At 67.7% G+C, this 55,061-nt stretch carries 56 protein-coding genes and 1 pseudogene (2 of these 57 running past the window's edge); 24 read left to right on the top strand and 33 right to left on the bottom strand.

The features are described from left to right. Positions 1-874, bottom strand: partial view of a CaiB/BaiF CoA transferase family protein gene (locus ACEOAB_RS22635; protein ID WP_495653132.1) — the 5' portion only. Its footprint begins 308 nt before the window's first position; the window shows 874 of its 1,182 coding nt (coding positions 1-874); it begins with the start codon at positions 872-874; its stop codon lies beyond the left edge, outside the window. A 675-nt stretch (positions 875-1,549) separates the two neighbouring features. Between ACEOAB_RS22635 and ACEOAB_RS22630 the strand changes: the two genes are divergently transcribed. After that, positions 1,550-2,056: a hypothetical protein gene (locus ACEOAB_RS22630; protein WP_413750155.1), complete on the top strand. Its 507-nt coding sequence runs from the start codon at positions 1,550-1,552 to the stop codon at positions 2,054-2,056. Positions 2,057-2,122: 66 nt separating this feature from the next. On the opposite strand, the gene ACEOAB_RS22625 is transcribed toward ACEOAB_RS22630, so the two are convergent. Both ACEOAB_RS22625 and gcvA read right to left on the bottom strand, forming a co-directional pair. After that, positions 2,123-3,265 (bottom strand): saccharopine dehydrogenase family protein, encoded by a 1,143-nt coding sequence (locus tag ACEOAB_RS22625; RefSeq protein WP_413750154.1) that lies wholly within the window; start codon positions 3,263-3,265, stop codon positions 2,123-2,125. A gap of 201 nt (positions 3,266-3,466) precedes the next feature. Continuing rightward, positions 3,467-4,417 (bottom strand): transcriptional regulator GcvA, encoded by a 951-nt coding sequence (gene gcvA, locus ACEOAB_RS22620; RefSeq protein ID WP_413750153.1) that lies wholly within the window; start codon positions 4,415-4,417, stop codon positions 3,467-3,469. 208 nt (positions 4,418-4,625) lie between these two features. Between gcvA and ACEOAB_RS22615 the strand changes: the two genes are divergently transcribed. The 3 genes from ACEOAB_RS22615 to ACEOAB_RS22605 all read left to right on the top strand — a co-directional run bounded on the left by ACEOAB_RS22615 (position 4,626) and on the right by ACEOAB_RS22605 (position 6,737). Continuing rightward, the gene (locus ACEOAB_RS22615) at positions 4,626-5,078 is read left to right on the top strand and encodes an Lrp/AsnC family transcriptional regulator (RefSeq protein WP_056588918.1); all 453 of its coding nucleotides are present in this window, start codon (positions 4,626-4,628) and stop codon (positions 5,076-5,078) included. Positions 5,079-5,331: 253 nt separating this feature from the next. After that, positions 5,332-6,408, top strand: coding sequence for a helix-turn-helix transcriptional regulator (locus ACEOAB_RS22610; protein WP_413750152.1), 1,077 nt, complete (start codon positions 5,332-5,334; stop codon positions 6,406-6,408). Positions 6,409-6,512: 104 nt separating this feature from the next. Then, positions 6,513-6,737: a hypothetical protein gene (locus ACEOAB_RS22605; RefSeq protein ID WP_056588913.1), complete on the top strand. Its 225-nt coding sequence runs from the start codon at positions 6,513-6,515 to the stop codon at positions 6,735-6,737. Positions 6,738-6,762: 25 nt separating this feature from the next. Here the strand turns inward: ACEOAB_RS22605 and ACEOAB_RS22600 are convergent, their stop codons facing one another. Together ACEOAB_RS22600 and ACEOAB_RS22595 are read right to left on the bottom strand one after the other, a co-directional pair. After that, complete coding sequence (locus ACEOAB_RS22600) at positions 6,763-7,209, bottom strand: universal stress protein (RefSeq protein ID WP_007828992.1); 447 nt, start codon at positions 7,207-7,209, stop codon at positions 6,763-6,765. A gap of 80 nt (positions 7,210-7,289) precedes the next feature. Then, positions 7,290-7,837: pseudogene (locus ACEOAB_RS22595) on the bottom strand (MarR family winged helix-turn-helix transcriptional regulator). Positions 7,838-8,033: 196 nt separating this feature from the next. On the opposite strand from ACEOAB_RS22595, the gene ACEOAB_RS22590 reads away from it, so the two are divergent. Continuing rightward, positions 8,034-9,020: a tripartite tricarboxylate transporter substrate-binding protein gene (locus ACEOAB_RS22590; RefSeq protein WP_056588908.1), complete on the top strand. Its 987-nt coding sequence runs from the start codon at positions 8,034-8,036 to the stop codon at positions 9,018-9,020. 120 nt (positions 9,021-9,140) lie between these two features. On the opposite strand, the gene ACEOAB_RS22585 is transcribed toward ACEOAB_RS22590, so the two are convergent. The 4 genes from ACEOAB_RS22585 to ACEOAB_RS22570 are packed head-to-tail and all read right to left on the bottom strand — an operon-like array spanning position 9,141 to position 13,004. Further along, on the bottom strand, positions 9,141-10,307 hold the full coding sequence (locus ACEOAB_RS22585) for a mandelate racemase/muconate lactonizing enzyme family protein (protein ID WP_413750150.1): 1,167 nt from the start codon (positions 10,305-10,307) through the stop codon (positions 9,141-9,143). Positions 10,308-10,341: 34 nt separating this feature from the next. Beyond that, the gene (locus ACEOAB_RS22580) at positions 10,342-11,055 is read right to left on the bottom strand and encodes an SDR family NAD(P)-dependent oxidoreductase (RefSeq protein WP_495653131.1); all 714 of its coding nucleotides are present in this window, start codon (positions 11,053-11,055) and stop codon (positions 10,342-10,344) included. Further along, positions 11,045-12,016 (bottom strand): Bug family tripartite tricarboxylate transporter substrate binding protein, encoded by a 972-nt coding sequence (locus ACEOAB_RS22575; protein WP_413750389.1) that lies wholly within the window; start codon positions 12,014-12,016, stop codon positions 11,045-11,047. The genes ACEOAB_RS22580 and ACEOAB_RS22575 overlap by 11 nt, the downstream gene beginning before the upstream one ends. A 49-nt stretch (positions 12,017-12,065) precedes the next feature. Beyond that, entirely contained in the window at positions 12,066-13,004 is a 939-nt protein-coding gene (locus tag ACEOAB_RS22570; protein WP_413750388.1) for a dihydrodipicolinate synthase family protein, read from the bottom strand. 113 nt (positions 13,005-13,117) lie between these two features. On the opposite strand from ACEOAB_RS22570, the gene ACEOAB_RS22565 reads away from it, so the two are divergent. Next, a complete protein-coding gene (locus ACEOAB_RS22565) occupies positions 13,118-14,044 on the top strand; it encodes a LysR family transcriptional regulator (RefSeq protein ID WP_413750387.1) in 927 nt (308 codons plus the stop codon). A 10-nt stretch (positions 14,045-14,054) separates the two neighbouring features. Here ACEOAB_RS22565 and ACEOAB_RS22560 read toward each other — a convergent pair whose 3' ends face one another. Further along, positions 14,055-14,726 carry an RraA family protein gene (locus ACEOAB_RS22560; RefSeq protein ID WP_413750386.1) on the bottom strand — a complete coding sequence of 224 codons (672 nt, stop codon included), beginning with the start codon at positions 14,724-14,726 and terminating at the stop codon, positions 14,055-14,057. Positions 14,727-14,744: 18 nt separating this feature from the next. Beyond that, positions 14,745-15,971, bottom strand: coding sequence for an aspartate transaminase (locus ACEOAB_RS22555; protein WP_413750385.1), 1,227 nt, complete (start codon positions 15,969-15,971; stop codon positions 14,745-14,747). 136 nt (positions 15,972-16,107) lie between these two features. Between ACEOAB_RS22555 and nac the strand changes: the two genes are divergently transcribed. From nac to ACEOAB_RS22495, 12 genes are all read left to right on the top strand, one after another. Then, positions 16,108-17,046: a nitrogen assimilation transcriptional regulator NAC gene (nac, locus tag ACEOAB_RS22550; RefSeq protein ID WP_056588885.1), complete on the top strand. Its 939-nt coding sequence runs from the start codon at positions 16,108-16,110 to the stop codon at positions 17,044-17,046. A gap of 46 nt (positions 17,047-17,092) precedes the next feature. Then, a complete protein-coding gene (locus tag ACEOAB_RS22545; RefSeq protein WP_495653849.1) occupies positions 17,093-17,587 on the top strand; it encodes an acetyl-CoA carboxylase biotin carboxyl carrier protein in 495 nt (164 codons plus the stop codon). A 13-nt stretch (positions 17,588-17,600) separates the two neighbouring features. Continuing rightward, on the top strand, positions 17,601-18,953 hold the full coding sequence (gene accC / locus ACEOAB_RS22540) for an acetyl-CoA carboxylase biotin carboxylase subunit (protein ID WP_413750383.1): 1,353 nt from the start codon (positions 17,601-17,603) through the stop codon (positions 18,951-18,953). Further along, entirely contained in the window at positions 18,950-19,621 is a 672-nt protein-coding gene (gene pxpB / locus ACEOAB_RS22535; RefSeq protein ID WP_495653130.1) for a 5-oxoprolinase subunit PxpB, read from the top strand. The genes accC and pxpB overlap by 4 nt, the downstream gene beginning before the upstream one ends. Next, positions 19,618-20,598, top strand: coding sequence for a 5-oxoprolinase subunit C family protein (locus ACEOAB_RS22530; protein WP_495653129.1), 981 nt, complete (start codon positions 19,618-19,620; stop codon positions 20,596-20,598). The genes pxpB and ACEOAB_RS22530 overlap by 4 nt, the downstream gene beginning before the upstream one ends. 294 nt (positions 20,599-20,892) lie before the next feature. Beyond that, on the top strand, positions 20,893-21,291 hold the full coding sequence (locus ACEOAB_RS22525; protein ID WP_413750880.1) for an acetyl-CoA carboxylase biotin carboxyl carrier protein: 399 nt from the start codon (positions 20,893-20,895) through the stop codon (positions 21,289-21,291). A gap of 21 nt (positions 21,292-21,312) precedes the next feature. After that, a complete protein-coding gene (locus ACEOAB_RS22520; RefSeq protein ID WP_413750881.1) occupies positions 21,313-22,077 on the top strand; it encodes a LamB/YcsF family protein in 765 nt (254 codons plus the stop codon). A gap of 169 nt (positions 22,078-22,246) precedes the next feature. After that, on the top strand, positions 22,247-22,999 hold the full coding sequence (locus tag ACEOAB_RS22515) for an SDR family oxidoreductase (protein WP_413750882.1): 753 nt from the start codon (positions 22,247-22,249) through the stop codon (positions 22,997-22,999). Positions 23,000-23,037: 38 nt separating this feature from the next. Then, on the top strand, positions 23,038-23,739 hold the full coding sequence (locus ACEOAB_RS22510; RefSeq protein ID WP_413750883.1) for an amino acid ABC transporter permease: 702 nt from the start codon (positions 23,038-23,040) through the stop codon (positions 23,737-23,739). Between the two features lie 12 nt (positions 23,740-23,751). Further along, positions 23,752-24,510: an amino acid ABC transporter permease gene (locus tag ACEOAB_RS22505; RefSeq protein ID WP_056588857.1), complete on the top strand. Its 759-nt coding sequence runs from the start codon at positions 23,752-23,754 to the stop codon at positions 24,508-24,510. A gap of 50 nt (positions 24,511-24,560) precedes the next feature. Then, positions 24,561-25,295: an amino acid ABC transporter ATP-binding protein gene (locus tag ACEOAB_RS22500; RefSeq protein ID WP_413750885.1), complete on the top strand. Its 735-nt coding sequence runs from the start codon at positions 24,561-24,563 to the stop codon at positions 25,293-25,295. Between the two features lie 43 nt (positions 25,296-25,338). Beyond that, complete coding sequence (locus tag ACEOAB_RS22495) at positions 25,339-26,181, top strand: ABC transporter substrate-binding protein (protein ID WP_413750884.1); 843 nt, start codon at positions 25,339-25,341, stop codon at positions 26,179-26,181. A gap of 287 nt (positions 26,182-26,468) precedes the next feature. On the opposite strand, the gene ACEOAB_RS22490 is transcribed toward ACEOAB_RS22495, so the two are convergent. Genes ACEOAB_RS22490 through ACEOAB_RS22475 form a run of 4 tightly spaced genes read right to left on the bottom strand, consistent with a single transcriptional unit; the run spans position 26,469 to position 31,417 of the window. Next, entirely contained in the window at positions 26,469-28,853 is a 2,385-nt protein-coding gene (locus ACEOAB_RS22490) for an LPS-assembly protein LptD (RefSeq protein ID WP_413750526.1), read from the bottom strand. A 31-nt stretch (positions 28,854-28,884) separates the two neighbouring features. Further along, on the bottom strand, positions 28,885-29,574 hold the full coding sequence (locus ACEOAB_RS22485) for a response regulator (RefSeq protein WP_413750525.1): 690 nt from the start codon (positions 29,572-29,574) through the stop codon (positions 28,885-28,887). 4 nt (positions 29,575-29,578) lie between these two features. After that, entirely contained in the window at positions 29,579-30,337 is a 759-nt protein-coding gene (locus ACEOAB_RS22480; RefSeq protein WP_413750524.1) for a nuclease-related domain-containing protein, read from the bottom strand. Between the two features lie 18 nt (positions 30,338-30,355). Then, positions 30,356-31,417: a hypothetical protein gene (locus ACEOAB_RS22475; protein ID WP_413750523.1), complete on the bottom strand. Its 1,062-nt coding sequence runs from the start codon at positions 31,415-31,417 to the stop codon at positions 30,356-30,358. 230 nt (positions 31,418-31,647) lie between these two features. Here ACEOAB_RS22475 and ACEOAB_RS22470 point away from each other — a divergent pair, with 230 nt between their 5' ends. Together ACEOAB_RS22470 and ACEOAB_RS22465 are read left to right on the top strand one after the other, a co-directional pair. After that, positions 31,648-32,808: a porin gene (locus ACEOAB_RS22470; RefSeq protein WP_413750522.1), complete on the top strand. Its 1,161-nt coding sequence runs from the start codon at positions 31,648-31,650 to the stop codon at positions 32,806-32,808. A 123-nt stretch (positions 32,809-32,931) separates the two neighbouring features. Continuing rightward, on the top strand, positions 32,932-35,055 hold the full coding sequence (locus ACEOAB_RS22465; RefSeq protein WP_495653128.1) for a type IV pilus secretin PilQ: 2,124 nt from the start codon (positions 32,932-32,934) through the stop codon (positions 35,053-35,055). 468 nt (positions 35,056-35,523) lie between these two features. Here the strand turns inward: ACEOAB_RS22465 and ACEOAB_RS22460 are convergent, their stop codons facing one another. Genes ACEOAB_RS22460 through ACEOAB_RS22435 form a run of 6 tightly spaced genes read right to left on the bottom strand, consistent with a single transcriptional unit; the run spans position 35,524 to position 42,639 of the window. Continuing rightward, a complete protein-coding gene (locus ACEOAB_RS22460; RefSeq protein WP_413750082.1) occupies positions 35,524-39,297 on the bottom strand; it encodes a pilus assembly protein in 3,774 nt (1,257 codons plus the stop codon). A gap of 5 nt (positions 39,298-39,302) precedes the next feature. Further along, positions 39,303-39,947, bottom strand: coding sequence for a pilus assembly PilX family protein (locus tag ACEOAB_RS22455; protein WP_413750083.1), 645 nt, complete (start codon positions 39,945-39,947; stop codon positions 39,303-39,305). Continuing rightward, positions 39,944-41,125: a PilW family protein gene (locus tag ACEOAB_RS22450; protein WP_413750084.1), complete on the bottom strand. Its 1,182-nt coding sequence runs from the start codon at positions 41,123-41,125 to the stop codon at positions 39,944-39,946. Before ACEOAB_RS22450 ends, ACEOAB_RS22455 begins: the two co-directional genes overlap by 4 nt. A gap of 8 nt (positions 41,126-41,133) precedes the next feature. Continuing rightward, positions 41,134-41,562 carry a type IV pilus modification protein PilV gene (pilV, locus tag ACEOAB_RS22445; RefSeq protein WP_413750085.1) on the bottom strand — a complete coding sequence of 143 codons (429 nt, stop codon included), beginning with the start codon at positions 41,560-41,562 and terminating at the stop codon, positions 41,134-41,136. Between the two features lie 4 nt (positions 41,563-41,566). Further along, positions 41,567-42,163: a GspH/FimT family pseudopilin gene (locus tag ACEOAB_RS22440; protein WP_413750086.1), complete on the bottom strand. Its 597-nt coding sequence runs from the start codon at positions 42,161-42,163 to the stop codon at positions 41,567-41,569. Continuing rightward, positions 42,163-42,639, bottom strand: a complete 477-nt coding sequence (locus ACEOAB_RS22435; protein WP_413750087.1) for a type IV pilin protein — start codon at positions 42,637-42,639, stop codon at positions 42,163-42,165. Before ACEOAB_RS22435 ends, ACEOAB_RS22440 begins: the two co-directional genes overlap by 1 nt. Before the next feature lie 195 nt (positions 42,640-42,834). Here ACEOAB_RS22435 and ACEOAB_RS22430 point away from each other — a divergent pair, with 195 nt between their 5' ends. Beyond that, positions 42,835-43,122, top strand: coding sequence for a hypothetical protein (locus ACEOAB_RS22430; protein ID WP_056594197.1), 288 nt, complete (start codon positions 42,835-42,837; stop codon positions 43,120-43,122). Positions 43,123-43,155: 33 nt separating this feature from the next. Here ACEOAB_RS22430 and ACEOAB_RS22425 read toward each other — a convergent pair whose 3' ends face one another. Further along, a complete protein-coding gene (locus tag ACEOAB_RS22425; RefSeq protein WP_495653127.1) occupies positions 43,156-45,294 on the bottom strand; it encodes an ATP-binding protein in 2,139 nt (712 codons plus the stop codon). A gap of 181 nt (positions 45,295-45,475) precedes the next feature. Here ACEOAB_RS22425 and ACEOAB_RS22420 point away from each other — a divergent pair, with 181 nt between their 5' ends. After that, entirely contained in the window at positions 45,476-46,270 is a 795-nt protein-coding gene (locus ACEOAB_RS22420) for a response regulator (RefSeq protein WP_056594191.1), read from the top strand. Positions 46,271-46,374: 104 nt separating this feature from the next. Continuing rightward, on the top strand, positions 46,375-46,596 hold the full coding sequence (locus ACEOAB_RS22415; RefSeq protein ID WP_413750159.1) for a hypothetical protein: 222 nt from the start codon (positions 46,375-46,377) through the stop codon (positions 46,594-46,596). On the opposite strand, the gene ACEOAB_RS22410 is transcribed toward ACEOAB_RS22415, so the two are convergent. The 7 genes from ACEOAB_RS22410 to ACEOAB_RS22380 form a co-directional block, all read right to left on the bottom strand. Continuing rightward, positions 46,565-47,098: a response regulator gene (locus ACEOAB_RS22410; RefSeq protein ID WP_413750160.1), complete on the bottom strand. Its 534-nt coding sequence runs from the start codon at positions 47,096-47,098 to the stop codon at positions 46,565-46,567. The genes ACEOAB_RS22415 and ACEOAB_RS22410 overlap by 32 nt on opposite strands. A 47-nt stretch (positions 47,099-47,145) precedes the next feature. Continuing rightward, positions 47,146-47,541, bottom strand: coding sequence for a hypothetical protein (locus ACEOAB_RS22405; RefSeq protein WP_413750161.1), 396 nt, complete (start codon positions 47,539-47,541; stop codon positions 47,146-47,148). Between the two features lie 67 nt (positions 47,542-47,608). Continuing rightward, the gene (locus tag ACEOAB_RS22400; protein WP_413750162.1) at positions 47,609-48,031 is read right to left on the bottom strand and encodes a hypothetical protein; all 423 of its coding nucleotides are present in this window, start codon (positions 48,029-48,031) and stop codon (positions 47,609-47,611) included. A 6-nt stretch (positions 48,032-48,037) separates the two neighbouring features. Next, positions 48,038-50,173 (bottom strand): TonB-dependent siderophore receptor, encoded by a 2,136-nt coding sequence (locus tag ACEOAB_RS22395; protein WP_413750170.1) that lies wholly within the window; start codon positions 50,171-50,173, stop codon positions 48,038-48,040. A gap of 150 nt (positions 50,174-50,323) precedes the next feature. After that, on the bottom strand, positions 50,324-50,596 hold the full coding sequence (locus tag ACEOAB_RS22390) for a hypothetical protein (RefSeq protein ID WP_056594175.1): 273 nt from the start codon (positions 50,594-50,596) through the stop codon (positions 50,324-50,326). Between the two features lie 68 nt (positions 50,597-50,664). Then, positions 50,665-51,456 carry a fumarylacetoacetate hydrolase family protein gene (locus ACEOAB_RS22385; protein ID WP_413750164.1) on the bottom strand — a complete coding sequence of 264 codons (792 nt, stop codon included), beginning with the start codon at positions 51,454-51,456 and terminating at the stop codon, positions 50,665-50,667. 148 nt (positions 51,457-51,604) lie between these two features. Further along, positions 51,605-52,048: an Lrp/AsnC family transcriptional regulator gene (locus tag ACEOAB_RS22380; protein ID WP_056594168.1), complete on the bottom strand. Its 444-nt coding sequence runs from the start codon at positions 52,046-52,048 to the stop codon at positions 51,605-51,607. A gap of 140 nt (positions 52,049-52,188) precedes the next feature. Here ACEOAB_RS22380 and ACEOAB_RS22375 point away from each other — a divergent pair, with 140 nt between their 5' ends. Continuing rightward, positions 52,189-53,091, top strand: coding sequence for a DMT family transporter (locus ACEOAB_RS22375; protein ID WP_413750165.1), 903 nt, complete (start codon positions 52,189-52,191; stop codon positions 53,089-53,091). A gap of 23 nt (positions 53,092-53,114) precedes the next feature. Here ACEOAB_RS22375 and ACEOAB_RS22370 read toward each other — a convergent pair whose 3' ends face one another. From ACEOAB_RS22370 to yccS, 4 genes are all read right to left on the bottom strand, one after another. Further along, positions 53,115-53,657, bottom strand: coding sequence for an Rrf2 family transcriptional regulator (locus tag ACEOAB_RS22370; RefSeq protein ID WP_413750166.1), 543 nt, complete (start codon positions 53,655-53,657; stop codon positions 53,115-53,117). A gap of 22 nt (positions 53,658-53,679) precedes the next feature. Continuing rightward, positions 53,680-54,378 (bottom strand): Bax inhibitor-1/YccA family protein, encoded by a 699-nt coding sequence (locus ACEOAB_RS22365; RefSeq protein WP_413750167.1) that lies wholly within the window; start codon positions 54,376-54,378, stop codon positions 53,680-53,682. A gap of 177 nt (positions 54,379-54,555) precedes the next feature. After that, entirely contained in the window at positions 54,556-54,915 is a 360-nt protein-coding gene (locus tag ACEOAB_RS22360) for a hypothetical protein (protein WP_495653126.1), read from the bottom strand. A gap of 77 nt (positions 54,916-54,992) precedes the next feature. Then, a protein-coding gene (yccS, locus tag ACEOAB_RS22355; protein WP_495653125.1) for a YccS family putative transporter crosses the window boundary here: on the bottom strand, positions 54,993-55,061 show its final stretch. 2,142 nt of this gene lie beyond the right edge of the window; the window shows 69 of its 2,211 coding nt (coding positions 2,143-2,211); its start codon lies off the right edge, out of view; it ends in the stop codon at positions 54,993-54,995.

The raw sequence follows: 55,061 nt of genomic DNA, 5'->3' as shown, positions 1-55,061 counted from the left end.
CGGCGAGCTCCGCGCGCAGGCGTTCCTCGGTGGCGGCATCGCCGCTGCGGTGCAGGGGCGCGAGATCGGGGCGCTCGAGCAGGCGGCACAACTCGTTCCAGAACTTCGGCTCCAGCGCGCCGATGGCAAGCTGCCTGTCGTCGGCGGTGCGGTAGAAGCCATAGCAGGCGAGCGCGCCCGTCAGCGCGCCGTGGCCGATGCGCGGCACCTCGCCATGCTGGTGCAGGCCGGCCAGGGGCAGCACCGCATGGGCCAGCACGCCATCGGCCATCGCGATGTCGACATGCCGCCCGTGCCCGCTTCGCGCGGCATCGAACAGCGCGGCCAGGATGCCGGCCACCGCGCTCATGGTGCCGCCCAGCAGGTCGGCCACGGGCAGGTTCGACAGCGCCGGACCCGCGGCATTGCCGATCTGGTCGGCCACGCCGGCGAGCGCCGCGTAGTTCAGGTCGTGCCCCGGCGTCTCGCACAGCGGCCCGGTCTGGCCGAAGCCGCTGATGCTGCAGTAGACGATGCGCGGGTTTACGGCCGCCACCGCTTCATAGCCGACGCCCAGCCGCTGCATCACGCCGGGCCGGAAGCCCTCGACCAGCACGTCGGCCTCGCGGCACAGGCGCAGGGCGTGGCCACGCTGCTGCGCCTGCTTCAGGTCGATGCGGATCGCGCGCTTGTTGCGGTTGACGAGCGCGCGCACGGCGGGGCTCGCATAGTCGCCAGCGCCGGTGTCCTCGATCTTGACGACGTCGGCGCCGAGGTCGGCCAGGTGCATGGCGCCGAGCGGCCCGGGCAGCAGGCGGGTGAGATCGAGCACGCGTACGCCGGCGAGCGGCGCACCCTTGGACGTGCTCGCAGGGGATTCGGGGGAAGAGGTCATGTGGGCAGCAATCTAGGCGGTGCGCAGCATCGCGGCAATGGCGGCACTGCTCCCGGCGATTGGCGAAAAGCGTCAGGCGGCTGCGTCGCACGGCCTCGGAGGTCGCGGAGATATTCGACACCGACCAGGGCAGCCAGTTCATGAGTGCTACAAGCGTAGTACATACGACACAACGAAATACAAGCAAGATCGAAGTCGCCTTCATAGTGCTTTCCCGCGATCTCCGGCGCCTTGCGAAGTCGCCCCCGACCGCCAACTCAGGCCGCTCTTCGGTCACTCACCGAAGGGCAATCGGAGCACCGTTGTGTCATTGCTGAAAACGAACACCGCCTTTGTCGATCCGCTTTCTGGCCACAACCGCCCCGAGAGGCTGTGGAAAGCAGAAAAAAGCAAGCCATATTCCTGCACATCGGTCTCACCCGACGCACGGGACAAGGACACTTTTTGGTTAATGCCCTGTAACGCCATTGAAGTCGATGGTTCGCATCGCGATGCGTGTCGCCTTCCTGGATTGCCGGCCGCAAAACGAGAACGTTCATTGATCAAGCGGTGCACGCACCGAGGGCGCCAGCTCCCGCATGCAACCGCACATGAATGCATTCACGCATGCATTCAATCGAACATGGCTGGATGACAGCCAACCACTACTAGAGGAAATGATTTAACTGAGCAGACTTGTCGAAGAACAACTTCGCCACCGCGCGCACCTCAGCGCGACGGGCCAACATTTTGGCCGAGCTTGCCCCTCTCCCAGTGACGTTTCCGGCGACGTCAGAAGGGCATGTCATGTTCACACGTTACGCCATCCGCACGCTGCTTTGCGTTGCTGCCGTCCCCGCGATCTCCGATGACTCGGCGCCCACCCATGATCGCGTGTTTCTGAGCAAGACCGAGATCGAGAGCACCTTGATCGGCAAACCCATCGTTTCAAACAATCTTGCGACCGGCATGGTCTCGAGCTGGCAGTTCTACCCCGACGGCCGTGTGGACTTCGCCAATCGAAGCGGCCCCGGCCGAGCGTCGGGCAAATGGTTTCTCAACCCCGATGGTGCGATGTGCGTGACGATGATTTCGCGAACCGGGTGCCGTTACTGGTTCAGGATCGAAAAGGACGGCGCCCTCGCGAATGCCAACACCAGGGAGCCGAACGCGCCTACGGTGGCCGAGATACGGTTTGAGTAACGGCGCAAAGCGACAACCCGCCAAGCCGGGAACACACCGGTGGCATGAGGTCGGCCAGAGAGCCGGTCAGGCGTGCGCGGGCTCGCTCTTGGGCCTGGGCGCAGGTGCGGGCGACGCCACGCCGAGCCCCTGGTAGTAGTGGCCGACCTTGGTGGCGAGGAACTGCCCGAGCGGCGCCTGCTCCTGGCCGACGAAGCCGCGCGTGGGGAGCTTGCCTTGCCGCAGCAGCTCGAACACGCCGACGACGCCGGCGGCCGTGGTCAGCTCGATGGCGGTGCGGTCCTTGCCGCGCAGCGGCGCTCCGAACACCCGCCCGACGCGCGTCTCCTGCTCGAAGCGGCCGTCGCGCCGGCCCGAGGCCGAGGCGAACAGGATCACCACGTCTTCGCGGCTGTGCGGAACGGCATGCTCCAGCACCTGGCGCAGCAGGTCGCGGCGCTCGATCAGGCGCAGGTCGTGCAGCAGGAAGTTCATCGCGTCGCAATGGCCGGGATAGCGGATGGTCTTGTAGTCGAGGTTGCGCACCTTGCCCGCGAGCGTCTCGCACAGCGTGCCCAGGCCGCCGGAGGTGTTGAAGGCTTCGAAGGCCTCGGCGTCGAGCGTGAAGGTCTCGTGCCCTTCCATCGGCTGCACCGACACCAGCTGGCCGTTCACGATGGCGTCGCACGGGTTGCAGTACTCGTTGATGACGCCGTCGATGCTCCAGGTAAAGTTGTAGCGCAGGCTGTTGGTGGCATTGCGCGTGAGGGCGCCCACGCGCAGGCGCAGGTCGTAGAGCTCGTCGAAGCGGCTGGCGAGGTAGCCGCCGAGCATGCCGATCACGCCGGGCGCCAGGCCGCTCTGGGGCATGAGGACCGAGGTGGCCGTCTTCGAGATTTCGCGGATGGCCTTGGTCGCCGCCACGTCCTCGGTGAGGTCGAAATAGTGGACACCGCATGCCGCCGCTTCGGTGGCCACGCGCTGCGCGAGGAAAAACGGCAGGCAGTTGATCACCACCGAGTGCGCGCGCAGCGCCGTGCGCAGGTCCTCGGTGCTTTCGACGTCGAGCGCAATGCGCCGCACCAGCGGATCGCTTTCATCGCCGCGGCCCGGCCTCACGTCGGCCAGCGTCACGGGCAGACGGTGGTACTCCGCGATCATGTCGGCCACGGTGCCGCCGACCTTGCCGGCACCCAGGACCAGCACATTTTCGATCTTCACTTTCGTCATTTCGTCTCTCCTGCGGGGCACCGTTGCCCGGTGAAAAGAACTGTAGAAGCGAGTCTTGACGGATGGTAGAGAGCAGATCGGCGAAAGGGCTGTGCGCTTCGTCGTTTCGACGACGCGGTTCGTCAGGTTGGGTGCCTCCAATCCCGATCTCGAATGCGTGCTTCTTGCGATCCTGTTTGCCCAGCCGCTGCTGGAGGCGGTTCAACGTCTGGCGGCCGCAGGCGGGGTGCGCGATTTCGGCGAGGCACCCGACGGCCGCGACGCGGCCGCCTCGGCCACCAGCCAGTCGCGAAACGCCAGCACCAGGCGGTTTTCGGCGGCGACTTCCGGCACCACCACGTAGTAGGCCCGCTGCGTCAGCAGCGCCTCGCGGAACAGCACCACCAGCCGGTCGGAGGCCAGCTCTTCTTCGATGAGGAACTTCGGCACCAGCGCAACGCCGAGGCCATTCGCCGCCGCTTGCGCGAGCATGGCGAAGTGCTCGAAGCGCGGGCCGCGCATCGCGTGCGCGGCGCTCACCTTGACCTGCTCGAACCACTCCGACCACTGCATGGGGCGCGACGACTGATGAAGAAGGCACTGGCCCGCAAGGTCCTCGCGCGTGTGGATGCCGCTGCGGCGCTTGAACTCGGGGCTGCACACCGGGACCACGCTCTCCCCGAGCAGATAGTCGCAAGAAGCGCCTGGCCAGAAATCGGCGCCGAAGTGAATCGCCGCATCGAAGGGCTCGCGCGCGAAATCGAAGGGCTCGGTCCGCGCTGCGAAGTTGACCGTCACGCCCGGATGCAACGCGGCAAAACGCTTCATGCGCGGAATCAGCCATCGCGTTGCGAATGTCGGGAGCACCGCGAGGTTGAGCACCTCTCCCATGCCGCCCATGGTCACTACGCGCTGGGTGGCGTTGGACACGCTGTCCAGGCCGCCGCGAAGCTCGGCCGCATACACGCGGCCGGCGTCGGTGAGCACCACGCGCTGCCGCACGCGATGAAAAAGCGCCGTGCCCAGTTGCTCTTCCAGCAGCTTGATCTGCCGCGAAATGGCGCTCTGCGTCAGGTGGAGTTCCTGCGCGGCTCGCGAAATGCTGGCGTGGCGCGCCGCGCTTTCGAAGGCCAGCAGCTGGCCCATGGGGGGAAGAAATTCGCGTCTGAGCATGATGACCAAAACGTAAGATCGCTGGCGGCATTCTTGAATGAAAGGTGGCGCGTGATGGCCTGCGTTGATTCCAGTTTGACATGAAACCGTTCCGGCTTTTCGCTGTCCATCGATCGCTGCATTGACGATGGCGACGCGCCTGACGCCGGCGCCCGGGCATCCGCTTCGCCCGGGTCACAATCCACTCATTTCCGCTGCAGGGGCCGCCATGGACCTACGACTCGACGACCTGGACCGCCATCTGTTGACGCTGCTCCAAGCCAACGCCCGCGAGCCGGCCGCCAACCTCGCGCGCAAGCTCAAGATCGCACGGACCACCGTGGTCGCACGCATTGCTCGGCTGGAGCGCGAGGGCATCGTCTCGGGGTACGGCGTGCGCCTTGGCCAGCGGCTCGAACAGGCCGCGGTGCGAGCCTTCTGCGGCCTCAGCGTCAATGCGAAGAGCGCCTCCGCGACCATCAAGGCGCTCGAGCGGCTGCCCGAGGTGGAGGAAGTCTGGGCCGTGAGCGGCCAGTTCGACTACATGGTCCTGCTGCGGTGCGGCACCCCCGAACAGCTCGACAAGCTCCTCGACCAGATGGGCCAGATCGACGGCATCAACCAGACGCACACCTCCATCGTGCTGAGCCGCAAGATCGACCGCCGCAGCACGGTGGAGTGAATGGCCAGCCCCATGGATATGACCGCGATACCGACGCCTTCCTCGGCGTGCCGATCTGCGCCAAGAGTCAATTTTTCCTGCGCTTATAGGCAAGTCCATCGAGGAAAAATCGATTTTGTGATTATTCTCTCGCCCAAAAACCGAGTGAAGGGAGGGCGGGGCGAAAGAGGAAACATCGGGCACACCCTGCAATGGCTGTGATTCCGATGCCGGATCGAAAACAGATCGCGGACCTCGGTCGCCCTGCCGCGCGATGATTTTCAACCGATGGTCGACGCTGCACATCGAGCCGAAGCGCCGAGCGGAATTCTGGCGCGAGGCGAGCCAGAAGGCGAAGACGCCGGTGACCCCGAACGTGCCGTGGCCCGACGATTTCGAAGCCACGCTCACGACGCGCGGCTTCGAGGAGCTGGCGCTCAACCATGTGCAGGTCTGCTCGCCGCACGACGTCGAGTGCACGCCCTCGGACCTGGCGCGCCTCGAACGGCCGTTTCTCTTCATCGATCTCTATACCTCGGGGAAAGGCGACGTTCTGCAACTCGAACGAGGCATGCAGGCGGCGCCGGGGCAGCCGTTCCTGATCGACGGCAGGCGTGAATACCGGCTCGACCATCGGCAGTCGGTCAGCATGCTCGCATTGGCCGTGCCCTTTGCGGCGCTGGGTCCTCACGCGAGTGCCATTGAAAGCCTGATTGCCCGCCCCCAGCCGCAAAACGCCGCACTCCACCTTCTGGCCGGCCAGATGCGCATGCTCAGCGCGTGGCCGCATGCGTTCGAAAAGGCCGAATCCGAGAGGTTGTCCGATCTGCTCGTCGGGGCCGTGCACGCCGTTCTTCTTGGCGCAAGGGAAGGGGAGCTGACGACGGTTCGCAGGGAGCGCAGCTTCTTCAGGCGCAAGGTGCGGCAGGTCGTCGAGCAGATGTATGCCGATCCCGCCCTGAATCCCCAGGTCGTCGCCGAGAGGCTGGGCATCTCGGTGCGCAGCCTGCATGCGCGGATGGCCCAGGACGGAACGACTTTCGGCGCCGAGCTGATGGCGCACAGGCTGGAGCGGGCCCATGGCCTGTTGCGAGGAGCCCGGCGCGGCAGCGCCACGATCGGCGAGATCTGCGCCCGCTGCGGCTTTGTATCGGCTGCGCATTTCTCTCGGCGTTTTCGAACTCGTTTCGGCATGGCGCCGAGCGCGGTCATGGCCGATGGCGAGCGTGAATGCGCGGTCGGACACGCGGAATGCGCTGCCGAGCATGAGGAGCCGGTGGCTCAGCCTCAAACGTCTTCATGCTCGCGTCCTCCCCGCGACCCATCGTCTGCGGAACCGAATCCGGAATGACGCCCCCGCGATGCAGCCACCGGCTGCTTGCCCCCTACGAAATGACCAGACCACACAACAACCACCGCGGTACCTCGGCAGGAGTGCTCACAGGAGCCCTTGCGATGAATATCGAGGAAATCTACGCCCAGTTCAGGGTCCCCGTTCGAAGAGGGGCGCGGGTGGAATTTCAGGGGAAGCCGGGAACGATCACCAAGGTGTATGGCCTGGCCGTGCGCGTCCGGCTGGACGGAATGACTCTTTCCAGGCCGTACCTCCTGAGTGAATTGCAATGGCTGGATCAGGAGGCTCGGGAGCCCCAGGCAGGCGGCGAACCGAGCCTGGCCTGAACGGGCGCCGCCAGCGGCGAGCTGCCTATCGCAGCACCAGCACCGGAACGTGCGAGTGCGTCAGCACATGCAGCGTCTCGCTGCCCATCAGCAGGCGCGCCAGGCTGCGCCGCCCGTGCGAGGCCATCACGATCAGGTCGCACTGCTGGTTCTTCGCGGTCGCGATGATGGCTTCGGCGACCTGGTTCGACTTCATGACGATGGCTTGCGCGTTGCGAACCCCCTTGCCGAGCGCGAGGGCCGCGACCCTGTCGACCAGGTGCTGCGCGGCCTGGTCGGTTTGCGCTTGCGAGGCCTGGATGTCCCGCTGGCTCAGCATCATCGAGCCTTCGAAGTAGCCGACGGGCTCGATGTGCGCGACGGTGACGCCCACCAGTTCCGCATTGGTCAACAAGGCCAGCTCGATGGCGGTGTTGACCGCTTGCTCCGACAGCGCGGAGCCGTCGGTCGGGACAAGAACACGCTTGTACATGGCACGCTCCTTGGCCCCCGGCACCGCGGGTGCCCTCATGGTCCAGTCTAGTTCGCGATTGCGGCCATGCAAGGGCGCCGTCAGCCCCCGCGCTCCGGCCACCGATGCCGAGTCCCTCCCGAACGGCGGTCCGCCTTCTCCGCGACCACCCCCTGTGCAAGCAACTGCACCCCACGCTGTTCCAGATGCCGCAGGCACTGCAGGAAGATGTCGAGGTGCGCAGGCTCGATGCCTTCCAGCAGTTCCGTGTTCAGCTGCGCGATCCGCGGAAACAGCCGGCCGAACAGCTGCCGGCCCGAAGCGCTCAGCTGCACATGCACCTCGCGCCGGTCCTGCGCGTCCTGCCGCCGCTCCACCAGCTTCTTCTCGACCAGGCTGCGCAGTCCGCGCGAGGTGCGCACCCGGTCCAGGTGCAGGTGCATGGCGAGCGTCGACGAGGTCATCTCGCCCTCCTGCGCGAGCGTGGCGACCATGCCCCACTCGCGGCGCGTGATGCCGAAGCCCCCTCGACCAGGCGGGTCGCCATGCCGCTGCCCGCGCGCACGGCGCGCGACAGCCGGTACAGCAGCAGATCGTCCAGGGAGCGGGGCGAGCGCAACGCTGCTGCATCGGGAAAAGCTTGTTGCATAGGAATGACGGAAGGGAGAAGGGGCAGGAAATGTGGTTCGCCCGCCTCGGCGGACGGATGGTGAATTAGATCAACTGTTTGTGTATGCGTATAAACCGGTAACAAATTTGAACGAATGGAAACAGTCCAGGCGCGCGATTTTCGCCGTGAAAGCCGCACGCGCCCCCGTTCACGACAACTGCCCGCAGGAGAACCGATGCCCGCATTTCTTTCCAGGCGCAAGCTCATCATGGCGTGGGGCGTCGCCCTGGCCGCTTGCGCTCCCTTGGTCCACGCCCAGGCGCCCGCCGCGCTGGAGGGCGGACCGCTCACGCTCGTGGTCGGCTACGCCGCGGGCGGCAGCACCGACCGCATCGCGCGGCTGATCGCCGAGCGGCTGACGCCGAAGCTCGGCATCCAGGTGAGCGTGGAAAACCGTCCGGGCGAGGGCGGCCGGCTCGCGGCCAGGGAAGTGAAGCGCGCCCCCGCGGGGCAGAACGTGCTGATGCTCGGCAACCCGGCCGTGATGGTGGTCGCGCCGCTGGTGTTCAAGGACGCGGGCTACGACCCCGACAAGGACTTCGTGCCCGTCTCGCAAGTCAGCAGCTACGACTTTGCACTGGCGGTCGGCAACAAGCTCCAGCTCGACCGCGCGATGTTCCTCGTGGGCCGACTCTGGGCGCACCCTGAAGAGGCGGTCTTCGGCGTGCCGGCCACCGGCAGCCTGCCCCACTTCTTCGGCCTGATGGTGGGCGATGCGCTGAGCGTGCAGCCCGAGATCAAGGGCTATGGCGGCTCGGCGCCGCTGTCGGCCGACCTGAGCGGCGGCAGCCTGCCGATCGCGATCGACACGCTCGACTCGCTCTATCCGCAGCACGTGGCCGGCAAGATCCGCATCCTGGCCACGTCAGGCAAGAAGCGCGCGAGCTTCGCGCCCAACGTTCCCACCTTCCGCGAAGCCGGCATGAAGATCGATGCCGACGGCTGGAACACCTTCTTCGCGCCCAGCACGATGGCGCCTGCCAAGGTGCAAGTGCTGGCCAACGCGATCCGCGACGTCATGAAAGACCCGGGGCTGCAGAAGGCGGCCGACGCGCTCTACATCACGTCCGTGGTCAGCAACGCGGCCGAGACCGCGCAGATGCTCAAGAACTATCGCCAGCAATGGGAACCGGTCGTGCGCCGCTCCGGCTTTCATCCTTGATACTCCCCCAGGCTTCGCGCACTTCGTGTCGCTTCGCCTACCCCCTCGCCGGGGGCGACACCTGCGGCCCGGCAAAGCCGGTTCCGCGGTGCCCCACGAACAGACCGGCCGTGCTTGCTTTCAGGCTGCTAGTGCGCGCATCTCGGCGATGAGGTCCGCCTTGCCCTCGAAGCCGATGCCCGGCAGCGGCGGCAGCGTGACGTAGCCGTTGTCCACCTTCACGCCGTCGGGGAAGCCGCCGTAGGGCTGGAACAGGTCGGGGTAGCTCTCGTTGCCGCCGAGGCCGAGGCCGGCCGCGATGGCCAGCGACATCTGGTGGCCGCCGTGGGGAATGCAGCGCGAGGGCGACCAGCCGTATGCCTTGAGCATCTCGAGCGTGCGCAGGTATTCGACGAGGCCGTAGCTCAGCGCGCAGTCGAACTGCAGCCAGTCCCGGTCGGGCCGCATGCCGCCGTGGCGGATGAGGTTGCGCGCGTCCTGCATCGAGAACAGGTTCTCGCCCGTGGCCATGGGGCCGGCGTATACCTCGCCGAGCTTGGCCTGCAGTTCGTAGTCGAGCGGGTCGCCGGCCTCCTCGTACCAGAACAGCGGGTACTGCGACAGCGCGCGGCCGTAGTCGACGGCCGTTTGCAGGTCGAAGCGGCCGTTGGCGTCCACCGCCAGCTGCTGGCCGGGGCCGAGGATCTTCAGCACCGACTCGATGCGTTCGCAATCTTCGGCCAGCGTGGCGCCGCCGATCTTCATCTTCACCACCGAGTAGCCGCGCTCCAGGTAGCTGGTCATCTCGCGCTGCAGGCCTTCCAGGCCCTTGCCGGGGTAGTAGTAGCCGCCCGCCGCGTACACGAACACGCGCGGGTCCGGCGTGCCGGTGCCGTAGCGGTCCGCGAGCAATTGGTACAGCGGCTTGCCGGCGATCTTGGCGGTGGCGTCCCACACGGCCATGTCGATGGTGCCCACGGCCACCGAGCGCTCGCCGTGGCCGCCGGGCTTCTCGTTGATCATCATGCGGGCCCAGATCCTGTGCGGATCGAGGTTGTCGCCGGTCTCGTCGAGCAGCGACGCGGGCTCGGCCTCCAGCAGGCGCGGCAGGAAGCGCTCGCGGATCAGCCCGCCCTGGCCGTAGCGCCCGTTGGAGTTGAAGCCGTAGCCGATGACGGGCTTGCCGTCGCGGATCACGTCGGTGACCACGGCCACGAGGCTCAGGGTCATCTTCGAGAAGTCGATGTAGGCGTTGCGGATGTCCGACTTGATGGGACGCGTGGACTCGAGGATGTTGACGATTTTCATGGTCGGTGGTTCTGGAGAAGAAAGAGGAGACAGGTCAGCGGTGCAGCGACGAGCCGCCGCAGATCGCGATGTCCTGCCCCGTGATGGCCGCCGCGTGCGGCGACAGCAGGAAGGCCGCGAGCGCGGCGATTTCCTCGGGCTGGATCAGCCGGCCGATGGGCGGCAGGCGCGGCGCGCTGCCCGCGCGGGCGGGGTCCTGCAGCATCGAGGTCTGCGTGGCGCCGGGCGACACCACGTTCACGGTCACGCCCTGCGCCGCGACCTCCGCGGCCCAGCTGCGCGCGAGCGCGATCAGCGCTGCCTTGGTGGCTGCGTACTGGCCGCGGCCGGGCAGGCCCTGCGCGACGCGGCTGCCGACGAACACCACGCGGCCGCGACCGCGCGCGGCCATCGCGGGCACGAGCGCGTCGGCCAGCCGCGTGGCCGCGTCGACATGCAGGCGCCACATCAGCTCGCCGCCTGCGTGGTCGAGCGCGCCCAGCGGGCCGACGCGCAGCACGCCGGCCGCGTGCACCAGCGCTTGTGCGTCTTGCAAGTCGCCCGTCGCACGGGCGATGGCGCCGGCATCGCACAGGTCGACCGCTACATGCGCGAAGCTCGCGTGAGACAGCGTGGGATCGGCCAGGTCGAGCCCGCTAACGCGCCAGCCTTCTTCGAGCAGCCGCGAGGCGATGGCGCGGCCGATGCCGCCGCTGCTGCCCGTCACCACAGCGTGTGGAGGCAAGGACGGGGCGGCCTCATTCGACATGGATGTTGCCCTCCACGATGATCTTCTTCGAGCGTTCCATGTCGGCCTGCTGGAACTTGACGAAATCGTCCACGCTGCCCGGCGTGAGCAGCAGGCCCTGCGCGTTCAGCGTCTCGCGCATGTCGGTGCCCAGCGCCTTGTTGACCTCGGCGTTCAGCCGCTGCGTGACGGCGGCCGGCAGCTTCGCCGGACCCCACAGGCCGTACCAGCTGTAGAACTCGTAGCCCGGGATGCTTTCGCCCACTGTGGGCACGTTCGGCAGGCTCGCGGCGCGCGCGGCCGAGGTGACGGCGATCACCTTCAGCATGCCGCTCTTGTGGTACTGCAGCGAACCGAGGATGGGGTCGATGAAGCCGTCGATCTGCCCGCCGATCAGGTCCTGGAACGCAGGCGCGGTGCCCTTGTACGGCACGATCAGGTAGTCGAGCCCGCCGCCCGCGCGCTTGAGCAGCTCGGTCGACAGGTGGCCCGCCGATCCGATCGAGCCCACCGCGAAGGTCATCTTGCCGGGGTGCGCCTTGGCATACGCGATGAGCGACTTCACGTCGCTCACCGGCAGGTTCTTGTTCACGGCCACCGACAGCGGCGCCTTCGCCACCAGCGCCACCGGCGTGAAGTCCTTCACCACGTCGTAGGGCACGGACTTCATGGTCATCGGCGCGGTGGTGAAGGTCGAGGCGTTGAACAGCAGCGTGTAGCCGTCGGCCGGCGCCTTCGACACCACGTCGGCGCCGATGATGCCGTTGCCCCCGGCGCGGTTCTCCACGATGAAGCTCTGGCCCGTCTGCTCGCCGAGCTTCTGCGCCAGCAGGCGGCCGATGGTGTCGAGCGTGCCGCCCGGCGGAAACGGGATCACCATGCGCACCGGCCGGCTGGGCCAGGTCTGCGCGAAGCCGGTGGTGGATGCGGCGGCCAGCGCGAGGGCGGCCAGCGCGGTGCGCAGGAAATGATTGCGTTGCATGTCTCTTGTCTCCTTGTGGTTTTCATCGGGGCACCGCGGCCCCGTGGGCTCAGCGCTTCGAGAGGCCCGCCTGCTCGACGGCGGCGCGCAACGCATCCATCTCGCGTGCGTTCGGCGCCTCTGTCGGCGGGCGCACGGTGGCGTTGTCGAGCACGCCGGCCAGGAACATGCCGCCCTTCATGCGCGCATGCGCCTCGCCGGTCGGCTCGCCGCCGCCGTACACCGCGTCCTTCAGCGGCGTGATGAGCGCCTGCACCGCCATCGCCTTCTTCAGGTCACCGGCCTTCACCGCGTTCCACAGGTCGATGATGAGTTGCGGGATGAAGGTCGCGAAGCCGACCAGCGCGCCATCCACGCCTTGCACCATCGAGGCCAGCAGATACTCGTCGTGGCAGGTCAGGATGGCCTTCGACGCATCGGCCTCGCGGATCGCCTGGATGTCGCGGGCGTACTTGTTCATGTCGCGCTGGCCCACCTTGAAGGCCTGCAGGTAGGGCAGGCGGGCCAGCTCCGCCAGCAGATGCGACGAGTACGAGGCGCGCGTCCACGCCGGGTACACGTGGCAGACCAGGTCCAGCTCCGGTGCGGCGCGGTGGATGGCCTCGAAGTACTGCAGCGCGTGGCCGGGCGTGAAGCCGAAGCGCAGCCAGTGGTGCGGCGGCATCACGTCGAGCGCCACGGCGCCTGCGGCCTGCGCGGCGCGGGCATGCTCGGCGGCCTCGACCAGGCCTTCGCACACGATCGACGAGATCACCGGCATGCGGCCGCGCAGCTCGTCGGCCACGATGCGCGTCACTTCGGCTCGTTCGGATGGCGTCAGCGAGAACACTTCGCCGGTGTGGCCGTTGGTCATGATCGCCACCACGCCGTCATGCCCCGCGAGCCACGAGGCCAGCTTGCGCAGCGCGGGTTCGTCGATGCGGTGGTCGGCTGTGAATGGGCAGGAAATGGCGGGAATGATCCCGCGATAATTCGCGATGGAAGGCATGCTGTGTCTCCGTGGTGGTTCAAGGTGCAGGAATGGGGTGCATCTTTTGCCGGCGGGGCGTGGGCCGTCCAATACTCGAATTGCATACAACTATTCAACCGACCGCGCTGCGCATGGGACCCGGCAACCGACCGCTCGACCTGGAATGGCTGGAAGATTTCCTGGCCCTGGCCGAGTCCGGCAATTTCTCGCGTGCCGCACAGGCGCGCTCCATCGCGCAGCCCGCGTTCAGCCGGCACATCCGCTCGCTGGAGGAGTGGGTCGGCGTCGACCTGTTCGATCGCAGCGCGCACCCGACCGCGCTCACGGCGGCGGGCAAACGCTTTCAGCCCTTGTTGCAGGAAGTGCTGGCCGGCCTGCAGGCCGCGCGCATCAAGGCCCGCGCCGCGCACGACCTCGACGCAGCCAGCCTGAGCTTTGCAGCCACGCACGTGCTGTCGCTGACCTTCTTCCCGCGCTGGCTCGGCACTGTCGAATCGCGCCTGCACACGGGCCCGATCCAGACCGTCTCCGACAGTTCGTACGCCTGCGAAGACCTGATGCTGCAGCGCCGCGTGCAGTTCGTGCTGTGCCACGGCCATGCGGGCGCGCCGGGGCGGCTCGACGAGGCGCAGTACCCGGTGCAGCGGTTGAGCGAAGACGTGCTGGTGCCGGTGTCCGCGGCGGACGCGAAGGGCGCGCCGCTGCACGTGCTCGGCACGGACCGGTCGCCCGCCGTGCTGGCCTACAGCGAGGCCTCGGGCCTGGGGCGGATCATGCGAGCGATCCAGGACAGCGAGTTCGGCAAGGACTTCGCCGCGTCGCTGTCGGTGGTCTTCACGGCCCACCATGCCGCGCTGCTGCGCACCATGGCACTCGAGGGCCGCGGCCTCGCGTGGCTGCCGATGAGCCTGGTGGCGGAAGACCTGCGCAGCGGCGCGCTGGTCGATGCCGGCGCGGGCGGCTGGCGCGTGCCGGTGGATATCCGCCTGTACCGCCAGCAGGCGCAGATGGCGCCGGTGGCCGAGGCGTTGTGGGGGCTGGTCAGCGAGGGCGGCTGATCAGTCCGTTTCAGTTGGCGCAGCGCGCCTCGAGCGCGTCGAGGAAGGAACGGTCCCAGCGGCCCTCCTTCATCGCCTGGATCGTGCGCGCTTCCGTCTCCAGGTGCGCGCGGGCTTTCTCGATCAGCAGCTCGGCCTCGTCGGGCGAGAAGGCCATCAGCCCGTCCTGGTCGCCCACCACGATGTCGCCCGGGTTCACGATCATGCCGCCCACCGACACCGGCACGTTGATCTCGCCGGGGCCATCCTTGTAGGGGCCGCGGTGGTTCACGCCGCGCGCATACACCGGGTAGTCGCGCTCGCGGATCTCGGCCACGTCGCGCACGGCGCCGTCGAGCACCAGGCCCACGGTGCCGATGGTCGCGGCATAGAACGACAGGATGCCGCCGATCACTGCGTTCGTGACGTCGCCGCCCGCGTCGATCACCAGCACGTCGCCGGGCCGGCAGAACTCGAAGGCGCGCATCGGCGTGAGGTTGTCGCCGCCGCGCGTCTTCACGGTCACAGCCGTGCCCGCCATGGTCTTGTGCCCGGGGCGGTGGTACGGCTGCAGGCCCACGCTGCCGATGTTGCGGTGCATGTTGTCGCTGAGCGCGGCCACCGGGATGTCGTGCAGCGCGGCGATGATGTGCGGCGCCACCTGCGGGGCCGACGGGTTCTTGCGGATGGCTTTGTAGGGCATGGGTTCGTCCTTGTGAATTCAGTGCAGTGCAGCCACGGCGCGCGCGATGCGCTTGCAGCCTTCTTCGAGCGTCTCGATCGACGTGGCGATGGACAGGCGGAAGTACGGCGACAGGCCGTATGCGGTGCCCGCGACCACGGCCACGCCCTCGCTTTCGAGCAGGTACATCACCACGTCGCCGTCTTCTGCCAGGCGCTTGCCCTCGGGCGTGGTCTTGCCGATCAGGCCGCCGCAGTTGATGTAGAGGTAGAAGGCGCCGGGCGGCGTGGCGCAGCCCAGGCCGGGAATGGCGTTGATGAGCGCCAGCGTGCGGTCGCGCCGCTGCCTGTACACGGCCACGCTCTCGGCCACGAAGCTCTGGTCGCCGTTCAGCGCGGCCGCGGCGGCTGCCTGGCTCACCGAGCAGCAGTTGCCGGTGGACTGTGACAGCAGGGTGTCCAGTGCCTTGATCAGGTCCACTGGCCCGGCCGCATAGCCTATGCGCCAGCCCGTCATCGCGTAGGTCTTGGAGACGCCGTTCACGATCAGCGTGCGGTCGCGCAGCGCAGGCGCCTCCACGAGGATGTGGGGCGTCGTCTCGCCGTCGAAGCGGATGTGCTCGTAGATCTCGTCGGTCATCACCATCACCTGCGGATGGCGCATCAGCACCTCGGCCAGTGCGCGGTATTCGGCGGCCGTGTAGCTGGCGCCGGTCGGGTTGCTCGGCGAGTTGATCAGCAGCCAGCGCGTGCGCGGCGTGATGGCCGCCTCCAGCTGCGCGGGCGTCAGCTTGAAGCCGTTTGCCTCGGGGCAGGCCACGGTGACGGGCGTGCCCTCGCAGGCCAGCACCATGTCGGGGTACGACACCCAGTAGGGCGCGGGAATGATCACCTCGTCGCCCGGCTCCAGCGTGATGGCGAAGGCGTTGTAGATCGCGCTCTTCGCGCCGCTGGTGGCGATGATCTCGTTCATCGCATAGCGCAGGCCGTTCTCGCGCTCGAGCTTGGCGGCGATGGCTTCGCGCAGCTCCACCGTGCCCGCCATCAGCGTGTAGCGCGTGGCGCCGCGCTCGATGGCAGCGGCCGCGGCCTGGCGGATGTGGGGTGGCGTGTCGAAGTCGGGCTCGCCCACCACGAGGTTCACGATCGACTTGCCCTGCCTGCGCAGTTCGTTGGCGCGGTCGGCGGCCGAGGTGCTGGGCGAGGGCTTGATGCGCCGTACGCGGGCGGCAATGCGGGAGGCAACGTGGGAGGTGGTGGCTTGCATGGACCGAACGGTACGCACATCGAACCGGCGAGGCCAAGACGACTTTTCACTGGTCGTATAGGCGCAGCTTATGGTGAGTCCCCCTACCGGCCGCGCAGGGGCGGTGCTAGGCTTGGCTTTTGCTTGGGGACAAGGCGTGAACCTGCGACGCCTCAAATATTTCGTGAAGATCGTGGACATCGGCAGCCTCACGCAGGCCGCCGAAGTCCTTTTCATTGCCCAGCCCGCGCTGAGCCAGCAACTGGCCACGCTCGAGGGTGAGGTGCGCCAGCAACTGCTGGTGCGCACCAAGCGCGGCGTGACGCCCACCGAAGCCGGCAAGGTGCTGTACCGCCATGCGCAGATCATCCTGCGCCAATGCGAGCAGGCCCGTGTCGACATGGAGGCAGCCGGCGAAGGGCTGTCGGGCCAGGTGTCGGTGGGACTCGCGCCCGGCACGGCCGCATCTGCACTGTCGTTGCCATTGCTGCGCACCGTGCGTGCGCGACATCCGGGCATCCTGCTGTACCTGAACGAGAACTACGGCACCACGCTGAGCGAACTCATCATGAACGGCCGCATGGACCTGGCCGTGCTCTATGGCGACAAGGCCATCCATGGCCTCACCTTCGTGCCGCTGCTCAAGGAGCCGCTGTTCCTGGTCGGGCCGGCCGCGATGCCGGCGCCCTCGCAGCCGGTGAAGCTGGCCGACCTGCGTGACATCGAGCTCTTTCTGCCGCGCCCGTACAACGTGGTGCGCAAGCTGGTCGACGCGGCCTTCGTGCGCGCGGGCATGGTGCCGCGCGTGGTGGCGGAGATCGAATCGGCCTTCACGCTCACCGCCGCCATCGCCGACGGGCTGGGCGCCACCATCCTGCCCGCGTCGATGGCGCGCGAGGTGGTCGCGAGCTGCGGGGCCTGGCAATTCCCTATCGTCGACCCGGTCATCGAGGCGCCGCTGGCGCTGTGCCAGTCCGACCATCTGCCGCTGTCCGAACCCGCGCAGGCCGTGAAGGACATCCTGCTCGAACTCGTGGTCGACCTGGCCGGCAAGGTTGCGTCGACGCCCGAACCCGAGCTTGCCGCGCTGTCATAAGCCGGCCTTATCCCGGCACAGCCATTCCGTCTTGGGCTTTGTGCCCATGGCCCGTTACCTTTCATGCATGCCGTCACGCGTTCGCGGAACGCGTCGGCCACCACAGCCCCGGCATGAAGCAGGAACAGATCAAGACGCTCATCGACGCTTTGGCCGCATCGGACCTGGCGGAGTTGGAATTCAGCGAGAACGGCAGCACGCTGCGGCTGGTGAAGCTGTCGGCGCTGGCGGGCGCGTCCGCTGCGCCGAGGCAGCCTGCCGCGCGCAGGTCGCCGAGGCACTCCCCGAAGAAGCAGCGCCGCTCGACGCTGCCGAATGCCTCGCCCCCTTGCACGGCGTGGTGCACCTGCAGCCCGCGCCCGGCGAACCGCCCTTCGTGCAGCCTGGGCAAGCCGTGGAAGCGGGCCAGCTGCTGTGCGTGATCGAGGCGATGAAGATGTTCAACGAGGTCCGCGCCGAGCGCGAGGGCACCGTGCGCCAGGTGCTCGTGCGATCGGGCGAGGAAGTGGAAGCGGGGCAGCCCCTGTTCCGCTTCGAATGAGGAGGCACGCGCGATGTTCGATACCGTGCTCATCGCCAACCGCGGCGAGATCGCCCTGCGCATCCAGCGCGCCTGCCGCGGCCTCGGCCTGCGCACGGTGGCCGTGCACTCCGAGGCCGACCGCGATGCGATGTATGTCGCGCAGGCCGACCAGGCGCTGTGCATCGGGCCGGCGGCGCCGGGCCTGAGCTACCTGAGCCAGTCCGCCATCCTGTTCGCGGCCGAGGTGAGTGGCGCGCAGGCGATCCATCCCGGCTACGGCTTTCTTGCGGAGAACGCGGGCTTCGCCGCACGCGTCGAGGAAGCGGGCCTCGTGTTCGTCGGGCCCAGTGCCGCCTGCATCCGCACGATGGGCGACAAGGTCTCGGCCAAGCGTGCGATGCGCAAGGCCGGCGTGCCCTGCGTGCCCGGTCCCGACGAAGGGCTGCCCGAGGACCCGGTCGCCGTGCTCGCCCTGGCACGCGGCATCGGCTACCCGGTGATCGTGAAGGCCGCGGGCGGCGGTGGCGGCCGCGGCATGCGCGTGGTGCACGAAGAAGCCGCGCTGCTCGACGCCATGGCCCTCACGCGCGAGGAAGCGCGCCAGGCCTTCGGCAACCCCGAGGTCTACATCGAGAAGTTCTTGCTGCACCCGCGCCACGTCGAGATCCAGGTGCTGGCCGACAGCCATGGCAACGCCGTGTGGCTGGGCAGCCGAGACTGTTCGCTGCAGCGCCGCCACCAGAAGGTGATCGAGGAGGCGCCCGCGCCCGGTATCGATGACGCGCTGATGGCCGAAGTGGGCGAGCGCTGTGCGGCCGCATGCCGGCAGATCGGCTATTGCGGCGTGGGCACCTTCGAGTTTCTCTACGAGAAGGGCGCCTTCTATTTCATCGAGATGAACACCCGCCTGCAGGTCGAGCATCCGGTGACCGAGATGACCACAGGCATCGACATCGTGCAGCAGCAGCTGCGCATGGCGCGCGGCGAGCGCCTGTCGCTCGCGCAGGCTGACGTGCGCTGCCAGGGCCACGCCATCGAGTGCCGCATCAACGCCGAGAACCCCGACACCTTCGCGCCCGCGCCCGGCCGCATCACCGGCTGGCAGGTGCCCGGTGGCTTCGGCGTGCGCGTCGATTCGCACGCGGGCGCCGGCTACCGCGTGCCGCCGTACTACGACTCGATGATCGCCAAGCTCATCGTGCACGGCGACACCCGCGCCGATGCGCTCGACCGCATGCGCCTGGCGCTGGCCGAGACGCGCATCGAAGGCATTGCCACCAACGTGCCGCTGCACCGCGCGCTGTTGCGCGACGAGGGCTTTGCCGCGGGCGGCGTCGACATCCACCATCTCGAACGCTGGCTGCAGCAAAGGAGCGCGGCGTGAGCGCACAGACATCTTCGACCTCACCGTCCACCAGCCTGCTGGGCACCACCGCGCTGCTGTTCGAAGCGCCCGGCGACATGAGCCTGCCTTCGCAGCAGCGCATCTGGGTGCTGGCCCACGAGGCCGAGACCTGGCCCGAGGTGCGCGAGGCCGTGCCCGGCATGAACAACCTGATGCTCACCTTCACGCGTGCGCCGCGTCACCTCGATGCGCTGCGCACGCGCCTGTACGACGCCTGGGACTCCGCTACGGCCATGCCGCGCGAAGGCCGCGTGGTCGAACTCCCGGTGGTCTACGGCGGCGAAGGCGGCCCGCACATGGCCGACGTGATGGCGCATACGGGCCTGGGCATCGATGCCATCGTCGAACTGCACAGCGCGCCGCTCTACCCGGTGTATGCGCTCGGCAGCCACCCCGGCTACTGCTACCTGGGCGGCATGGACCCGCGCATCGCCACGCCGCGTCGCAAGGTGCCGGTGCTGAGCATCCCGGGCGGCGCGGTGTCGATCGGCGGCGCGCAGACCGGCGTGTCGGCTTCGGCCGGCCCCAGCGGCTGGAACACCATCGGCAGCACCTCGATGGTGTTCTTCGATCCGGCGCGGGACCCGCCCGCCATGCTGCAGCCGGGCGACATGATCCGCTTCCGCGTGGAGGGCATCGTCCGATGATCGAAATCCTTTCCTCGGCCGCGCTCGCCACCGTGCAGGACCTGGGGCGCACCGGCAGCCTGCGCTGGGGCGTCGGCACCTCCGGCGCCATGGACAACCTGGCGCTGGCCGCCGGCAACCTGCTGCTGGGCAACGAACTGGGCGCCGCCGCGATCGAGGTGCCGGTGTTCCCGTTCAAGGTCCGTTTCGCCGAAGACTGCGCGTTCGCACTCACGGGCGCCGACTGCGCCGCCCGCCTCGACGAGCAGCCGCTGCTGCCCTGGTGGGTGCACCAGGCGCGCGCCGGCCAGGTGCTCACGCTGGGCCTGCCGCAAGGCGGCGCGCAGCGCGGCAGCCGCGCCGTGCTGTGCGTGGCTGGGGGCATCGACGTGCCCGAGGTACTGGGGTCGCGCAGCACGCAGCTGCGCGGTGCCTTCGGTGGGCACGAAGGGCGCGCGCTGCGCAAGGGCGACGTGCTTCGCGCCGCCGGTGCGGGCAGCGCCTGCCGCACCGGCTTCGGCCTCGTGCCGCCCGCTCTCGCGTTGCCACTGCAGCGCGACGGCGTCGCGGCCGTGCGCGTGCTGCCCGCCGCCGAGTACATGGCCTTCGAGCCGGCTTCGCGCCACGCCTTCTGGGCCGGCGAATGGAAAATCACCCCGCAGAGCGACCGCTACGGCTACCGCCTCGAAGGCGAGCCGCTGCGCCCCATCGCGCCGATGGAACTGCGCTCGCACGGCATCGTCCCCGGCGTCATCCAGGTGCCTCACAGCGGCCAGCCGATCATCCAGATGCGCGATGCCCAACCGTCAGGCGGCTACCCCAAGTTCGGCACAGTGATCGAGGCCGACATGTGGCGCCTCGGCCAGGCGCCCATCGGCAGCCGCATGCGCTTCATCGAAACCACGTGGGACGAGGCGCTGGAGGCGCTCGACGAAGTGCGCGCGTGGCTCGACAAGGTGGCGCGTGTGGTGGCGCTGCATCGGAGTGCGCCTCGATGAAAAGCTGTCTTTCTGTTCGTCGTTCTGTTTGTTCGGGGCTCGCTCACGCCGACGGGGTACCTTGCTCCGCGAATGTCCCCCGGCCTGCGGCCTCCTCCTTTATTTCGCTGCGCAAGGCACCCCGCCGGCGTGAGCAATCGGAGCACTGGTTGATCAGCCAGCACAAGAGCTGCGCCCATCGTGCACAGGGCACCGGGTGCTCCCCGCAGCGAAATAAAGGAGGAGCCGAAGGCGGGGGACATTCGCGGAGGGGAGTACCCGGTGGCCTGTGCACGCACCCCGAAAGGAACTGACATGCAGGACACGGCATTCCGCATCCCGCAGCTGGCCGCTTGGCTGTCCGGCACCGACATCGGCCTGCTCGAACTGCGTACGCCCGAGGGCACGCTGCGCCTCGGCCGGCTGGGCGACGGCATCGTTGAACTGCCGGTGGAAGAAGCGGAGGAGCCCGAACTCCTGCCGATCCACGCCCCCTCGCTCGGCGTATTCCTGCACAGCCACCCGCTGGCCGCCGCGCCGCTGGTTCGCATCGGCCAGCGCGTGGAGGCCGGTCAGACCGTCGGCCTGCTGAAGATCGGCCCGCTGCTGCTGCCCGTGACCGCGCCGCAGCCCGGCATTGTCGAAAACATCCGTGTGGACGATGCCGCCACCGTCGGCTACGGCACGCCGCTGGTCGACCTGCACCCCCTCTGAAAAGAAGAGAAGGACACACCCATGGACATCGACCTGAACGCAGACCTCGGCGAAGGCTTCGGCCCCTGGCGCATGGGCGAGGACGAAGCCCTGCTGGACATCGTCTCCTCCGCCAACGTGGCCTGCGGCTTCCACGCGGGCGACCCGGTCATCATGGACCGCACCGTCCGCATGGCGCTCCAGCGCGGCGTCGATGTGGGCGCGCACGTGGGCTTTCCCGACCTGCTGGGTTTCGGCCGCCGGCAGATGCAGATCGAGACGAAGGAACTGGTGGCCTATGTGCTCTACCAGCTCAGCGCGCTCGATGGCATGGCCCGCACCGCCGGCCACCGCATGACGCACATGAGCTTCCACGGCGCGCTCGGCAACATGGCCGCCGCCGACGCCGCGCTGGCCGATCCGCTGGTGCGCGCCGTGGCCGACTTCGACCCCACGCTCACCGTCAGCACCTCAGCCAGCCGCGCCATCGAAGGGGCCGCCGAACGCTGCGGCCTGCGCGTGCGCACCACCTTCCTGGCCGACCGCGCCTGCGGCGACGACGGCCTGCTGGTGCCGCGCAAGCTGCCCGGTGCCGTCATCCACGACCGCGACGCGGTGCTGGTGCGCGTGCGCCAGCTTCTCGAAGAGGGCACCGTCACCAGCGTCACCGGCAAGAAGATCCCGATGCGCGTGCATTCGATCCTGCTGCACGGCGATACCCCCGGCGCGGTGGAGCTGGCGCGCGCCGTGCGCGGCGTGGTCGAGCAGGCGGGGCGCGTGGTGCCGATCTCCAGGCAATCGATCTGACGAGGCACAAGGGCACGAACATGGTGCTTACCCTTAGTCATATGCACGGATGCCGGGCGACATAAGGGCGGCTTATCTCTCCACAGCCATTCCGTCTTGGCGCCGCGCGCGGGCGCTGGCTACAGTGAATTCCAGGCAGACGTCTGTCGACTCAACGAAAGAACACAACATGCCGTTTTCCGACTACAAGACCGCGCTGGTGACGGGAGCCTCGTCGGGCATCGGCGCCGCCGTCGTCGAGCGCCTCAGCAAGGAAGGCCTGCAGGTGCATGCGCTGGCGCGCAGCGCCGACAAATTGGCCGACCTGGCCGCGCGCACCGGCTGCGTGCCGCACGCCATCGACGTGAGCGACCTCGAGGCGGTCACGCGGCTGACCAGGGAAATCGAATTCGACGTGCTGGTCAACAACGCCGGCGTGGACCGCCCCGGCTCCATCCTCAAGGCCGACGCCGAAGGCATCGACCTGCTGGTGGACGTCAACCTGCGCGCCGTGCTGCACCTGTGCCGGCTCGTAGTGCCCGGCATGGCGGCGCGCGACCGCGGGCACGTGGTCAACATCAGCTCCATCGCCGCGGCCTACAACTTCGGCGGCAACAGCACCTACCACGCGACCAAGGCGGCGGTGAGCATGCTGTCGCGCCAGCTGCGCATCGACTGCTTCGGCAAGCGCGTGCGCGTCACCGAGATCTGCCCGGGGCGCGTGGCCACCGACATCTTCGCGCACGTGCACGGCGACTCCGAGGACACCTACAAGCGCTTCGTGGAGGGCTTCGAGCTGCCGCAGGCAGAGGACATCGCCAACGCCATCGCCTTCGCCATCGCGGCGCCCATCGCGGTGAATGTGGGCCACATGGAAATCACGCCCACGCTGCAGGTGCCCGGCGGCCTGTCGACCACCCGGCCGGAAGCGCCGCAGGCCTGAGCGGCAGCAGCCCCGGCAGCCACGCAAAGGAACAGCCCATGAAGGACTTCGACCTGCTGGCGATCCTGCTGAAACCGGAGTTCGGCGCCATGCTGCTGCACGGCCTGCAGGAGACGCTGAAGATCGCGGCGGGCTCGTGGCTGCTCGCCATGACCATGGCCATCGTGCTGCTGGTGGTGCGGCTCACGCCGAACCGCATCGCAGAGCGAGTGGTGGCCGGCTACGTCTCCTACCACCGCAACGTGCCCACGCTGGTGCAGCTCATGTTCTGGTACTTCGGCATCTTCAGCCTGCTGCCCGACGCGCTGCAGGGCTGGCTGTCGGTGCACAACGCCGAGCGGCTGCTGTCGATCGTCGCGCTCGGGCTGTGCCAGGCGGCGTACTTCAGCGAAGACATGCGCTCCGGCCTGCGCGCCATTCCCGCAGGGCAGACCGAGGCGGCGCGTGCGCTGGGCCACGGCTACATCGGCTCGATGCGCCACGTGATGCTGCCGCAGGCCATCCGCAATGCGGTGCCGGCGCTGGTCAACCACAGCGTGTCGCTCTTCAAGAACAGCAGCCTGGCCATGGCCATCGGCGTGGCCGAGCTGACGCACGCGGTGAAGGAAATCGAGAGCCAGAGCTTTCGCACCTTCGAGGCCTACAGCGTGGCGACGGTGCTGTACCTGCTGTGCTCGCTGATCATCATGGCCGTGGGCGGCTGGCTGGCGCGGCGCTACCGCATAGCCGGCGCAAGGTAAGCGAGGCATCCCATGTACAGCGTTTACGAAATTCTTCGCGACAACTGGCTGCTGCTGCTGGTCGGGCAGTACCCCACCGGCCCGCTCGGCGGCATCGTCGCCACGCTGATCCTCTCGGTGCTGGGCATCGTGCTGGCCTTTCCGCTGTCGGTGCTGCTCGCGCTGGCGCGGCTATCGCCCTGGCGGTTGCTGAACTGGCCCGCTGCCGTGCTGGTGTACGTGGTGCGCGGCGTGCCGCTGCTGATGGTGATCCTGTGGGTCTACTTTCTCGTGCCGATCCTTATCGGGCGGGACGTGTCGGGCTTCACCACCATGCTGTGCACGCTGGTGATCTACGAAGGCGCCTACCTCTCGGAGGTGGTGCGCGCCGGCATCCAGTCGCTGCCCAAGGGCCAGGGCGAGGCGGCGCGCGCGCTGGGCCACAGCCACCTGGGCACTATGTGGTACGTGATCCTGCCGCAGGCGCTTTACAACATGCTGCCGAGCATGCTGAGCCAGTTCATCTCCACCATCAAGGAGACCACGCTGGGCTACGTGATCAACGTGCAGGAACTTACCTTCGCGGCCAACCAGATCAACAACCAGCTGCTGACCAAGCCGTTCCAGGTGTTCTTCATTCTGGCGATGACCTACTACGTCGTCTGCTTCAGCCTGACGCAGCTCGCGCAATGGCTGGAGCGGCGCATTGCGTACAAGCGGCTCGGCGCCGCGGCGGTGAAGTCCGCCGAAGACGGCGCGCCGCTCCCGACCCCGGTGGTGACGCAGCCATGACGCCCGTTCCACACCCCGCAGGGCAACCAGTGCCCGCCAAGGACGACACCATGATCCTGTTCTCGAACATCAACAAGTGGTACGGCGACTACCAGGCGCTGGCCGACATCAACGCCGAGGTGAAGAAGGGCGAGGTCGTGGTGGTCTGCGGGCCCTCGGGCTCCGGCAAGTCGACACTGATCCGCACCGTGAACCGGCTGGAGGAAGTGAAGTCGGGGAAGCTGCTGTTCGACGGCCACGACATCCATGCGCCCATGAGCAGCAAGGCCCTGAACAAGCTGCGCAGCCGCATCGGCTTCGTGTTCCAGAGTTTCAACCTGTTCCCGCACCTCTCGGTGCTGGAGAACATCATGCTGTCGCCGATGCGCGTGCTCGGCGTGAAGCGCGCCGACGCGAAGGCCAAGGCCGGGCAGCTGCTCGAACGCGTCGGCCTGTCGAACAAGGCGGGCGCGTACCCGGCGCAGCTGTCGGGCGGCCAGCAGCAGCGCGTGGCGATTGCCCGTGCGCTGGCGATGGAGCCGCCCGCCATGCTGTTCGACGAGCCCACCAGCGCGCTCGACCCCGAGATGGTCGGCGAGGTGCTGTCGGTGATGCGCGGGCTGGCGCACGACGGCATGACGATGATGTGCGTCACGCACGAGATGAACTTCGCCCGCGAGGTGGCCGACCGCGTCTGGTTCATGGACGCGGGGCGCATCCTCGAAACGGCCGACCCCGCCACCTTCTTCGGCAGTCCGCAGCATCCGCGCGCGCAGCGCTTCCTGTCGGATCTGCGCGCGCACTGAATCCCCACCCGCGTTTCCCTTCGCAATCTCCCAGGAGTCCACCATGTCGAACAAGACCGTCTTCCGCCTCGCCGCCATCGGCGCCTGCCTTGCTGCGTCGTCCCTGCTGGCGCATGCCGACCAGTGGAGCGACATTGCCCAGCGCAAGGAACTCAAGTGCGGCACCTTCGCCGACGTGCCCCCGTTCGCCGCACCCGACCCGAAGACGCGCGAGATGGTGGGCCACGACGTCGACCTGTGCCATGCCGTGGCCAAGGAGCTCGGCCTCACCGCCAAGGTCACGCCGCTGTCGGTGGAAGCGCGCGTGCCCGAGGTGAAGCTCGGCCGCGTCGACGTGACCATCGCCAACCTGGCCTACACCAAGAGCCGTGGCGAGCAGATCCAGTTCAGCGACCCGTACTACGTGGCCAAGGAAATGCTGGCCGTGAAGGCCTCCGACCCCGGCACGGCCAAGGCCGACTTCAAGGGCAAGCGCCTGAGCTCGACCAAGGGCTCCACCTCCGAGCTGTCGATCAAGATGAACGGCTCGGAGCCGGTGACCTTCCAGGACACGGGCTCGGCCTTCATGGCGGTACAGCAGAACAAGTCGGTCGGCATGGTCGCCAACACCATGACCATCACCAAGCTGGTGAACCAATCGAAGACCGAAGGCGTGGCGCTGAAGATGATCAAGGACCCGATGGTGCTGCAGCCCATCGGCATCGGCATGAAGAAGGACGAGCCCGCGCTGCTGGCCAAGGTGAACGGCGCGCTCTATGCGCTGGAGAAGTCGGGCGAGCTCGACCGCATCTGGGCCAAGTGGCTGGGGCCGAACACTGAATACAAGATGGTGCGCGAAGAGAAGGTCACGCCGCTGGCTGACCTGAAGTTCGAACTGCTGCCTTGATCGAAGCCGCGAGGGTTTAGGGGCGCGCTCACGCCGACGGGGTACCTTGCTCCGCGAATGTCCCCCGGCCTGCGGCCTCCTCCTTTATTTCGCTGCGCAAGGCACCCCATCGGCGTGATCGATCAGAGCACTGGTTGATCGGCCGCAAACCAGCAGCGTGTCCAGTGCACAGGACACCGGGTGCTCCCCGCAGCGAAATAAAGGAGGAGGCCGCAGGCCGGGGGACATTCGCGGAGGGGAGTACCCGGTGGCCTGTGCACACGCCCTGAACAAGACCACAAGAGCACTCAGTCGTAGTTGGTGAAACGGCTCGGTTCCTGCGTCTGCGGATTCAGCGGCTGGTAGCCCTGAATGTTCTGCAGCAGCGTGCTCGTCGGGTTCGAGCCGACGTTGCCGAAGCCGTTGAACTGGATCTGGAACATCAGCCGCGTGTCCGGCGTCGTGCGGCCCGACACCAGCCGTTCGAGCACGACGCGCCCGACCCAGCAGCAGGCGTTGTACTCCGCGCCGATCAGGCTGTCCGACATCGCGCGGTCGTGCAGGCTGTAGCTCAGCCGCCCCACCGCATACCAGCGCCCCGGGTCGCCGGGTTTTCTTTCGCCGAAGAGCCCTCTCGTCAGCTCGCTCAGCGGCCATTGCCAGTTGAAGTCGATCGTCTTCGTGCCGTCGTTCGCGGTCGTGCTGCTGTCCGCCTGGTAGCGGTAGGCTGCGGTGAGCGTGTGATACGGCGCGGGCGTGTAGCGCAGGGTGAGCGCGTCGCGCGAGCTCTTGCCGGTGTCCATGTTGTATTGCGCGACGCCGTCGATGCTCCACTTCGGGTTCCAGTGCACCAGCCCGCCGACGATGAAGTCGCCCGTGCGGTCGGTCACGGCGGTGCCGCTCGGCAGCGTGACGTTCTGGTCGCTGAAGCGAAAGCGCTGCGCGATGCCGAAGCGCGCCGACTCGGCGCCCGTGGCCGGGTCGATCAGGCGCGTGCTCACGCCCGTGGTCAGCGTGTTCGTGTCGGAGATGCGGTCGTTGCCCGAGAACGCGTTCTCGGTGTAGAGCGTGGCAAAGCTGATGTCGTTGGCGGCAGTGTCGTACACCGGCAGCTGGCTCTGGTCGCGGTAGGGCGTGTGCACGTAGAAGGCGCGCGGCTCCAGCGTCTGCCGCCAGGCGCGGCCGAACAGGCTGGCATCGCGCTCGAACACCAGGCCGCTGTCCAGGCTCACGGTCGGCACCACGCTGCTGATGGAGGTCGCGCCGCTGGCCAGCGGCGAATCGAGCTGGTAGGCGGCCGTGTGCAGCAGCAGCTTCGGAATGATGTAGCCGCCCGGCGTGACCCACGGGCGGCTGATCTGCAGGTTGCCGACCACGCGCTCTCCGTTGGGCTGCTTGATGCCGTTGAGCGTGGGCGAGTAGGCCGAATCGACCTCGAAGCGCGTGTAGTCGAGCGTGCCCGACACGTCGAGGCCGTGCCAGTCGTACTTGTTGTAGTTGGCCGTGATCTGCGGCACGCGGTTGTACGAGGGCGTGATCGGCGAGGCCGCGTACTGCAGCGTCTGGTAGGAGAGGGTGCGCGCCTGGCCGCTCCAGTCGCCCTTGCTCCAGTTGAGGTCGGCCTCGTTCGTGAGCGTGCGCGAGGTCAGCGTGGGCGTGTGCGAGAAGTCGCGCCAGTAGTCGTCGTCGCTCACGCGATTGATGTTGAACGAGGTGCTCAGCGAGTCGAGCCCGAAGGGCTTGGGGTCGAACTGCTGGTTGTGCTTGGCCCACAGGCCCCAGCGGTTGATGCCGCGCAGGCTGTCGCTGGGCATTTCGTCGATGCGGATCTGGCCGCTGTAGGTCTTCTCGAGGTAGCGGAACTCGGTGCCGAGGTTCACGCCCCGGCTGCTCATGATCTCGGGGTACAGCGTGAGGTCGCGGTTCGGTGCGATGTTCCAGTACCAGGGCTGCAGGTACTCGAAGCCATTGGTGCTGTCGAAGCCGATCACCGGCGGCAGCAGGCCGCTCTTGCGCGCGTTGTTGAGCGGAAAGCTCACCGATGGCAGCGAGGGCGTCGTCACGCCGAGGAAGTTGATCTGCGCATCGGTCGCGATTGCGACGTTGCTCTCGGTGTCGGTGGTCAGCGTGACGGCGGTGAGCATCCACGCGGGCATCCAGCCCGCGTAGTTCTCGCGCAGGCAGGTGGTGTAGGTGGCGTGCCGCGCCACAGACACCTTGGGGTCGACGAAGTCGATGCGCTCGGCCTCGCCGTGCGCGCCGTTGGCCAGCAGCGTGTAGCGCACGTGATCGAAGAAGCCCTCGAAGCTCTCGACCTTCAGGTGCAGCTCGGGGCCTTCGTACACGTTGCCGGCCTGGTTCAGGTGCACGCTGCCGATGGCCGTGGCGAGGTCGCCTGGCGGCTGGTATTCGAGCCGGTCGGCCGTGATGCGCGTGTCGCCGCGCCGCAGCGAGGCGTTGCCTTCGACCACCACTTCGAGGTCCGGGCGCCCGCTGAGCCTGTCGCCGTCGACAAGGCTCGGGCGCATGCCGCGCTCGGCCGGTGCGATGGTCTCCGCGAGCTGCGGCGTGCGGCGCAGCATCATCGGCGCCTCGGTCCATGTGTCCTGTGCCGAGGCCGCCTGCGGGCGCAGCAGGAGCAGCGACAGCAACACCATCGGCGGCAGCGGAAAACCGCGCCAGCGTAGTTTCATGAGAGAAGATTTCTTGGAAGCCGGCGCCGGGTCAGGCGCCTTGCCTGGCCTGCGAATCCCATGCAAAGCCCACGCCGTAGACCGAGCGGATCCAGTCGTGCGCGGTCGAGACGGTGGCCAGCTTCTTCCTGAGGTTCTTGATGTGGGTGTCGACCACGCGTTCGTTGACGTCGAGCGCCTCCGGGAAGGCGGCTTCCAGCAGCTTCGACCGCGTCAGCACCCGCCCGGGCTCCTGCGAAAGCGCGCGCAACAGGAGCGACTCGCGACGCGTCAGCGGCAGGTAGTGCCCGTCGAGAATCGCGCAGCCGCGCACCGCCCCGAAGGTGATCGGCACGGAAGGGCGAACGACGCTGCGGCGCTGCGCATAGCGCCGCAGCACCACGTGGATGCGCACCGCGACTTCCTTCGGGGAAAAGGGCTTGCACACGTAGTCGTCCGCACCCAGCTCGAAGCCGCGCAGCCGGTCGGCTTCGTCGCCGCGCGCCGTCAGCATGATGATCGGGTGGTCGCTGCGTGCACGGACCTTCTCCAGGATCTGCAGGCCGCTGACATGCGGCAGTTCGACGTCGAGCAGGGTGAGTGCCGGCGGCGAGGTCAGGACGCGATGCAGCGCGACCGCGCCGTCGTCGATGTGGTCGACCTCGTGCCCGGCGCGATGCAGCTCGTCCAGCAGCACCGACGCGGCCTCGCGCCCTTCCTCCACCAGCAGGATGCGGCTCATCGCGTCACTGAAGTTTCAGGACGCCCGGATGCGCCGCCCTGGCCGGGGCCTGCGTGCTCCTGTCGCGGCAGTTCTTCATGTGGTCGTCGACCGTCAGGTCGCCCTGCAGGTTGGTCAGCAGCCGCAGCGTGCGGTCGATGGCGGCGTCGTCGAGCAGCGGGTAGCCCTGCTCGGTGCGCCCGTTGTTGCGCGCCACGCGCGCGATGTAGGGCAGGTCCTGCGGCGTGATGACGACGGACGGCATCACGCCTTCGAGCTCGACGCCCTCGAACGGCAGCAGCACGAAGTACTGCACGCGCAGGTCGGGCGGCATCAGGCTGCGCAGGTGCGTGGTCTTGCGGCCGCACTGCCAGGCCGGGTCTTTCACCTCGCGCGCCAGCGAATGCCCATGCTGGCGCAGGAACCAGCGCGGCAGCGCCTGGGCCGAGGTCTTGCGGTACACCACCGCGTTGCGCCAGCCCTTTACCTCGAACAGGTACACGCCAGCCTCGCACACCAGCGCCACGTCGAAGCGGGCCGTGGGCACGGCGCTGCCTTCGTACATGGGAATGACGAGGTCCCGCAGCACGTGCAGCCGCCCGAACGCGGGCTGGAATGCGCTGGTGAGCTGCTGCATGCCGAGCGTGGTTGCCATGCTGCTCGCCGGCTCGCCGTCCGGAGCGCACACGCGGCGTGCGAGCGCGGCGGTGTCCGGCTTCTGATGTCCATGGCCGGCCAGCGTAAGCAGCGGACGGGCGGAAACTTTGTGCAAGGCAGTGGTCATGTAAGGCTCCTTCGAACTTCAAGGATTGCGCAACTTTCGGGAGACTTTGTGCAGAAACGGCAATTGCTCGGCCTGCGCCGATCGCGCGCCCGCAACCGCATCGATCGATGCGCCGTTTCCGATGCTTCCCATGAGGACGACCCATGCGAGCGCCAGCTCGCCATTGGCCGCAGCAAGCACGTGCAGGTCGAGCAACAGGCCCTGGAAGTCCTCCATCAGCTGCACTTCGGAGATGTCGCCGCGGTCGCGATGCTGCTTCGACGCCTCGAAGCCGGCCCTTGCGTTCATGACGCGCGCGTACGCGGTGTTCGCGATGTCGCTCTGCATCTGCAGGCGGTGCAGCGCCCCGGCGACCTGCTCGCGTGCCTGCACGACCGCGTGCGCGTAGGGAGGCTCGCCGGGCACTTCGATGTCCTGCGCTTCTTCCGTCGCGTCGATGACGCCTGCGGGCATCGCGGCCGGGTCCGCACCGTAAAGAGCAGCGGCCAGGTTGATGTCGTTCCTGTTGGCCAGCACGGACATCGGAAGTTCGCGCGGCACCTCGGCCGCGAAGCGGGGCAGCGACTTGTCGTGCAATGCGTCGGCGAGCATTTCATTCATTGAGGCTTCCGACATGCGGCATTGCGCGGCCAGGTACGTGATGTAGTTGGCGCGCTGCGCCTTCAGCTTGCCGATGGTTGTCTCTGCGCTGGCCTGCCGTGCTGCGAGCTGCTTCGCAAAGTCGTCGTGCGGCAGCGTGCTGCCCTGGATGAGCGCAGACTGCCGCACGACTGCGGCGTGCGTGTTCTCCAGATAGAGCAACTCGAGCGTCTTCACCTTGAGTGCGATGTAGGCCGCGGCCACGCCGGATTCGGTGGCGCCCTGCGATGCGGCCATCAGCCGGTTCATCGCGATGTCCTCGAAGCCGGCCCACCAAGGCTGCGCGCTCGCCTGCGTTTGTGTTTGCGCACGCGCCTTGTGGTCGACGAACATGCCCGCCGCGAGCACCGAGGTGGAGTGAACCATCGCGATGCTCGTGCTGGCGCATGCGATGGCCAATGCACCGCACATCGCCGCCATCAGGATTCGTGAACGCTTCACCTGTGAGTCTCCAGCTTCGTCATGCGTGGATCTTTTCAGGCGAATTGGGAGAAATTTGAAGGACCTCCGGATCGGCCTGCCGCGCGATTCGCGCACGGTGTGATGTGCGCGCACAACACTCGATGCGGCAGAGAACCGATCCACCAAATTCCTCCCGATTTGGACGAAACCATGCGTACAGCCGGTCGATACCGAACGGCCGCATCAGACCTGAAACTGGAGAACCCTGAATGAAGAAAACCCTCACGGCATTCGCTGCCCTGGCCGTCTGCGGGCTGGCCTCTGCCCAATCCTCCGTCACGTTGTTCGGCGTCGTCGACGCGGGCCTGACCTACCAGTCGGCGACCTCGCGCGACGCGACCACCGGCGCATCGGTGAAGTCCAGCAAGACCAGCCTGGCCAACTCCGGCTACAACTCCAGCCGCATCGGCTTTCGCGGCACCGAAGACCTCGGCGGCGGCCTGGCCGCGAGCTTCTGGCTCGAAGCGCCCATCACCAACGACGACGGCGCCACCGGCATCGCCACCTTCGCCCGCCGCTCCACCGTGAGCCTGTCGGGTGGCTTCGGCGAGCTGCGCCTGGGCCGCGACTACACGCCCACCTTCTGGAACGACACCGTGTTCGACCCGTTCGGCACCAACGGCTCGGGCACCAACGTCATCAGCACCGTCAGCGGCAACACCACCATCAACAACGCCAACTACGTGCGCGCCAGCAACTCGGTGGGCTACTTCCTGCCGCCGAACCTGGGCGGCTTCTATGGCCAGGTGCAGTACAGCCTGCACGAGAACGCCAGCACCGACGCGACCAGCACCACGGCTGCTTCCAGCAGTACCGCCGGGCGCTACGTCGGCGGGCGCTTCGGCTACGCCAACGGTCCCCTGGACGTGGCACTGAGCGTGGGCCGGAGCACGGTGGTGGACACCACCGCGCTGGAGCGCAAGGTGCAGACCATCAACCTGGGCGCTTCGTACGACTTCGGTCCGGTGAAGCTGTTCGGTGAGCTGTCGAACGTGAAGAACAAGTTCGACTACGCGGCAGCGGCCGACACGCACGACACCTACAACGGCTACCTGATCGGCGCGACCGTGCCGGTGGGTGCGGGCCTGATCCGCGTGGCGTACTCGCAGGTGCGCTACAACGAAGGCACGGCCGGCATCACGGGCGAGGACCCGCTGGCGCGCAAGTTCGCGGTCGGCTATGTGCACAACCTGTCCAAGCGCACGGCGCTGTATGCGACGGTGGCGCGCGTGAACAACCGCAACGACGTGAACTACACGGGCAGCCTGGTGTCGGCCAGCACCACGGGCTACGGCAGCGCGGGCGTGAGCTACACGGGCCTGCCGCGTTCTTCCACCGGCTACGACTTCGGTATCCGTCACGCGTTTTGATGACGGTTTGACGATGTGATGAGGGGGCAGCGCCGCCGGGGGGCCCCGCTGCCTGGCCCGCTGCGCTCACGAGGGAGCCCAAAGGCAGCGAGGAGGTGAAGCCGCAGTTTCAAGGCAGGTCAAATGAAAAAACAGACATTCGCGTTCGCGCGCTGGTTGCGTGCGTGCGTCTTCTTGCTTGTGTCCCTCGGATCGCTTGCAGCGGCACAGGCACAGAACCGCATCGAGTCGGTCACCGGCTCCATGCAAGCCGGCACGGAAGTGCTGCGCATCGATTTCTCGGAGCCGCTGGCCGCTGTGCCTGCAGGCTTCGCCATACAGTCTCCCGCGCGCATCGCGCTCGACTTTCCGGGCATGGCCAGCAGCCTGGGCCGTGCAGCCATCGACGTGAACCAGGGCAACCTGCGTTCCGTCAACGTAGTGCAGGCGGGCGAGCGCACGCGCCTCGTCATGAACCTGAAGCAGGCGACGGCGTTCCGGACACAGCTCCAGGGCAAGTCGCTTCTCGTGTCGCTCGAACCCGTGGCCGGCGCCGCACTGGTCGCGTCCACGCCCTTCGAGTTTGCGGAGAACCGCAACCGCGACGTGCTGCCCCTGCGCGACGTCGATTTCCGCCTGGGCACCGAAGGCGCCGGCCGCGTGATCGTGAGTCTGCCCAATGACCAGGTCGGCGTGGACATCCGCCAGCAGGGCAAGGGCCTCGTGGTCGAGTTCACCAAATCGTCGCTGCCCGAGGGCATGAACCGCAAGATGGACGTGGCCGACTTCGGCACGCCGGTTCAATCGGTGAGCATGCAGCAGTCCGGCGATCGCGTGCGCATGGTGATCGAGCCGCGTGGCGATTGGGAACACAGCGCCTACCAGAGCAACAGCCAGTTCGTGGTGGAGGTGCGTCCGCGCAAGGTCGACCCGACCAAGCTGACGCAAGGCACGGGCTACAACGGCGAGAAGCTGTCGCTGAACTTCCAGAACATCGAGATCCGCTCGCTGCTGCAGGTGATCGCGGACTTCACCAACTTCAACATCGTCACTTCCGACTCGGTCAACGGCACGCTCACGCTGCGGCTGAAGGACGTGCCCTGGGACCAGGCGCTGGACATCATCCTGGAGGCGAAGAACCTCGGCATGCGCAAGAACGGCAGCGTGCTGCGCATCGCGCCGGAAGACGAGCTCAACGCCAAGGACAAGATCAAGGCCGAGGCCCAGGCCACGTTGCAGGGGCTGGAGCAGCTGCGCACGCAGTCCTTCCAGCTCAACTATGCGAAGGCGGCCACGGTGGCGCAGGGGCTCTCGGGCACCGGCGCCCGCGCCGGTGGAGGCGGCGGCAGCTCGGGCGGCGCGACTCGCATCCTGAGCGCGCGCGGCAGCGTGCTGGCCGAGGTGCGCACCAACCAGCTCTTCGTGACCGACATTCCCTCGCGCCTCTCGCAGGTGGCAGACCTCCTCCAGAAGCTCGACGTGCCGGTGCGGCAGGTGCTGATCGAGGCGCGCTTCGTCGAGGCGACCGACACCTTCAGCAAGTCGCTGGGCGCAAAGCTGGGCGGCGGTTTCGTCAACGCGAACTCGTCGGTCGGCGTGACGCCGTCCGTCAGTACGAGCACCGCCAGTGGGGTGACCACCACCACCAGCACCAACACCTACTCGAGCACCAGCTTCGTCAACCTGCCGGCGACCAGCACCACCGGCGATGCGGTCGGCACCTTCGCGCTGTCGCTGTTCAACTCGGGCTTGACGAAGATGCTCAACCTCGAGATCTCCGCGCTGGAAGCGGACGGCAAGGGCAAAGTGGTGTCGAGCCCGCGCGTGGTGACGGCCGACCAGACCAAGGCGCTGATCGAGCAGGGCACCGAACTGCCCTACCAGGTCGCGACTTCGAGCGGCGCCACGTCCATCGCGTTCCGCAAGGCCAACCTCAAGCTGGAGGTGACGCCGCAGATCACGCCCGAGGGCAACATCATCCTGGCGCTCGACGTCAACAAGGACACGGTGGGCCAGTCGACCACCGCGGGCTACGCCATCAACACCAAGCACATCCAGACCGAAGTGCTGGTGGAGAACGGCGGCACGGTCGTCATCGGCGGGGTCTTCGAGCTGACGGACACCAGTTCGGAATCGCGCGTGCCGGTGCTGGGCGAACTGCCGATGGTCGGCGCGCTGTTCCGCACGCGCAGCCGGGTCAACAACAAGACCGAGATGCTGATCTTCATCAGCCCGAAGATGATTTCGGACAGGAACGCGGCGCGGTGAGCGGTCGATAGATACAAGGGCAGCGCGACTGTTCGAGGCCGAGGGCGAGAGCCCTTGGCCTATTCTTTTTCCTGAGCCGCAGGCAGTTCCGTGGAGGCCGATAGCCCCGCGTTGCCTCAGGTCGAATGGCGCACGGGTATGGTCATCGCTTCAGCCGAGCTGCGGAGCAGCTCGACTTTCTCTTGCTCAACCCAGTGTGTCCCGTCGCCATGGGCCCTGTTTCCGGCCTCCACGGCTGCCTGGAATGCGGCGCGTACAGGGGGTGTATCCGGCTCCCACAGCCAGTGACCCTCGACGGGGTGCCCGAACAGGCCGACGCACGGCAGCCGCCAGCGCAGGCGAATCCGTGGGCGAGAGGGCAGGGGAGACATGCCGGCGAGTCTGCGCGGCGATGTGGGAGATATCTGGGCGGGCCGAGCCGGATCGAGCCGGCCGGATCGCCATCCGCCGTGGCGGCGAGGGGCGTCCTTATTCGACCACTGGCACTTCGCGCCAGTTCAACAGCCGCAAGCTCAAGCTGGACGACAGCGACACCTTGAGGTTCGTCACGGTGCCGGTGTTGGAGCCTACCGACAGCGTGGTGCCGCCGTTGGTGCTGCTGGTGAAGCGCAGGTCCGTCACCGCGTACGACTCGGAGATGTAGGCGGCGTTGCTATCCAGTGCCGACTGCCCTGTTCCGAAGTTGATGGCGTACACCCGGCTGGTGCCCGAGGGACTACATGCATCGGCCGTGGTGAGCGTGGAGGCAAATGCCACCACGCCGCCGGTGGTTGTGGTACTGGTGATCATGCGCCAGGCAATGCCAGTGCTGCTGTCGGTGCCGAGGTCCACGTACCAGCCCATCGAGCTGCTGCCCAGGGTGGTGGTGGAGCTCAGGTCGGTCAGCGCGGTGAGGTTGCTTCGCGCCAGCGGAAAGCTCACGCCCGAAGGCAATGCGGAAGAGGTGTTGAAGGCGGAGGCCGTGCCGTCGAGCAGTGCGTAGAAGTCCTGCGCCGCCGTGGAGCTGACGTCGCTGGAGGACAGCAGCTGGCCGGTGCCCAGCAGCACGTAGCGCTTCTTCGTGGTCGGATGCACCTCGACCAGCGGCTGCGTGGTGACAGGCTGCGCATTGCCGCTGGCGTCCGTGAGCTTGGCCATCAGCAGGGGCGAGCTGTAGGTCGAAGTGCCGGTGACGTCGAAGCGCCAGACCTGCCCGCTGAGGTCGCCGGCGTAGATGGCGTCGGCCGTGCCGTCGGTGAAGTCGCGCACATAGGCGGTGGCGTGCGTGAGGCCGGCGGCGGTGCTGCCGGTCTTGACCTTTTCCAGCAGCGCGCCGGTCTTCGGATTGACGAAATAGATGTAGCCGTAGCCGTCGGTGTTGTTGTAGCCCGAGGTCAGCACCACCACCCAGCCGTACTTGGCGGTCTTCACCACCACGGGCTCGCCGTAGCTGTAGCCCATGGTCGAGTCGGTGAACTCCCACAGCACCTTGCCCGCGACGATCGATTCGGTGGTCATGCCCGCCGGATTGGTGACGTCGATCGCGTAGAAGCTCTTGCCGCCCTTGCCGAGCCCGCCGACGAGGATGGTGCGCCAGTCGGAGGTGGCGGTCGAGGTGGTGGTGAGGGAGCCGCCCGCGTAGTTGAAGTCGACGTCGAAGGTCAGCGGCGTTGCGTCGACGTAGGAGTGGTGGGTGTAGCTGGGGTTGCCCAGCGCGGTGAGGCCGTCGGAGGCGGATGTGTTGGGCGTGCCGCTCGGGCCCTGAAACAGCGCGCTCGGTACGTAGGCGAATATCTCGGTGCCCGCGTCGGTGCCCGACAGCGTGCCGTTGAAGGCGTGCAGCATGCCGTCGTTCGCGCCCACGAAGACCATCGTGGGCCGGCTCGACCAGGTGCTCTTGAAGCTCGCGTAGCCGGGGTTGATCGAATCGGAATACGTGAGGCTGGGCACTCCCACCGCCGTCACCTTGGAGCCCACGATGTCGCCCAGCAGCACCGTGCGTGCGCGGTAGGCCAGGCTGCTGCCGCTGGTGGTGGAGCCGACCTCCTGGGTCTGGTCGCCGCGCAGGTAGTTCAGGTAGTCGGAGGCGTCGCTGCCGCGGTAGGACGTGACCAGCGCGGCCTTCTGGCTGGTCGTGAGGTTCGCGTAGCGGAAGGGCTGGCCGCTGCTGCCATCCCAGGTCGCGACGCGCCGCGACGTGCTCCAGCCGGTGCTGGCGAGTTGCGTGGCGAGCTTGGCGGTGGAGGTCCACATCGTGGTCGAGGTGGTGGTCAGGTCGGTGCCGATGGTCACGCTGCTGGCGGTGAGCACGCCGCTCCAGTTCTTCGATGCGTACTGCGCGGCATACGAGGCGCTGCCCGAATCGCTCACCTGGGCGGACGACAGCGAGAGCGAGGTGGTGTAGGCGCTGACGGCCGTGGCGATGGCGGAAAAAGCCTTGGTGAGGCCCGAGACCATCTGGCTCGCGCTGCCGGCCAAGAAGTAGTTGTCGGGCCGGTACTCGGTGGCGGTGCCCATCGTGATGGTCTCGCTGCTGCTGTTCCACCAGCTCTGCGTGAGCGCGGTCGTGGTCTGGGTCGGGTCGTAGCTCGATGGCACGGTGAAGCCGCCGTACTTGGCCGCGAGCCAGTAGGGGTTCTTGTCGGCTGCGGTCTGGTACTCCATCACGTCCATCCAGTAGGTCGAGATGGTCTGCGTGCCCGTCAGGTCGGAGCGGATGTCGTTGGTGTGGGCCTGGTAGGCCAGCCCCGCCATGTAGTAGGTGGCGTAGGAGCTGTTCCACCACGCATCGACCTTGGAGCTCAGCCCCTCGAGCGTGAGCAGGTTGTTGGTGTAGGTGCGCGCGAGGTTGAGCGTGTCGCTGCTCACGGCCGTGGGCTTGGAACGGGTGCTGGTCAGCGTGCCGCCGCCCACGTTGTAGTCGTAGTGCGTGTTGGTGTCGCCGATGCCCAGGATGAAGTTCTTCTGGCAGGCGTACAGCACCGGGTCGGTCCAGGTGGTGACGGCCGGAAAGCCGTCGAGCAGGGTGCTGCGCGTGGTGCTCGACGAGGTGGTGGCCGGCGTTATGTAGCTGGTCCACGTCGACACGTTGCCCAGGTTCTCGAAGTAGCGCACCGCGGCGTAGTAGAGCTCGCTGACGTTGTCGTAGGTCATGTACGACGAGGCGGCTGTGCCGAACTTGTTGAGGTAGTTCATCACGCCGCTGTTGCTGATGGTGACGCCGCTGGTGCTGGTGGTTGCGGTCGCGGTGGCGCTGTCGGGGTTGGTCACCATGATGCCGGTCGTCGAGCTCCACTCGGCCTTGCTGTTGGTGGTGACGGTGGTCGACAGCGGCGTCGGGTAGGTCGGGCCGATGTAGCCCATCGGTGCGCGCAGCACCGCGCCCTGGTTGGTGGCGCCGCTGCCGTTGAGGTAGGAGAAGGCGCTGTAGCGGATCTTGTTGGCGTAGCTCTGCATCAGCCCTTCGGGCTTGTACTGGCCGTTGGGGTACAGCACGCAGTTGGATTCCACGCCGCCCGATGAACTGCTCGAGTCGCAGACCAGCACGCGGATGTACACGCGATAGGTGCTGGCCGCATTGTTCGACGACGAGGCGCTCACCCAGTCGGTGCCGCTCACGCTGGTGTTGCTGTAGCTGCTGCCGGTGCCGGAGAACACCATCGTGTTGCCGCGCTTCCAGATGCTGGTGTTGAACGAGGTCCAGCTCAGGGGCGTCACCGACGAGATCAGCGAGGACGCGATGTTGTGGCCGGTGGAGGTTGTCTGGCTGGTGCCGCGCAGCGGGAAGTTGGTCTGCGAGCCCTGGCTCGATCCCCAGGCTTTTTCGAGGATGGTCTGGGTCGTCGAGTCCACGCTGCGGTAGCCGCCGGTGAGCGCCCAGCGGAACGGGTCGATGGTCTGCATCGTGGCCCAGTTCATGAAGTTGCCGCTCCACTTGCCGGAGCAGGTGTGCAGGTTGGTGCCGGTCGAGAGGCCGGCCGGCTGGAAGTAGCTGCTCGCCGGTGTAGTGGAGTTCAGCGTGTACGTGTAGCACTTCAGCGGATCGAAGTAGCCGAGGTAGGTCGAGCTGTCCGCGTAGTTGCCGAGGTTGGCCACGCTGATGGCGGTCGGGTACTCGACCGACAGCGTGAGCGCCAGATTGCCCGGGACGTCCGCGCTCGCGAAGACCGGCTGGTCGGCCAGTGTCACGGCGGGGGAGGGTTGTACGCCCAGCAGCAGGGCGGCGGCGGTCAGTGCGATGGAAATGACGCGGGAACGGTTCATCGGAGTTACTCGGGCCGGGTGAACGAAGTCTGGAGAAACACCTGCGTCGAACGCGCTCCGGTGACGCGCACGCTGAGGCGGTAGACCGGCGAGATGGTCGACGCCGGCCGCTGGCTCGCCGGCAGCTGGCTGCTGCCGCCGGTGACGTTGCTGCTCGACGGCGCATACACGCAGGTGCTCGTGCTCGCCGTGCCGGCGGCGCGGCACAGGCGGTCGATGACGTAGCGGATCGCGATGTCGGAGGTCGCCCCCGCCAGGTCCGACGCCGTCGGGCTGAAGGTGGATCCGGCGAAGTCGGTGCCGCTGGGCGAGCTGCTGCTGGACAGCAGCACCAGCGGAATGCCCTGGTCGTTGGCCGTCAGCTCGACCGCGCTGTAGTTGGCCGAGGGAATGCTGGCCGCCGAGAGCGTGGCAGTCTTCAGCACGCCGCTCTTGAATGCCGTGAGCACGTTGGAGGCTGCCTGCTCGCCCTGGCTGGCGAGGTCGCGCCGGAACGCGAGGTTGCCCGCGCTCGCCAGCGAGGTGTGAGTGGAGCGCATCACGGCCACACCGCCGATCAGCAGGATGACGAGCACGATCAGGCAGAACAGCAGCACGACGCCGCGCTGGCGCAGGCCGCGCGAAGCACGGAAAAGAACAACGGGTGTCATGACGTGGGCAGCAGCAGCACGTTGCGAATAGGGATCGTCGACTCGACGATGCGGTGACGGAAGTGCTGCTCGCTGGTGCTGAAGCTGATCGTCTGCTGCAGCGAGGTGGCGAGGTCACTGAACAACGTGAGCGAGGCAGGCGAGGGCAGCTCGCCGTTGTCGTTCGCCCGCTCGGGGTTTGCGCTGCGCAGCACCAGCGCGATGCGGATGGCGACCACCTGCCGTGCGGTGGCGGGCGTGGTCATCATGGTGGCGATGTCGTAGCCGGTGGCGCCCGGATCCATCCAGGTGTCGAGCACGCCGTCGGAGTTGGTGTCCAGGCCGTAGAGCGCGTGCATCTCCGACACGCCGTCGGCGACAGCCTGCGATGCATCGGTGCCGTTGGCCATCAGCAGGTCGTAGCTGTAAAGCGTGTTGTTGCTGCCTACCCCGAACATCTGGAACTGCGTGTTGCCCGCGTTGACGTTGCCCAGCGGCGTGAAGTAGGCGCTGCCGCTGGCCGCAAGCGTCGACAGGCTGGTCGACGAGCCCGAGGCGGTGTAGTAGGTGCTGCCCAGCGGAAGTGCGTCGTTGCCGGCGCTGTCGGCGAAGGCTGTGCTCGAGTGCACCTGCTCCAGCAGGCAGTCGGTGGTGCCGCTGGCGCTCACCAGGCCCAGATCGCCTTCGGCCAGGCCCACGGTGCTGTCCAGGCGCAGGATGCTGGTCGACTTGCCGCTCGAGAGAATGAGCCGCGGCACGTCGCCCGAGGCAGCCGTGCCGCCCATTACCACCAGCACGTCGGAGCCCGCGTCGGACTGGCTCTTGCCGATCAGCACCGGCGCCACGCGCAGATTAGCGCTGCCGCTCGCGCCGCCGAGAAAGGCGGTGGCGAAGGGAGCGGGAAAGGCCGAACTGCGCGGCAGGTTGGGCGTGCTCGGGAGCGTTGCATTCAGCAGGCAGCCGAAGGCGCCCGCAAGGGTCCACGACTGCGTGAAGCCCGAGCCGGCGGTGCGCACGGCGCGGTCCAGTACATAGGCGGCATAGGCGCCGGTCTGCCCCATGTCGTTGGTGGCGGCGGTGGTGCGCTTGCTCGATTCGCCGAAGATCAGCAGGCTGGTGGCGGCCAGCGTCACCACCAGGCCGATGACGATCGCCACCATCAGCTCGATCAGCGTGACGCCGTGTTGCCGTCGTTGCACGCGGTGCCTCATGGCAGCACCACGCGCGTGACGAGCTTGCTGGCGGCATTGGCCGCGGTGGACTCGCGCGTCACGGCGCGCCAGGCGATCACGATATCGGCGGCATTGGCCGTGCCCGCGCTGTTGGTCGCGCCCGAGACGGCAGTCACCGTCAGCGTGGCATTGGGCAGGCCGCCGCTGGTCAGGGCGCTCACGCGCGTCTGCCATGCGGTGGTGTCGACCGAGATGGAGTTTTTCAGCCACATCGTGCTGGCGATCTCGTTGGCGAGCAGCGCGGCGCGGTTGCGGTCCTCGGCGTCGATGGACACCGTGAGCGAGCGCGCCAGCATGCCCGCCATGCCGAGCAGGCCGAACGAGAAGATCAGCAGCGAGACGAGCACTTCGATCATCGCGAAGCCGGACGCGGCGTGCGCGCGGCCGTGGGTGGGTGTTTTCATGTTCTCAGCTCGGGCAGCCGTCGGGTGTGCTGGACGACAGCGTCTTGGCCGGATCGCACATGTGCACCTGGCCGCCCAGGTTCACGACTACGCGCAGAGGGCGGTCGGCCGAAGTCATCGTGATGTTGTAGGTGGGCGTCGAGCTCAGGCTGCAGGTGGCGCCCGCGACGCCGGTGCTGCTGTTGGCCGCCAGCCGGCCCAGCGGGCTGAAGCAGATGGCAGCCGGCCCGCTGATGTTCACGCCCGCGCCGGCAACGGTCAGCACGCCGGCTTCGACGAAGGTGGCGATGCCTGCCGTGTCCAGCGTCGACGACGCGACGAAGTTGATCGACCAGTTGCTGCCGTTGGCCGTGGCGGTCAGGCTGGTCTTCGGGGCGGTGTCGTTGGTCAGCGAGAACACGGCCGTGCGGCTGCGGCGAACCGCCTCGGCCTGTGCCTGGCGCAGGCCGTTCTGCAGCACATCGCTCACCGTGCGCACGCGGGTGTTGGCGATCCATGCGAATACCGCCGGCATCGCCAGCGCCATGAGCACGGCCATCACCGCCAGCGTCACCGCGAGCTCGATCAGCGTGAAGCCCCTGGCCGGCGCGGCGCGCTTCATCAGCAGGCCCCCCGCTTCGACACCCAGTCGGTGCTGCAGGTCGTCCAGCCCGTGGGCACGCCGACCGTCGCGCGGTTGTTGGCCTGGTCGACGGTGAACACGAAGCCCACGGTGCTGTCGCTGCCCGTGGCCACCAGCGTGTAGCTGGTGGCGGTCACGGCGCCGTACGTGCCGTCGCACGATAGCGTGAAGGTGCCCGACATGCGCAGCGTGGACGACACCAGGCATGGCGAGGTGTAGCTGCCGGTGGACAGGTAGGTGCGGTTGTCCTGGAAGTAGCGCTCCATGTTCGCGCGCATCGTCGACAGGCCGTTGGTGGCGTCGACGATGCGCCCGCGCAGCACGTAGTCGCGGTACGAGGGATAGGCGATGGCCGCGAGGATCGCGACGATGGCCACGGTCACCATCAGCTCGATCAGGGTGAAGCCGCGCGTTCGCGCGCGAAGCCCGTGAGGCTTCTTCTGCAGCCGTTTCATGTCGGTTCTTCTCCTCATGTGCCGGAAGCAATCAGAAGCTTCCTGGACGCCGAGTCGAACATGCAATTTGGGAGAAAGCTGGCTGATGCGTTGTGGTTTGTGTGCGCTGCTGCGCGCTGCATCCGAGGTTCCTCCGACTTTGTCCCCGAGCATTCCGCCTGCATCGGATCGACCGATGTTCAGGAGAAGTGATCGATGATGTTGAAGAAGAAGTTGCAGCCCTTCGTGCTGGCGTTCCTGGTGGGCTGTTCAGCCACCGCGCTGGCGGCGTCGACGGCCACCGAAAGCGGCACCGGCAACTCAGGCGGCAACGCGGCAGTCGATGCCGCGCTGAAGACTTGCGCGGCCAGCGTGGCCAAGGATGCCGGCGGCGGCCCCGACCAGACGGCGATGACTGCCTGCATGACCAAGGCGGGCTTCACCAAGCCCGTGCAAGGCGGCGAGCGGCGGCCGCCGCCTGCTGGCGCCGCGCCTGGGAAATGACGGCGCGGCAGCCGGTGGCGCGATGCTCTTCGTTCAGTGCGCGGCCGATGTCTGCAGCGACGGCATCCGCCCCGCCTCGAGCGCCAGCGGCACCCGAACCTGCGCAAGCAGCCCGTGCGAGCCTGACCTGAGCACCACATCGCCGCCGTGCGCACGCGCGATGGAGCGGCACACGGCCAGGCCGAGGCCGCTGCCTGGCGCGCTCGAAGAGCGGGCGCGCGCCGTGCGATAGAACGGCTTGAACACATGCTCCAGCTCACTCGCGGGCAGCCCCGGCCCGCGGTCGCCGATCTCGACCACGGCGTCGTGCCCGTCGATGAGCAGGCGCACGCGCGCCAGGTGCCCGTACTTGACGGCGTTCTCGATCAGGTTGTCGAGCACGCGCCGCATGCCGATCGGGTCGACCTCCACCTGCGCGCGCTCGACGCGCCGGAGCTGAACGTCCTTGCCGACGAACACGGCCTGCTCGACCACGTCCTCGACCAGGCTCGCGAGGTCCATGCGTTCGCGCGCGCCCACCACCGAAGCATCGCGGATGAAGCTGAGCACGGAGCCGATCATCAACTCCATCTCCTGGACGTCCTCGAGCATGCCGCTGCGCACGTCGTCGGGCACGTCCTCGATGCGAAAGCGCAGCCGCGTGAGGGGCGTGCGCAGGTCGTGGCTGATGGCGCCGATCATTACCGTGCGGTCGTCGACGAAGCTGCGCAGCCGCGCCTGCATGCGGTTGAAGGCTTGTGCGGCGCGGCCGATCTCGGCGGGGCCCTCCAGTGCCAGCACCGGCGCCGACGGGTCGCGGCCCAACTGGTCGGCCGCGCGCGCGAAGCCGGCGATCGGCCGCACCAACCGGCGCGAGAACAGCCAGCACGCCGGGGCGACGATGGCCGCCGCGATCAGGAACCACAGCAGCACGCGGCGCTGCCAGGCATTCGGAAAGGACTCGGGTGTCGGCTGCACCACCACCCAGCTGCCTTCGGGCGTATACGCCGCGGCGATGAAGTCGCCCTCGACGAACGGCGCGGGCGCGAGCCCGAAGAGCCCGCGCGCGACGGGGCGCTCGATGTCGGCGGTTGCAACGGGCGGCGAGCCGGTGCTTTCGGGCGCACGGGGTGGCTCGGCGCGAACGGGCGGCGGCGGGGTTGCCGGCGGGGGCGCCGCCGGGGCCGTGCCGGTCGAAGGCGGTCGCGCGGCGGGCTCGGCAGGCTGTTGCGATGGCGTGGGTGTGTGCGCAACGGGCGCCTCGGCCTTTGCAGGCGCCTCGCGGTGCGGCGGACTCACGACGGCTGGCGGCAGGCCTCGCGTGGTGCTGCCCGGCTGCGCGAAAGAGGGCGCGGGGCCGGGCGGTGCAGCGGGCGAAGGCCCCGGGGGCGCTGAAGGCGGCGCTGCTGCGCCTGGCGCGCCCGCCGTGTTGGGCGCTGCCGATCCGGGCGACGGCGGCGGCGGCGAACTGGCGGCATCGGGAGGGGCGCCTGCGGGCGCGCCCGCCGATGAACTGCCTGGTGGGCTTCCAGCCGTGGGTGGGGGAGCGGCTGGCGCATTGCCGGCCGGGGGATTCGTCGCGGCGCTGGGCGGCGGCTGCGGAGCGCCGGCCGTGTTTCCGCCCGGACTTGGACCCGGGCCGAAGCCGCCGCCAAAGCCGCCCCCACCCCCACCGCCCGGAAATCCCATTCCGCCCCCCGGGCCGCCGGGTCCGCCTGGGCCCCTTCCCTGGACTCGCAAGAAGCCTGCTCCGGCGAACGTGCCAGCGATGCGGCGCGGCGCGGATTGCGCAGCGTCACGCCCTTCTCCTGCCGCGGCAACCGGACCCGTGGTGCCCGCGAACGGCAGCGGCGTGAAGAAGTACAGCCGCACCTCGGCCACGTCGCGCCCTAGCAGCTGCGCCAGGTCGCGCCGAGAGCGTTCGGATGTCAGCCAGCCCTGCCCCTTGGGCTGGGGCGCGTTCACCTGCAGCGAGCGTTGAAGCAGCTTCGCATTGCGGCCCTGGGCGTTGCGGCCCGACAGCATGTGCGCGATCTCGCCCAGCTCCCATTGGCGTTGGGGTTGCGGCGGCAGCAGCACGGTGAGTGCCAGCGTCACGGCCTGCGCAACGACCAGTCCGCCCAGCAGCAGGCCCATGATTTGCCACGCCAGCGGCGGGCCCGGCCAGCGGCGTGCGGTACCTCGGGAGTTCATGCGCCGATGCTGGCACGGACGGGATGCGGTGTCACGCCAGCGTGGCTCGATCTTTGCGTTCCCATTTTTTCTCCCAGCTTTCAGGCGCCGAGTTTGTGAACCGGATGTTGCGGCCGGATTTCACTGCATTGCAATTCATTTCATCGTCTGTGAGGCTTCGGACCAAGGCGGTGTCCGACCTATGATCCGCTACCCGATCCGCCGTAACGTGAACTACCTGTCCACCCGAATCCTCATCGTCGACGATGACGCCGGCATCCGCAGCCTGGTGGCGTCCTTCCTGGAAAAGCACGGCTTCCAGGTCGACGCGGCCGGCCACCCGGCAGAGATGCGCGAGCGGCTCGCGCAGGCCGAGTACGCGCTGATCGTGCTCGACGTGATGATGCCCGGCGAAGACGGGCTGAGCGCGCTGCGCGAGCTGCAGCGCATCGGCGGGCCACCCGTCATCATGCTGTCGGCCGTGGGCACCGACATCGACCGCATCGTGGGCCTGGAGATCGGCGCGGAAGACTACCTTGCCAAGCCCTGCAATCCGCGCGAGCTGCTGGCACGCATCCGCACCGTGCTGCGCCGCACTGCGCATGCGGCCGTCCCCGGGGCGCAGGCCGTGCCGTCGGCGCCGGCCTCCGGCGCGGCCGAGGCGCAACCCAAGGTGCTGTACTTCGCGGGCTGGCGCATGGACTTCGAGGCCTGGCAGCTGCACGACCCGCAAGACCGGCCGGTGGACCTCTCCGACGGCGAGTTCCGCCTGCTGCGCGCGCTGGTGCAGCATCCGCGGCGGGTGCTCACGCGCGACCAGCTGGTGCAGTACGCGCTGGGCACGGAAAGCGATTCGTACGACCGCGCGATCGACGTGCAGATCAGCCGCCTGCGCCGCAAGCTGGCGCAGGGCGAGGTGCGCGCCGACCTGATCCGCACCGTGCGCAACGAGGGCTACATGTTCGTGCCCGCCGTCACACGCACGCGCGAGGCCTGAGCCCGCAGGCCCCGCTGCGGCAGCCGGGCCGCAACACGGTGAAATCCGCGGGCAATGCGGCGGGCTCAATCTCGGGGCTTCGCATTCATCACCTTGACCGACCCATGACATTGTTCGACTGGCTGTGTGACTGGCGCACCCTGAGCGTGCTGGCCGTGGGTGACGTCGTGCTGCTGGCGATGTTCCTGGCCTGGGATGCCAGGCGCCTGGCGTTTCTGGCACGGCGATGCGGCACCAGGCATGAGCTGCCGCTGGCGAAGCGTCTTCATGTCAATCCCGAAGACCGTGGCGTGTTCACTCGGGAGTCGCCTGGATCCGGGACCTGAGCTCGAGCTTGCTATAGGTGCACAGCGTCTCGGCGAGCATGGCCAGCATGTGGCGGGCCGCGCGCGGATCCAGCACGGCGCCGCCGTTCGTCAATGCGCGCAGTGCGTAGGCGATCTCGGCGTCTTCCGCCTCGCTCATCAGGTAGCCCGTTGCGCCCGAGGCGAACGCGCAGAGCACCCGTTCCTGGTCGTCCGTGTCCGACATGGCGACGATCTGGGCACGCGGCAGCCTCGCGCATACATCGGCGATCAGCGATGCACCGTCGCCGATCGGATAAAGCTGCATGTCGACGAACACCAGGTCGAAGGACAGCGCGGCCAGCATTTCCTCGGCTTCCGCGCGCGTGGACACGAGCACCACGCGCCGCCCCGGTGCGAGCATGCCGAGAATGCGCCGCATGCGGCTCGCGACGGTGGGGTCGCTCTCCACGACCAGTGCACCGAAGAACGGCTTTGGCTGGAGCACTCGCGAGGCGGCATCAAGGAACTTGGGATCGAACACGGATGTGCTTTCCTTGCTGAAGTGGACGCCGTATGCGCGCGGGCGCCCTAGAGCATCGCCTTCGAATGCCCGAGGCGGCCGGGCGCGTGCTTGCGCTTGCAGCTGCCGTTGCGCGGCGCCTCGTTGCCGGTGGCCGTGATCGGCGCGAGGGTCGATCGGCTGTAGTTGCCCGGGGTACCGGCTTCGTGCGCGGCGCACGTCTCGCCGGCGGCCACGAAGATGCCGAGCGCCAGCGCGCCGAAGGCCACCAGGCCCATAAGACACGATGTCCTGAAGGATCTGCCGAGCTGCGGCATGGCGACGAAGGCGGGCTGCGTCTTGTTCCATCGTGCTTGCATCTCGAACTCCGGGGGATGGCCATTTGCATGCGCCCACGCCGGCAGGCTGCTGAAGCGCAGCGCGTGCGATGCGTCGTTCGAGTTGCGATGCCGGGGACTGTTCATGGCCGGTATCGTGAGCTTCAAAACAGGAGAAAAATTGGACGGCGGCGCTCGATGGTGGCCGCGTGCTTCAGGGGCCCGCGCGGCGCGGTCCATGCGGCCAGTCGCCGCTCAGGAGCAGGCCCAGCCCCGTCGCACGCAGCGCGGCCGAGATCGGGTCGACGAAGAAGCCGCCGACGTAGGTCGACGATGTGGGAAAGACCTCGGAATGCGAGGCCATGGGCGCCGGCCGAGGTGATGCGGGCGCAGGCGCCGGCACGCCGTCGAGGGCGGCGGCTGGCATCTCGATCCACGCGCCGGGCGGGTCCGCGGTGAGCATCATGTACTCGGCCCCTTCGAACTCGCAGACCAGCGCGTACTTGCCGCCTGGAAGCCATGTGCTCGACACCACGCGGGCCTGCGGCGCGGCACTCGCCGTGCTGCCGAACGCAACGCACAGGCACAGCGCGCCAGTGGCCGCGGCGATGCGATGGAGCAGCGGCTTCAATTGCATGAGGGCCTAGAAATCCAGCTTGGCGCTCAGGCTGAAGGTGCGCGGGTCGCCGGGCTTGATGTAGTTGTCGTACTGGTATTCCCAGTAGCGCCGGTTCGCCACGTTGTTGATGGCCGCGCGGAAGGTGGTGTTGCGCCCGGCGATGCGCGTCGTGTAGCTCGCGCCGATGTTGGCGATGGTGTAGCCGGGCAGGCTCAGCTGGTTCGACGCATTGAGCATCGTGCCGCCCGTGTACTTCATGTCGGCCGACAGCTTGAGGCCGGGCACCCGCGCCACCTCGTAAGACACCTGCGCGGTCGCCACCAGCTTCGGCGCACCCGCCACGCGGTTGCCGACGTAGTTGCTGCCGCGTTCGTACGAGCTGTCGAGCAGCATCAGGTTGCCGCCGATCTGCCATTGCGAGCCCAGCCGCGTGGAGGCGCCGAGTTCCAGGCCCTGGTAGATCGATTGGCCGTCCTGCACCAGCACGTTGGCGCTGTTGGCGTACTCGGCGCCGCGCTCGATGCGGAACAGCGCGGCCGTGGCGCTCCAGCGCTCGCGTTCGGTCTTCAGGCCCAGTTCGTACTGCTTGCTCTTCAGCGGCTTGAGCAGCTCCCCGTTGTTGGCGTAGAGAGTGCCCACCGTGCTGCCGGCCTCCAGCGACTCGACGTAGCTGGTGTACAGCGTGGTGTCGGGCGCGGGCTTGAACATCAGCGCCAGCGTGGGCGTGACCACGCCGCTCTTGCGATAGCTCGAGGTCTGCGCTCCCGTGGTGCCGTAGCCGTTCTGTTCGTAGGTGGTGCTGCGCAGGCCGGCCAGCACCGACCACTTCTCCGACAGCTTCATCGTGTCGCTCGCGAACACCGCGCGCTGCGCGATGTCGCTGTTGCGGTAGGTCGTGAAGTCGGTGGCGCTGGCGTAGCTGTTGGTGTTCTGCCCGAAGATGCTGCCGGTGCCAATCAGCTGGTAGATGCTGTTGCTGCTGTAGTAGTTGACCTGCTTCTGCCACGATGCACCCAGCGTCACCTGGTGCTCGAGGCCGCCGGTGCGCAGCTTGCCCGTGGCCATGGCCTGCCACTGGTTGAAGCGATGGCCTTCCGCGCTGTCGGAGCGGTAGTCGTTGTAGCTGCCGCCGGCGTCCTGTAGGTAGGCGATGCCTTCGTTGCGGCGGCGCGTGGCGCTGCTGTGGCTGTAGCTGGTGCTCAGCGCCCAGTCGGGCGACAGCTGGTACTGCAGGCCGGTCGAGTAGAGCCTGAAGTCCGTGGCCAGGTGCTGCCCCGCGCCCACGAGTCCCTGGTTGTCGGCGTCGATGGTCCGGGGCAGCTGCGTGCCCGTGTAGCTGCCCGTGAAGATCGACGGCGTCTGGCCGGTGGAGTTGCGCTTCTGGTAGAGCGAGTCGAAGGTCCAGGTGAGCTTGTCGGTGAGCTTCGCGTCGAGCCCGAGCGACATCGAGTTGCGCCGCACGTTGCCATCGTTGTAGGTCTTGCCTTCCTCGTGCGTGGCGTTGAGCCGGTAGCCGAAGCGGCCGTCGGCGCCGAAGCGCCCGCCCAGGTCGACGTGCTCGCTCCAGATGCCGGCGGTCTTGTAGCCGACCTCGATGCTGCGCACCGGCTCGTCGGTCGGCTTCTTCGTCACGTAGTTGACGATGCCGCCCGGCGCGCCGAAGCCGTACATGAAGCCCGACGATCCCTTGAGCAGTTCGATCTGCTCGAAGTGCTCGTAGGGCAGGGTGATGGCGTAGCTGAGAAAGGGCTGGCCGTTGATGCGGTAGCCGTTCTGCCAGTCCAGCGGCAAGCCCCGCACCGTGATGTAGCTGGCCCAAGCGCTGTAGGCGCCGCTGTTGTCGCTCACCGAGGCGTCGAGCGCGAACACGTCGCCCAGCTTCGACACCTGGCGCTCGGCCATGTCCTCGCCGCGCACCACGGTGGTGGAGAAGGGCGTTTCCAGTTGCGAGCGCGCACCGAGCGCGCCGCTACTCACCTTGGCGCCGAGATGCTGCGGCGTGTCGTCCTGCGATTCGGCCGTGACCGTCACGGTCGGCAGCGATGCGGATTCCTTACCCTGCGCCTCCTGTGCATGCGCGCGGCCCACCTGGGCGGCGGCCCACAGCACCAGCAGTGTGGCGCGTGCGGGCGGGCCGAATGTGCTGCGCCTGTATGAAATCGGAGAGGGGTGCGCGACGATGGCGGCGGTGTTCTGGCGTCCAGAGCTCAACGTTGACTCACTTTGTAAATAAGAATTATTCTCATTTTAAAGACGAATCTGGCAGAAATCTTGAAGGCCGGCCCTGCTGCCGGGAGTGGCTTCTTCCCTTCAGTGCCCGTTGCCCGGCGACGGCGCCAGCCCGCGCTGCTTCAGGAAGTCGTAGAGGCTGACAGCGAGCACCTGCGCAATGGGAATCGGCAGCGTGACACGCAACACCGCGGCCCGCTGCACCGGGCACCGGTCGGAACTGTGGTCGACGCGGCTGGCGTCGAAGGTGATGTGGACGCAGCCCGCGTTGACCCAGTAGCCCGAGACTTCGTCCGCGAACACCTGCGGGGCGTGCAGGTCGTCGATGTAGGTGGCTTGCGGAGGCTGGGACATGGCGGCTCGGGAGATGCGGGAGCCCCGATGATCCGCATCAATCTGGTAGGAAAAATGGTCCCGCGCCCTCAGACGATCCGCACCGACAGCTCCGGCAGCCGGTCGATGTGGATCTCGATCAGGTCACCGCGCACCACCGGCCCGACGTTCTCCGGCGTGCCCGAGTAGATGATGTCGCCCGGCCTCAACTCGAAGGCCTGCGACAGCCGGCTGATCTGCTCGGCCACCGACCAGATCATGTGCCTGAGCGTGGCGTTCTGCTTCGTCTGCCCGTTCACCTTGAGCCAGATCGCGCCATCGGTGAAGTGCCCGACCTTCGCCACCGGGTGGATCGGCCCGACGGGTGCCGAGTGGTCGAAGCTCTTGCCGATTTCCCAAGGCTTCTTCTGGTCGCCCATCTCTCGCTGCAGGTCGCGGCGCGTCATGTCGAGGCCCAGCGAATAGCCGTACACGTGGTCCAGCGCCGAACTCGCCGGGATGTTGCGCCCGCCCTTGCCCAGCGTCACCACCAGCTCCACTTCGTAGTGGTAGTTCTTCGTGAGCGTGGGGTAGGGGTGGTCGGCCACCACGCCGGGCGTCACGACCTGGATCGCGTCGGCCGGCTTCTGGAAGAAGAAGGGCGGCTCGCGGCTCGGGTCCGAACCCATCTCGCGCGCATGCGCCTCGTAGTTGCGGCCGATGCAGTAGATGCGGCGCACCGGAAAGACCTGCTCGCTGCCGGCGATTGGGATGGCCGATGCGGCGACGTCGAACGGTGTCGAGGGCGCGCGGCCTGCGCCTGCGGGCAATGCACAGCCGGCGATGGCGCCCGTGGCCATGGCGGCGTAACCGGCCAGCAGGCCGCGACGGGAAGTGATCATGAGCGTCTCCTTGGTTTTATGGAATGCAGGTGCCGTGCCTTCACGGTCGATCGATTCTGGGATGGCGAACCGGCGCGCGACCGTCCGCATCTACGCAAAAACAGGACAGAACCCACTCCACCGCATGGCGTCCCGGCGCAGCGGTGGTTCATGGCGCCGAGAAGGGCGGCAAGCGCCTCCGGATCGTCTGCGCCTTCACGATGGATGTATTGGTCTCGGCCTTGTTCGCGATGTGGTCGAGAATGCCGTCGAGCTGGTCGAGCGATTGCAGGAAGAGCCGCGCGACGAAGCAGTCTTCGCCCGTGACCTTGTCGCACTCGCAGAACTCGGGCGTGCCCTCGATCAGCTTCTGCACCGCCTGCAGCTGCCCGGGCAGCGGGCGGATGCGCACGATGGCCTGGAACTGGTAGCCGAGCGCCTTCGGATTCACATCCAGCGTATAGCCCCGGATCACGTCGCGCTCCTCGAGCCGGCGCAGCCGCTCGGACACGCTGGGCGACGACAGCCCCACGCGGTGGGCCAACTCCTTCAGGGACATCCGCGCATCGGCCGCGAGGGCCTGCACGATGGCTTCGTCTGTTGCGTCGAGCATTTTCCGATCTCCGGTGATGAATGAGTGTTGACGGCTTTTTTTCAAAGGCCAATGGCGGCTGTTGCCTTATTAAAAGCATATCCAATCCACGCTGGACGTGGCACGCTTGCTCCTTCTTTTCTACCGTTCGAAACCGAGACATGCAGACGCAGTTGCGCGGCGCGCTGGAGATGAGCGTGGCCATGGTGATTTCCGGAACCATCGGATGGTTCGTCGTGCGCTCGGGCCAGCCATTGCCCGACCTGCTGTTCTGGCGCTGCGTGTTCGGCGCGGCGACGCTGCTGGTCGTGTGTCTCGCGCTGGGCCTGCTGCGGCGCGGCCTGACGCTGCGCAGCTTTGCTCTGGCTGCATTCGGCGGCGTGGCGCTGGTCGTCAACTGGGTGCTGATCTTCGCGGCCTTCTCGCATGCGTCGATCTCGATCGCCACGGCGGTCTACAACACGCAGCCCTTCATGCTGGTCGCGCTCGGCGCGCTGCTGCTGTCGGAGCGGCTGACCGCGATGAAGGCAATCTGGCTGTGCATCGCATTCGCCGGCGTGGTGCTGGTGGCGCAGGCCAAGTCCGGCGGTGGTGCCGACGGTTCCTCTTACTTGATCGGCGTGCTCATGGCGCTGGGCGCGGCCTTCTGCTACGCGGTGGCCGCCATCGTCGCGAAGAAGCTCGACGGCATCGCGCCGCACCTCATCGCACTGATCCAGGTCTGCGTGGGCATCTTGCTGCTCGCACCCTTCGCGCACCTGAAGGCGCTGCCCGCCGACGCCGCCACCTGGGGCGTGCACCTGACGATGGGCGTGGTCTACACGGGGCTGGTGTTCGTGCTGCTGTACGGCGCGCTGCAGAAGCTCTCGACGCCGGTGGCGGGCGCGCTGTCGTTCATCTATCCGCTGGTGGCCATTGGCGTCGACTACGCCGCCTTCGGCCAGCGGCTGGGCGCGCTGCAGCTGGTGGGCGCGGCGGCCATTTTGATCGCGGCGGCGGGCATGACCTTCGGATGGACCCTGCCGGGCCTGCCGCGGCGATTGCCAGCTGCCGAAGAGCGCTGAACCGGGAAGCCGCCGCGACGCCGCTAGCTGGCGCCTTGTTGGCGCCGTCCCAGTGCGAACACCGAGTTCGGCGCGTCGACGACAAAAGGCTTGCGCGTGGCCGGCTGGCCGGACGGCGTGCGCCGGCTGTCGCTGCGTGCCGCGGCCTGCACGCCCTTGGCCTTCTGCTCGTCGACAAGGCTTTGCAGCGAGATCGACCTGAGGAACTCGACCGCCCGCAGGTTCACGGTGGCCCAGAGCTCGTCGATTTCGCAGCGGCCGACCTCGCCCGGCGCGTCGGCGTTGCGCCGGCGGGAAGATTCCGCATCGTGTTCCTCGATCGAGAGGACGATGTCGGCCACGGAAATCTCCGTCGCCTTGCGGCTGAGCGAATAGCCGCCGCCCGGGCCACGGGTCGATTCGACGAGGTCGGCGCGGCGCAGCTTGCCGAACAGCAGCTCCAGGTAGGACAGCGACACGCGCTGGCGCAGGCTGATCGAGGCCAGCGTGACGGGGCCCGAACGGCCGTGCAGTGCGATGTCGATCATCGCGGTGACCGCGAAGCGGCCCTTGGTGGTGAGGCGCATGCCAGTTCTCCTTTTCGGGGGATTACTCGTCGCGGCCGCCAGCGATGCCCAGCAGGGCCAGCAGCGACTGGAAGACGTTGTAGATGCTGAGATACACACCGAGCGTGGCGGAGATGTAGTTGGTTTCCAGGCCGTCCTTCACGCGCTTGAGGTCGTGCAGGATGAAGGCCGAGAAGATGCCGATGGCCAGGACCGACAGCGTCATCATCAGCGCGCTCGACTGGATGAAGAAGTTGGCGATGCCCGCCACCAGCAGCCCGATCGCGCCGATGAAGAGCCACTTGCCCATGGAAGACAGGTCGCGCTTGATGACCGACGACAGCGTGGCCATGCCGAAGAAGATCGCGCCGGTGCCGGCGAACGCCGTCATCACCAGGCTCGCGCCGTTGGCCAGGCCGAGCACCGAGCCGACCAGGCGCGACAGCATCAGTCCCATGAAGAAGGTGAAGGCCAGCAGCACCGGCACGCCGGCGGCCGATTCCTTGGTCTTCTCGATGGCGTACATGAAGCCGAAGGCGCCGCCGAGGAACACCATCAGGCCGACGCCCGGCGACATCGCGCGCGACAAGCCGGTGGCAACGCCGATCCAGGCGCCGAGAACGGTGGGCACCATCGACAGCGCGAGCAGCCAGTAGGTGTTGCGCAGGACGCGGTTGCGCTCCTGCGGCGATGCGAGGGGCAGACCGATGCTGTCGTGATAGGCGGTAGGGCTGTTGTTCATTGCGTGGATTCCTTGAAGCTGGACCTGTTGCCGGCTGCGCGCAATGGCGCGTGCAGTGGCGGCGCAGGGCCTGAAAATGAGAGGTGTCGTTGCCGCGATGCGGGTACCGCATGGGGGCGGCCCCGGATCGCAAGGGCGGGAGCCGTGGCGGCTCCCGGTCGCGCAGGCTTTGGGGGCCTAGGCGACGAAGGCAGCGGCCCGGGGTGGCCGCTTGGGTCGCGCGAGGAATGGCGAGACGGTGGTGGTCAGGCCGAGCTTCGGCGGCTGTTCCGTGAAGCGCAGCAGTGCGGGGGCGTCGTTGCGCGCGTTGACCAGCTCGGCGTGTTCGGCGCCGGCTTCGTCGAGGGAAAGGGCATCGTCCGACGCCTCATCGGCAGCGCCTGCCGGAGCGTCGGAGAGGGCCACGCTGACGACCAGCGTGGCGGCCTGCGGCTCCCCGTGCGAATGGCCGGCACCGATCATGCTGTGCGCAAGCACGGCAAAGCCGTAGCAGGACAACATGATGGAGAGGACAGCAGCGGCAAACCAGCGGGACATGTAGGGGCAATTTTACCTGCCGCGGTTTGCGGCGCTCGCCACGGGGGTTTCAACCGACCGGATCGCATGGATGTTCGTCAGGCTGGCGCGGCCGCGGTTTCGCTGCCTTCGGACTGCAGCCATTCGCGTGCGTGGGTGCGCAGGGC

The organism is Variovorax sp. Varisp53 (genome assembly GCF_059491555.1).
Note: the sequence above shows the minus strand (reverse complement) of the source record. Positions and strands in the feature narration are given on the sequence as shown.

Coding starts and splice junctions, on each gene's coding strand:
- ACEOAB_RS22605 (WP_056588913.1), top strand. CDS start 6,513: ATGAATATCGAGGAAATCTACGCCCAGTTCAGGGTCCCCGTTCGAAGA.
- ACEOAB_RS22385 (WP_413750164.1), bottom strand. CDS start 51,456: ATGATCACTTCCCGTCGCGGCCTGCTGGCCGGTTACGCCGCCATGGCC.
- ACEOAB_RS22580 (WP_495653131.1), bottom strand. CDS start 11,055: ATGTCGAATGAGGCCGCCCCGTCCTTGCCTCCACACGCTGTGGTGACG.
- ACEOAB_RS22375 (WP_413750165.1), top strand. CDS start 52,189: ATGCAGACGCAGTTGCGCGGCGCGCTGGAGATGAGCGTGGCCATGGTG.
- ACEOAB_RS22555 (WP_413750385.1), bottom strand. CDS start 15,971: ATGCAAGCCACCACCTCCCACGTTGCCTCCCGCATTGCCGCCCGCGTA.
- ACEOAB_RS22490 (WP_413750526.1), bottom strand. CDS start 28,853: ATGAAACTACGCTGGCGCGGTTTTCCGCTGCCGCCGATGGTGTTGCTG.
- ACEOAB_RS22425 (WP_495653127.1), bottom strand. CDS start 45,294: ATGAACTCCCGAGGTACCGCACGCCGCTGGCCGGGCCCGCCGCTGGCG.
- ACEOAB_RS22480 (WP_413750524.1), bottom strand. CDS start 30,337: ATGACCACTGCCTTGCACAAAGTTTCCGCCCGTCCGCTGCTTACGCTG.
- ACEOAB_RS22505 (WP_056588857.1), top strand. CDS start 23,752: ATGTACAGCGTTTACGAAATTCTTCGCGACAACTGGCTGCTGCTGCTG.
- ACEOAB_RS22365 (WP_413750167.1), bottom strand. CDS start 54,378: ATGAACAACAGCCCTACCGCCTATCACGACAGCATCGGTCTGCCCCTC.
- ACEOAB_RS22415 (WP_413750159.1), top strand. CDS start 46,375: ATGACATTGTTCGACTGGCTGTGTGACTGGCGCACCCTGAGCGTGCTG.
- pilV (WP_413750085.1), bottom strand. CDS start 41,562: ATGAAAACACCCACCCACGGCCGCGCGCACGCCGCGTCCGGCTTCGCG.
- ACEOAB_RS22435 (WP_413750087.1), bottom strand. CDS start 42,639: ATGAAACGGCTGCAGAAGAAGCCTCACGGGCTTCGCGCGCGAACGCGC.
- ACEOAB_RS22565 (WP_413750387.1), top strand. CDS start 13,118: ATGGGACCCGGCAACCGACCGCTCGACCTGGAATGGCTGGAAGATTTC.
- ACEOAB_RS22615 (WP_056588918.1), top strand. CDS start 4,626: ATGGACCTACGACTCGACGACCTGGACCGCCATCTGTTGACGCTGCTC.
- ACEOAB_RS22440 (WP_413750086.1), bottom strand. CDS start 42,163: ATGAAGCGCGCCGCGCCGGCCAGGGGCTTCACGCTGATCGAGCTCGCG.
- ACEOAB_RS22625 (WP_413750154.1), bottom strand. CDS start 3,265: ATGACGAAAGTGAAGATCGAAAATGTGCTGGTCCTGGGTGCCGGCAAG.
- ACEOAB_RS22455 (WP_413750083.1), bottom strand. CDS start 39,947: ATGACACCCGTTGTTCTTTTCCGTGCTTCGCGCGGCCTGCGCCAGCGC.
- ACEOAB_RS22600 (WP_007828992.1), bottom strand. CDS start 7,209: ATGTACAAGCGTGTTCTTGTCCCGACCGACGGCTCCGCGCTGTCGGAG.
- ACEOAB_RS22520 (WP_413750881.1), top strand. CDS start 21,313: ATGGACATCGACCTGAACGCAGACCTCGGCGAAGGCTTCGGCCCCTGG.
- accC (WP_413750383.1), top strand. CDS start 17,601: ATGTTCGATACCGTGCTCATCGCCAACCGCGGCGAGATCGCCCTGCGC.
- ACEOAB_RS22405 (WP_413750161.1), bottom strand. CDS start 47,541: ATGAACAGTCCCCGGCATCGCAACTCGAACGACGCATCGCACGCGCTG.
- ACEOAB_RS22515 (WP_413750882.1), top strand. CDS start 22,247: ATGCCGTTTTCCGACTACAAGACCGCGCTGGTGACGGGAGCCTCGTCG.
- ACEOAB_RS22590 (WP_056588908.1), top strand. CDS start 8,034: ATGCCCGCATTTCTTTCCAGGCGCAAGCTCATCATGGCGTGGGGCGTC.
- ACEOAB_RS22510 (WP_413750883.1), top strand. CDS start 23,038: ATGAAGGACTTCGACCTGCTGGCGATCCTGCTGAAACCGGAGTTCGGC.
- ACEOAB_RS22485 (WP_413750525.1), bottom strand. CDS start 29,574: ATGAGCCGCATCCTGCTGGTGGAGGAAGGGCGCGAGGCCGCGTCGGTG.
- ACEOAB_RS22360 (WP_495653126.1), bottom strand. CDS start 54,915: ATGTCCCGCTGGTTTGCCGCTGCTGTCCTCTCCATCATGTTGTCCTGC.
- ACEOAB_RS22545 (WP_495653849.1), top strand. CDS start 17,093: ATGGCCCGTTACCTTTCATGCATGCCGTCACGCGTTCGCGGAACGCGT.
- ACEOAB_RS22430 (WP_056594197.1), top strand. CDS start 42,835: ATGATGTTGAAGAAGAAGTTGCAGCCCTTCGTGCTGGCGTTCCTGGTG.
- ACEOAB_RS22575 (WP_413750389.1), bottom strand. CDS start 12,016: ATGCAACGCAATCATTTCCTGCGCACCGCGCTGGCCGCCCTCGCGCTG.
- ACEOAB_RS22530 (WP_495653129.1), top strand. CDS start 19,618: ATGATCGAAATCCTTTCCTCGGCCGCGCTCGCCACCGTGCAGGACCTG.
- ACEOAB_RS22465 (WP_495653128.1), top strand. CDS start 32,932: ATGAAAAAACAGACATTCGCGTTCGCGCGCTGGTTGCGTGCGTGCGTC.
- ACEOAB_RS22390 (WP_056594175.1), bottom strand. CDS start 50,596: ATGTCCCAGCCTCCGCAAGCCACCTACATCGACGACCTGCACGCCCCG.
- ACEOAB_RS22470 (WP_413750522.1), top strand. CDS start 31,648: ATGAAGAAAACCCTCACGGCATTCGCTGCCCTGGCCGTCTGCGGGCTG.
- ACEOAB_RS22420 (WP_056594191.1), top strand. CDS start 45,476: ATGATCCGCTACCCGATCCGCCGTAACGTGAACTACCTGTCCACCCGA.
- ACEOAB_RS22560 (WP_413750386.1), bottom strand. CDS start 14,726: ATGCCCTACAAAGCCATCCGCAAGAACCCGTCGGCCCCGCAGGTGGCG.
- ACEOAB_RS22585 (WP_413750150.1), bottom strand. CDS start 10,307: ATGAAAATCGTCAACATCCTCGAGTCCACGCGTCCCATCAAGTCGGAC.
- ACEOAB_RS22460 (WP_413750082.1), bottom strand. CDS start 39,297: ATGAACCGTTCCCGCGTCATTTCCATCGCACTGACCGCCGCCGCCCTG.
- ACEOAB_RS22400 (WP_413750162.1), bottom strand. CDS start 48,031: ATGCAATTGAAGCCGCTGCTCCATCGCATCGCCGCGGCCACTGGCGCG.
- ACEOAB_RS22380 (WP_056594168.1), bottom strand. CDS start 52,048: ATGCTCGACGCAACAGACGAAGCCATCGTGCAGGCCCTCGCGGCCGAT.
- ACEOAB_RS22525 (WP_413750880.1), top strand. CDS start 20,893: ATGCAGGACACGGCATTCCGCATCCCGCAGCTGGCCGCTTGGCTGTCC.
- gcvA (WP_413750153.1), bottom strand. CDS start 4,417: ATGCTCAGACGCGAATTTCTTCCCCCCATGGGCCAGCTGCTGGCCTTC.
- ACEOAB_RS22370 (WP_413750166.1), bottom strand. CDS start 53,657: ATGCGCCTCACCACCAAGGGCCGCTTCGCGGTCACCGCGATGATCGAC.
- ACEOAB_RS22500 (WP_413750885.1), top strand. CDS start 24,561: ATGATCCTGTTCTCGAACATCAACAAGTGGTACGGCGACTACCAGGCG.
- ACEOAB_RS22610 (WP_413750152.1), top strand. CDS start 5,332: ATGATTTTCAACCGATGGTCGACGCTGCACATCGAGCCGAAGCGCCGA.
- ACEOAB_RS22570 (WP_413750388.1), bottom strand. CDS start 13,004: ATGCCTTCCATCGCGAATTATCGCGGGATCATTCCCGCCATTTCCTGC.
- ACEOAB_RS22495 (WP_413750884.1), top strand. CDS start 25,339: ATGTCGAACAAGACCGTCTTCCGCCTCGCCGCCATCGGCGCCTGCCTT.